Origin of the sequence: Janthinobacterium sp. KBS0711, from assembly GCF_000988085.1 — a bacterium.
Lineage (GTDB): Bacteria > Pseudomonadota > Gammaproteobacteria > Burkholderiales > Burkholderiaceae_D > Janthinobacterium > Janthinobacterium lividum_E.
Window position 1 is genome coordinate 88707 of sequence record NZ_LBCO01000029.1, and the last position, 46687, is coordinate 135393.

Genomic DNA, 46687 nt, shown 5'->3' on the forward strand with positions numbered 1-46687 from the left:
CGGTACTACATTTTTACTTCTACAGCTTGCCGCTTTACCTCTGCGCTGTTGGTGGAGGTAAGCGGGATCGAACCGCTGACCTCTTGCATGCCATGCAAGCGCTCTCCCAGCTGAGCTATACCCCCCGGGCGCAGAAATAATAAAAGCCGCACTTGGCGACTTTGTTCCACTACTTGCTTTCCATTCAGATTCCGCTTTTTACGGGCCTGAACTTACAACAATCAGTACAAACAACTGCCACTACTATACCACAACTACCTGGCGTCCCCAAGGGGATTCGAACCCCTGTACTCACCGTGAAAGGGTGATGTCCTAGGCCTCTAGACGATGGGGACCGCGGAACTTCCAAACAACATCTGCACCACTTCAACGACTAACAAAACCTGACTGCGATTTTGCTGCTGGTGGAGGTAAGCGGGATCGAACCGCTGACCTCTTGCATGCCATGCAAGCGCTCTCCCAGCTGAGCTATACCCCCGTTGGTGCAGAAACAAGAGTATAGCAAAGAAGTTTCACTCTGCAAATACCCTTTTTCGTCTATGAGCAACTTTTCATAGGGGCGGTTTCCGCGCCGTATTTTTACGCGTATTTAAGAGCGGCGATTACAGCCACTTTGCCAGGCGCGCCAGCACGGTGTCGCGGCCGAAGATCACCACTACCTGGTCGATGGCAGGCGTCTGCAGCTGGCCCGTCAAGATCAAACGCAAAGGCATGGCCAGCAGCGGCATCTTGATGGTGTTGGCGGCCAGCACTTCCTTGATCATGGCGGCCACGGCTTCCTTGCTCCACTCCACCGTGGCGATGCGCTCGGCAAACTGCGCCAGCACGGGCTTGATGGCATCCGTGATGTGCTGCGCCACCAGTTCCGCTTCCGGCTGCGGCTCGCGGAAGAACAGCATCGACGCGGCAGCCAGTTCATTGACCGTGTTGGCGCGCTCTTTCATCATGCCCAGCACTTGTGCAAGGTCCGGCGCGCCTTCGAAGACGGCGCCGGCGGCGACCATTTGCGGACGCGCCAGGTCGGCCAGGCGGCTGTTGTCGGCCTGCTTGATATAGTGGTTGTTCAGCCAGGCCAGTTTTTCATTGTTGAACTGGGCGGCGGACTTGGACAGGTGGTTCAGGTTAAACCACTCGCAGAACTGCTCGGTCGAGAACACTTCATCGTCGCCATGGCTCCAACCCAGGCGCGCCAGGTAGTTCAGCATCGCTTCCGGCAGGAAGCCCTGCGCCGGATAATCCATCACGCTGACGGCGCCGTGGCGCTTCGACAGCTTCTCGCCATCCGCACCCAAGATCATCGGCAGGTGGCCGTACAGCGGCAGCGGTGCGCCGATGGCGCGCAGGATGTTGATCTGGCGCGGGGTGTTGTTGACGTGGTCGTCGCCGCGGATCACGTGGGTAATCTGCATGTCCCAGTCATCGACGGCCACGCAGAAGTTGTACGTCGGCGTGCCGTCCGGGCGGGCGATCACCAGGTCGTCCAGTTCGCGGTTCGAAATCGTGATCGTGCCCTTGACCACGTCGTCCCAGCTCACGTCGCCATCGAGCGGATTCTTGAAACGCACGACGGGCTTGCGATCCGCTGGCACTGCCGGCAGGGTCTTGCCCGGTTCCGGACGCCAGGTGCCGTCGTAGCGCGGCTTTTCTCCGGCGGCGCGCATGCGTTCGCGCATCGCTTCGACTTCTTCCGGCGACGAATAGCAGTGGTATGCAGTGCCTTCGGCCAGCATCTGCGCCACCACTTCACGGTAGCGGTCCATGCGCTGCATCTGGTAGAACGGGCCTTCGTCGTGGTCCAGGCCCAGCCACTTCATGCCTTCGATGATGGCTTGCACAGCTTCCGGCGTGGAGCGCTCCACGTCCGTGTCTTCGATGCGCAGCACGAAGGTGCCGCCGAAGTGACGGGCATACGCCCAGCTGTATAAAGCGGTGCGGGCGCCGCCCAGGTGCAGATAGCCGGTCGGGCTGGGAGCAAAACGGGTACGGACGGGAGTAGCGGTTGTGGTCATCGAAGTAATCAGGCTTGAATAAGTAAAACGCCATTTTACTCTGTTGACCGCCGCCGCTCCACAAGCGCCGTCACAGCTGCAGCAAGCGCCTTTTCACTTCCTCCGCCTGGGCATGCAGCGCCTGCTCGAACAGGGCCACCAGTTGCGACAAGGGCCGGTGCAAAGGCTTGACCAGATTCACGGTGAACGGCAAGGACACGGCAAAGCGGCGGATCTGCAAGCCCTGCCCCGCATAATCGAGGGCCGTGAGCGGATTGACGATGGCCAGACCCACGCCTTCGCGCACCATGGCGCAGACGGAAGCGGCGCTGTGCGTATCGAGCGCCATGCGCCGCTCCACGCCGGCCTGCGCGAAGATGGCATCGATCTGCTGGCGATACGGGTCGACGGCGGCCAGGCTGATGAAAGGCTGGCCCGCGAAGTCCGCCGGCGCCAAGGTCATCTTGCCTGCCAATGGATGGCCATCGGGCAGCACGCACACTTCATCGACGGACATCAGGGTGGCGAGCGCGGTGCCCGGCGGGGCGTTGCCCACTTCCGTCAGGCCAATATCGTGGCGCTGCGCGGACAGCCACTCCTCCAGCAGCGGCGACTCCTGCGGCGTGATGCTGATGCTCACCTTGGGAAAGTCGGCGACGAAACGCTTGCACGCCTGCGGCAGCAAGGACTGGGAAAACACGGGCAGGCAGGCGATTGACAACTGCCCCTGGTCGAACTGGCGCAGGGCCGCCGCCGTGCTGACGATGCGCTCCAGGCCGAAATACGCGCGCTGCACTTCCTCGAACAGCTGCAGCGCCTGCGCCGTCGGACGCAGCCGCCCCCGCTCGCGCTCGAACAGGGTCAAGCCCGTCAAATGCTCGAGGCGCGCCAGCTCGCGGCTGACGGTGGGCTGCGACGTATGCAGCATGGCGGCGGCCGCCGTCACGCTGCCCGTCGTCATGATGGCGCGAAAGACCTCGATATGGCGCAAGGAGATAGTCATGTCCATATCATAAATGAATAAGGTCAGCTTAAATGGATATTTTATGTTTACAAAGAAAACCCGCATCATGGCCAACATCGTAGGTCGGATTAGCGCAAGGCGCGTAATCCGACACCACCCCACAACATGACAAAGACATCCACCATGAAACCAGTGCCAGACGCCACCCTCGCCCAACTCGCCCAGGAACACGGCACGCCATTGTGGGTGTACGACGCGGCCACCATCCGCGCGCGCGTGGCCCAACTGTCGCAGTTCGACACGGTGCGTTTCGCGCAAAAGGCCAATTCGAACATCCACCTGCTCACATTGATGCGCGAAGCGGGCGTGCATGTGGACGCCGTCTCGCTGGGCGAAATCGAGCGCGCGCTGCAGGCGGGCTTCACGCCGGCGCAAACCAACGGCGCCGCCGGCGTGGTGTTTACCTGCGACCTGTTCGACCGCGCCACCCTGGCGCGCGTGGCGGCAGAAAAAATTGAAGTCAATTGCGGCTCCGTCGACATGCTGCGCCAGCTGGGCCCCGTGTCACCCGGCCACCGCGTCTGGCTGCGCATCAATCCCGGCTATGGCCATGGCCACAGCAACAAGACCAACACGGGCGGCGAAAACAGCAAGCACGGTATCTGGCACGAAGAACTGCCGGAGGCGCTGGCCGTCATCCGCGCGCATGGCCTGCACCTGGTAGGCCTGCACATGCACATCGGCTCGGGCGTCGACTACAGCCACCTGGAAACCGTCTGCGGCACCATGGTCGACCTGGTCAAGAACATGGGACACGACATCGAAGCCATTTCCACGGGCGGCGGCTTGTCCGTGCCTTACCGCGAAGGCGAGCAGCCCGTCGACACGGACCACTACTTCCAGCTGTGGGATGCGGCGCGCAAGCAGATCGAGGCGCACCTGGGCCATCCCGTGCACCTGGAAATCGAACCGGGCCGCTTCCTCGTGGCCGACGCGGGCCTGCTGGTAGCCGAAGTGCGCGCCACCAAGCAGATGGGCGGCAACCATTTCACCCTGCTCGACACGGGCTTCAATGAACTGATGCGCCCCGCCATGTACGGCAGCTACCATGAAATGTCGGTGATCGCGCATGACGGCCGTGCCCTGGACGCTAGCCCCGCATGCGCCACGGTCGTTGGCGGCCCCCTGTGCGAATCGGGCGACGTCTTTACCCAGCGCGATGGCGGCGTGGTGGAAACCCGTTTGCTCCCTGCAGCACAGGTGGGCGACTACGTGGTCTTCGAAGGCGCGGGCGCGTATGGCGCGTCGATGTCGTCGAACTACAACAGCCGCCCCCATGCGGCCGAATACCTGGTCGATGGCGAGCAATCCCGCTTGATCCGCCGCCGCCAGACGGTGGCCGAGCTGATCGCACTGGAACAACTCTAAAACCGCGCCCGCGTGCGGGCATGCGCATCTGCTAACATCGGGGCAACTCGATGAAAGCCCTCCATGCCCGTTCCCGCACTACCCTCACGCAGCGCCAGCCGGCTGCTGCTGCCCCTGCTGCTGTCCGCCGTCCTCGCCGGCTGCGCTTCACTGCCCTCGCTGGAAAGCCGCATCCCCTCAAATGTCATCGCCGATACGGCACATACCCAACTGGCCACGGCCATTGCGCCCATGGTGGCGCAGCATCCGGGCGTGTCCGGCATTTACCCGCTGGTCGACGGGCGCGACGCGTTTGCCGCGCGCGCCCTGCTGGCCGCCGCGGCCCAGCGCAGCCTGGACGTGCAGTACTACATCTGGCACAAGGACATCACGGGCACCCTGCTGTTCGACGCCTTGCGCCAGGCGGCAGAACGGGGCGTGCGCGTGCGCCTGCTGCTCGACGATAACAACACGGCCGGCCTGGACCAGACATTGACGATGCTGGGCAAGCAGCAGAATCTGGAAATCCGCCTGTTCAATCCCTTTATTCCCCGCGCGCCGCGCGCGCTGGCCTTTGCCACGGATTTTTCCCGTCTCAACCGGCGCATGCACAACAAATCGTTCACGGCCGACAACCAGGCCACCATCGTTGGCGGGCGCAATGTGGGCGACGAATATTTTGGCGCGGCCGGCGACGTGCTGTTTGCCGACCTGGACGTGCTGGCCATCGGCCCCGTCGTCGGCGATGTCTCGCACGATTTCGACCGCTACTGGAACAGCGCCTCGGCCTACCCGGCCAGGCTGCTGCTGACCAGCCCTGTCGATGGCGACGCGGCCACCATCGCCGCCGAAGCGGACCGCATCGACGACACCAAGGCGGCCGAGGAATACGTGCAGGCGCTGCGCACCTCGCCCTTCGTCAAGCAGATGATGGAACGCACCCTGCCCTTCGAATGGGCCAGGACGCGCATGGTCAGCGACGACCCGGCCAAGGTGCTGGACAAGGCCAGGCCCGGCACGGGCGTGGCGGAAAACCTGCAAAACCTGCTCGGCGTGCCGGAAAAGGAAGTGGACCTGGTGTCGCCGTATTTCGTGCCCGGCAAATCGGGCACGCAAGCCTTTGCCGACCTGGCGAAAAAGGGCGTGGGCGTGCGCATCCTGACGAATGCGCTGGAAGCGACCGACGTGGCGGCCGTGCATGCCGGTTATGCGAAATGGCGCAAACCCTTGCTGGAAGCGGGCGTGCTGCTGTACGAATCGCGCCGCTCGTGGGAAGCGGGCGATGCGCGCGAACAGACGGGCCGCTTCGGCAGTTCCGCATCGAGCCTGCATGCGAAGACCTTTGCCGTCGACGACCAGCGCATCTTTGTCGGCTCGTTCAACTTCGACCCGCGCTCGATCGAGCTGAATACGGAAATGGGCCTCGTCATCGACAGCCCCGCGCTGGCCAGCCAGCTGGGGCTAGCCATGCGCACCACGATCCCGCAGCGCGCCTATCAGGTCATGCTGGGCGACGACGGCGCGCTGTACTGGCTCGCCCGCGACGCCAGCGGCGCCACCACGCGCTACGACACGGAACCAGGCACCAGCGTGTGGAAGCGCATGGGCGTGGCGATTCTGTCGGTGCTGCCTATCGACTGGTTGTTGTAAGCGGTTTTGCCAACGTTGTTGTCGGATTACGCGGGGCTTGCCCCGCTAATCCGACCTACGCTCGTCGCAAGGCCAACGCCGGTCGTGTTGGTGGCGACGCCGACACGCAAACCGCGTAGGTCTGGTTAGTCATCGTAGGTCGGCTTAGCGCGCAGCGCGTAAGCCGACAACACCACAGGCCAAAATCGTTAGCGCACCGCTTCCGCCAAAATCCGCCCTTCCGACGCCGACGGCTGGCGTATGCGCAGCAAATGGGCGAGCGTAGGCGCGATGTCGACCACTTCCGCGTACTGGCCATAGGCGCCCGGCTTGATCCAGCGGGGGCCGAAGACCATCAGCGGCACGTTGGTGTCATACGTGTACGGCGTGCCATGCGAAGTACCGCCACTGCCCTTGCCGAAGTACCAGGCCGGTTTTGTAACGACCATCAGGTCGCCCGACAGCTGGCGGTTCCAGGCGCGGCGCATCAGGGTGTCCATGCGCGTGGCGACGGCTCCCGTTTCCATCTGCGTGCGCGTGTAGACTTGCGCCAGGCCGTCCTGCTGCAGCAGGAAGCGGGCCGCCGCGTCTTCCAGGGCGGCACGATGGACGCCGCTCTTTTCCGCCAACGCGTAATCGAGGTAGATATTCGGCAGCGACGACGCCGTCACCAGCTTGTCGATGCCCAGGGTGGCGGCCAGATGCAGGTTCAAGGCATCGACCAGTTTGGCGCCGTCGATGCGCTTGGCGGAGAAGCCGCGCGTTTCGGCAAATTCCGGCACGTTGGCAAAGCCATGGTCGGCCGTCAACACCACCAGCACATTGTCCATGCCGACTTTTTTATCGAGGTCGAGAAAGAAGCCGGCCAGCATGCGGTCCAGGCGCTGCAGGTGGTCGTGCGACATCTTGCTTTCCGGGCCGTAGGCATGGTTCACATAGTCGTGCGCGGACAGGCTCACGCCGAGGATATCGGGCACGCCGGCCGGATTGCGGCCCAGGTTTTCGCCATCGATGGCGGCGCGGGCGAATTCCAGGGTCAGCTCGTCGAGGAAGGGGCCGGACTTCAGGCGGCTGTAATACTCGCCATCGAGCTTGCCGCTGTCGCTGTAATAGGCGAACGGGAAGGTGTTGCGCGTGCCCGGCTTGACCGCCACAAGATCATCACGGGCGTCGCGCGCATAGGCGGAATCGGCCAGCAGCGGCGTCCAGCTCTTGCCGTAATAACGGTCCTGCGGCTTGGCCGCCTGGTAGCGCTGCACCCATTGCGGGTGCTGCTGCATATAGTAGGTGCTGCTGGCGAAGTTACCCGTCTTTTCCATGTACATATACGCCGTGCCCGTTTTCCCGGCCAGCAGGATGGCGCCGCGGTCCTTGCCCGACACGGTGACGACCTTGGCCTTGTCACCCGTCGAATAGCGCAACTCATCGCCCAGTGTGCTCACGCGCAGCCTGGTCGGCGCCGTACCGTCGTCGGGTTGCGTGTCTTCGCCGATGTAATGGAAATTGCCATCCTCGGTGCAGTACACGGATTTTTTCGTGACGGGATCTATCCAGTTATTGCCGATCACGCCATGCTGGTAAGGGTAGGCGCCCGACAGCACCGCCGAGTGGCCGATGGCGGTAACCGTGATGCCATGCGCCTGGTGCGCATCGCTGAACCACGCGCCCTGCTCCAGCAGGCGGCGGAAACCGCCCTGGCCGAACTGGTCGCGGTAGCGCGTCACCTGCTCTTGCGGCAAGCCGTCCACTACCAGCACGACGACCAGCTTGGGCTGCGCCGCAGAGGCAACAGCAGCAACAACAGGAAGCGCCTTGGCCGCATGCGCCTGGCACGCCGCCACGCCAGCGGCCAGCAGCAGCGCCTGCGCCAGTTGCCGGGAAAGGGAGAAATGTTTCGTCATATCCGCTCATCAAAAGTTAGGCCACCGGGCAGCATACGCCGACTATATGACGCACTGATGACAGAAGCAATAACAAGAAAAAGGCCAGGCTCCATCGCTGGAACCCGGCCTTTACCGAAACAGATGACTATGCCTGGCTTACTTGACCGTCACCTTGATGCTTTTGCTCAACTCCGGCCCATACGACTGGTGCGCGCCATTGGCGAACTGCATGGTCAGGGTGTACTGGCCCGGCGGCAAGGTAACGTCCGTTTCCGTTTGCCCTTTGCCGAAGTGCAAATGCTTGTCATCCATGGGTATCATCTCGCCCGCCTTCATCGGCCCCGTATTGATGAGCAGATGGTGGTGGCCCGTCTTGGCCGTCATGTCGCCGGCCGGCTTGACGGCCATGCCGCTGACGGCAAACTTGACCTTGAAAGGACTGGTCACTGTCGCGCCATCGGCTGGCTCGACGAAGGAAACGGATTGCGCAAACGCGCTGGCGGCCAGCAAGCTGCCGGCAATCACTGCTGCGGCCTGGCGCAGGAATACGGTGTTCAATTGCATGGTGTCTCCTCTTGTTTAATAACAACACGGACTGCATGAAACCATATTCCTGCTGACCATGGCGCATGGGAGCGCCAAGCCCAACAATTAGTCGTTCTTGATGACGATGCTTGGGAACTTGCTCGTCATATCCTTCGCCTTTTCCGCCACCTTGATCGCGATGGTGCGGGCGATCTGCTTGTAGATCACGGCGACGGGGCCTTCCGGCTCGGCCACGACGGTGGGCGTGCCCGAATCCGTCTGCTGGCGGATCGCCATGGTCAGCGGCAAGGCGCCGAGAAATTCCACGCCGAAGTCGGCGCACATCTTCGCGCCGCCGCCGGCGCCGAAGATTTCTTCCGCATGGCCGCAGTTCGAGCAGATGTGCGTGCTCATGTTTTCCACCACGCCCAGGATAGGAATGCCGACTTTCTCGAACATTTTGAGGCCCTTGCGCGCGTCCAGCAGCGCGATGTCCTGCGGCGTCGTGACGATGACGGCGCCCGTGACGGGCACTTTCTGCGACAGGGTCAGCTGGATGTCGCCCGTGCCTGGCGGCATGTCGACGATCAAATAATCGAGGTCGCGCCAGTTGGTCTGGTCCAGCAATTGCTGCAAGGCTTGCGTGACCATCGGGCCGCGCCACACCATCGGCTCGTCCGGATCGATCATGAAGCCGATCGACGACACCTGCAAGCCGTGGTTTTCCATCGGCTCCATGCTCTTGCCGTCCAAGGTCTTCGGCTGGCCGCTGATGCCCAGCATCATCGGCTGCGACGGGCCGTAGATATCGGCGTCGAGCATGCCAACGGTGGCGCCTTCGGCCGCCAGGGCCAGGGCCAGGTTGACGGCCGTGGTCGATTTACCAACACCGCCCTTGCCGGAAGCGACGGCAATGATGTTTTTCACGTTGCTCATCGGCTTCAAGCCGCGCTGCACCGTGTGCGAAATGATTTTCGACGACACGCCGACGCTGACGTTGCCCACGCCCGGCAGCACGCGCAAGGCGGCCAGCACGGATTTGCGGATCAGGTCGATCTGGCTCTTGGCGGGGTAGCCCAGCTCGATGTCGAGGGAAATATCATCACCGTCGACCTTCAGATTCTTGACGGTTTTACTGGAAACGAAATCTTTATGTGTATTTGGATCAATAACCTGGGCCAGTGCGGCCTTGACGTCTTCTACTGTGATGCTCATGACTATCTCCGTATGCAATACGCGCAGTCTAGCGCAAAATCGCCATGCGCGATGGAGGCAAAAGCATCACTTGCCGGCGCTGCATCTGCTCATATTGCGTTTCCGCTGTTAAAATGTCCTATTATCCATCCCAAAAGTGCATCAATCATGACTCGCAAGCTGTTCGTCACCACTGCCCTGCCTTACGCAAACGCCGCTTTTCACATTGGCCACATCATGGAATACATCCAGGCCGATATCTGGGTCCGGTTCCAGCGAATGCAACGCGATGGCGCAGCCGGCCGTGAAGTGCACTTTGTGGGCGCCGACGATACGCATGGCACGCCCATCATGATCGCCGCCGAAAAGGAAGGTATCACGCCGCAGCAATTCGTCGCCAACATCGCCGCCGGCCGCGCCCAATACCTCGATGGCTTCCATATCGCCTTCGACAACTGGTATTCGACCGACTCGCCTGAAAACGTCGACCTGTCGCAATCGATCTACCGCAAGTTGCGCGATACGGGCCTGATCGTCACGAAAACCGTCGACCGTTTCTTCGACCCGGTCAAGGGCATGTTCCTGGCCGACCGCAACATCAAGGGCGAATGCCCGAAATGCGGCGCCAAGAACCAGTACGGCGACAATTGCGAAGTGTGCGGCGCCGCCTACCAGCCGACCGACCTGGTCAACCCGTTCTCGGTCTTTACCAACGCGACGCCCGTGATGAAGCCGTCGGAACAGTATTTCTTCAAGCTGTCCGACCCGCGCTGCTTCGAATTCCTCAAGGATTGGCTCAACACCCCAGGCCGCTTGCAGCCGGAAATGGTCAACAAGGTCAGCGAATGGCTGGGCGAAGCGGGCGAAAAGCTGGCCGACTGGGATATCTCGCGCGACGCGCCCTACTTCGGCATCCCGATTCCCGATGCGCCGGGTAAATTCTTCTATGTGTGGATGGATGCGCCCGTCGGTTACCTGGCCAGCCTGAAAAACTATTGCGACAAGAAAGGCATCGATTTCGACGCCTTCCTGAATGACCCGTCGACGGAACAGATCCACTTCATCGGCAAGGACATCGTTTCCTTCCACTTGCTGTTCTGGCCCGCCATGCTGAAGTTCGCCAATCACCCGGTGATCGACAAACTGAAAGTCAATGTGCACGGCTTCCTGACGGTCAACAACGAAAAGATGTCGAAATCGCGCGGCACGGGCATTTCGCCGCTGCGCTACCTGGACCTGGGCATGAACCCGGAATGGCTGCGCTACTACATCGCCTTCAAGCTGAACTCGAAAGTGGAAGACCTGGACTTCAACGGCGAAGATTTTGTCGCCCGCGTGAACAGCGACCTGATCGGCAAGTACGTGAACATCGCCAGCCGCTGCGCCGGCTTCATCGCCAAGCGTTTCGACGGCAAGCTGGCGTCGACGCTGTCGGAAGGCGCGCAAAGCTGGATCAACCGCGCCCTGACGGTGGACGTCAACGGCGTCATCGTCGAGCGCCAGGCCAGCATCGCCGCGCACTTCGAAAACCGCGAATTCGGCAAGGCCTTGCGCGAGATCATGGAAATCGCCGACATCACCAACCAGTATGTCGATGAAAACAAGCCATGGATCCTGGCCAAGGATGCGGAAAAAACAACCGAACTGCACGACGTGTGCACGACGGCCCTGATCCTGTTCCGCCAGTTGACGATTTTGCTGTCGCCGGTGCTGCCGGGCGTGGCGAAGAACGTGGCATCGTTCCTCAACGACGCCGAGTTTACTTGGGCCGACACGCAGGTGTTCGGCGACGCCGTCTCGAACAGCATGCTGGGCCGCACCATCGGCGCCTACAGCCACTTGATGACGCGCATGGATGCAAAGATGATCGAAGCACTGTTCGACGCGCCGCAAGCGGCCGCCGCCATTGCCGCGCCAGCCGGCGACGCCGCGAATGACGCCGCCGCTCCAGCCGTTGCCGCTGCCGCCATCGAAGAACTGGCGCCCGAGATCAAAATCGACGACTTCCTCAAGGTCGACCTGCGCATCGCAAAAATCGTCAACTGCGAACTGGTCGACGGCTCCGACAAGCTGCTGCGCCTGACCCTGGATGCGGGCGAAGGCCGCCTGCGCAATGTATTCTCGGGCATCCGCTCGGCGTACCAGCCGGAAGAACTGATCGGCAAGCTGACGGTGCTGGTGGCCAACCTGGCGCCGCGCAAGATGAAGTTCGGCATTTCCGAAGGCATGGTCATGGCGGCATCCAGCGCCGACGAGAAGGCGAATCCAGGCATCTACATCCTGAATCCGTGGCCGGGCGCCGAACCTGGCATGCGCATCCGCTAAGCCCCACAAGGACCGATGATGAATATCGTGGTGCGCGAAGCAACAAATGCCGATGCACAGCTGATGGCCGAACTGACCCGCGCCGCGTGGGCCGGCAAGGTGGCAGCCTCGTCCAGTGGGCACCACGAGACGGCGCAGCAAGTGGAAGAGCAATTGCGCCACGGCGGCGGTTTTCTGTTGCTGATCGACGACATTCCAGCCGGTTCGCTGCGCTGGATGCCGCTCGACAGCGATCCCGCCATCTGGAAGATTTCACGCATGGGTGTGCTGCCCGCCTACCGGGGCAGCCACGTTTCGCAGCATTTGCTGGAAGCCATCATTCACCACGGCCTGTCGTGTCAGGCGGAGGAATTGCGCCTGGCCGTACGGCGCGACCAGCGCAAGCTGATCGATTTTTATGCGGCCTTCGAATTCGACCTGGCCGAAGAACTGGAATATTCGCACGCCAACCCCGCCGAACCGGCGCCGATGGTGATGCGGCGTTTGCTGCGTTATTGATTTTTAGCAATTTCGCCCCGGACTTGCCGATACAACAACCCGCCAAACCGCACGGCGCGGTAAAATACGGCCGGCTGACCTTACCCATAAGACACTCAGAAGAGAATATGAAACTGCCTGCAAAACACAACAACTACGTATCCGACCACACCTTGTTCATCGCCGAACTGAAGGCCAAAAACCCTGGTATGGAAGTGGGCCAGCAAGCGGGCCGCGCCCTGCTGTGGGACAAGCCGGCCGTCAGCATCGATGAGCAGGAACGCCAGCTGGCGTCGGCCGTCAAGCAACAGGCTTACGTTTACCAGAACAAGAACTAAGATCTGGAACCGGCACGATGTTGCCTGAAGAGTCTGCAGTCACGCCGGAAGCCGACGCTTCCGGCGCCGGCGCAGTCATCGAGTCGCCCCAACCTGTCGCTGACGGCGACGGCAGCGGCGACCCTGCAGCATCCGCCACGGCAGTAACGGACGCGGCACCCGCCGTCGACCCGCTGGGCATCGCCCGCCTGTATGGCGAGCCGATGATGCGCATGCCGACGGATTTGTACATTCCGCCGGACGCGCTGGAAATCTTCCTCGAAGCCTTCGAAGGCCCGCTCGACTTGCTGCTCTACCTGATCCGCAAGCAAAACTTCAACATTCTCGATATTCCGATGGCGCAGGTGACCCTGCAGTATCTGAAATATGTCGACCAGATCCGCGTGCGCAACCTAGAACTGGCGGCCGAGTATCTGTTGATGGCCGCCATGCTGATCGAGATCAAGTCGCGCATGCTCTTGCCTTCGCGCAAAAGCGACGTCGAGGAAGATGGTGGCGATCCCCGTGCCGAACTGGTGCGCCGCCTGCTCGAGTACGAGCAGATCAAGCTGGCCGCCTACGACCTGAACGCCATCCCGCAGTTCGAGCGCGATTTCGTGCGCACGCAGATTTTCATCGAGCAAAGCCTGACGCCCACCTGGCCCGACGTGGAACCGGTGGACTTGCAGCAGGCGTGGCTCGACGTGCTGAAGCGGGCCAAGCTAACCCAACATCACCGCATCAGCCGCCAGGAACTGTCCGTGCGCGAGCACATGTCGAGCATCCTGCGCCACTTGCAATCGTCGCGCTTTGTCGAGTTCAGCGAGCTGTTCGACATTGCCGGCGGCGTGCCCGTGGTGGTGGTCAACTTCGTGGCCCTGCTGGAACTGGCCAAGGAAACCCTGATCGAAATCACGCAGGCAGAACCGTTTGCCCCCATCTACGTCCGGCTGGCCTATTCGCCCGCCTGACCCCTTCCCTTTGTCACTGACCACCGTACAACGGGGTTTTAGCGAAAGCAATCCATGAAAATTATTTCCGACATCGAAGAATTGCGCGACCAGCTCAGCGGACAGCTGCGCACGGCGTTCGTCCCCACCATGGGCAACCTGCACGAAGGCCACCTGTCGCTGATGCGTTTGGCGCGCAAGCATGGCGACCCCGTCGTCGCCTCGATCTTCGTGAACCGCCTGCAATTCGGCCCGAACGAAGACTTCGAAAAATATCCGCGCACCATGGCGGCCGACATCGCCAAGCTGGAAAAGGAAGGCGTGTACGTGCTGTTCGCGCCGACGGAAAAGGAACTGTACCCGGAACCGCAGGAATACCGCGTGCGCCCGCCCGATGACCTGGGCAATACGCTGGAAGGCGAGTTCCGCCCCGGCTTCTTCGAAGGCGTATGCACGGTCGTCACCAAGCTGTTCTCGTGCGTGGGTCCGCGCGTAGCCGTGTTCGGCAAGAAGGATTACCAGCAGCTGATGATCATCCGCAACATGGCGCGCCAGTTCGCGCTGCCGACGGAAATCATCGCCGCCGAAACCTACCGCGCGGACGATGGCCTGGCCTTATCGTCGCGCAATATGTATCTGTCGGAAAGCGAACGCGCGGAAGCGCCGGAGCTGTTCAAGGGACTTAATTTCGTGGCCGAAGAAGTGCGCAAGGGCAACCTGGCCGTCGGCGAACTGGAACAGGCCAGCATGCAGCTGTTGAACAGCCGGGGCTGGAAATCGGACTACATCGCCGTGCGCAAGCGCGCCGACCTGCAAGCGCCTAGCGCCGCCGAACTGGCCGCCGGCGAACCGCTGGTGGTGCTGGCCGCCGCCAAGCTGGGGCAGACCAGATTGATCGACAATCTGGAAATCTAAGCGCAGTCACAACGGGGCCATTCGGCCCCGTTTCTTTTTTTACTTCTTCATCCTTTACTTCTCCATCCCTACCAGCTTGAGTTCGGCAAACAGCGGCTTGTTGCTGCCGCGTGCTGCTTGCAGCATGTCGTAGCTGGCCGCATCGAGCACGATTTCCTCTCCCGCCCACAGCTTGCGCTGGTTCGCGGGCAGCCGCAAGCTGCGCAGGATGGCCCGTACCTGGGCCGGATCGGCTGCCAGCAGGCGGATGGCGCGCGCATGGCGCTGCGTGCCCGTGAGGATAGGCAAGCCGCCCTCGGGGCCATTCTGGCTCAGGCTGACATAATCCTGGCCACCCACGCGGTGCAGATAGGCATGCCGGCCATCCGCTTCGGCAGGCGGCTGCACGGCCGGCTCCTGCATCTCGACAGACGCGACAGGCGCCACGGCGGTTTGTTCAAGGCTCACGCCACAGGCCGCCAACAGGGCCGTGCTCAGGGCGAAAAATAATACGGGTGCTCGGCGCATCGTGCGCTCCTTCTTGTCGGGGTCGGGGACAAAGGTGGAATACTGCAGCGATCATGGGCCAAATTATTTGACGTGTAAAGTTAACTTTAGGAAATATTTCATTCCTGTGCGCAATTACTTGCAGGCACCGTGATCTGGCCTGCGCATACCGGACAAGCCAGCAGCCATTGTTGATCTAATTTGCACGCTGTAACTATCAATGCCATCTTTATCCACATGTCGATAAAGATCACAATGGCTGCACTGGTTCGCAGCGACAGCATGCGGGCTTCCCACCACGACAGGAGAACAGCCATGAACATAACATCCAGCCCCGCCAAGGTCGCCATCGTCACGGGCGCTTCGCGCGGCATCGGCGCGGCCATCGCCCGCCGCCTGGCGCGCGACGGCATGCAGGTCGTCGTCAATTACGCCAGCGCTAACGTGGAGGCGGAGCAACTGGTGGCGGCCATCGTGGCCGACGGGGGCGCCGCCATCGCCGTCAAGGCCAACGTGGCCGAGGCAAGCGACGTGCAAGCGCTGTTCGATGCGGCCGAGTCGGCCTACGGCGGCGTCGACGTGCTGGTCAACAATGCCGGCATCATGCCGCCCGCACTGCCTGCCCTGGCCGACACGGACGACGCCACCTTCGACAGCCTGTTCGCCATCAACGTCAAGGGCAGCTTCAACACCATGCGCCAGGCGGCGACGCGTTTGCGCCACGGCGGCAGCGTGGTCAACTTCTCGACCAGCGTGATTGGCCTGGCCCTGCCCGGCTACTCCATTTACGGCGCCACCAAGGCGGCCATCGAGACGATGACGAATATCTTCGCCAAGGAGTTGCGCGGCAAGAACATCACGGTCAACGCCGTGGCCCCCGGACCCACGGCCACGGCGCTATTCCTGAACGGCAAGACGCAAGAAACCATCGAACGCATGGGCAAGATGGCGCCCCTGGAACGCCTGGGCACGCCGGACGACATCGCCGCCGCCGTGGCCTTTTTGGCAGGGCCGGATGGCCGCTGGATCAACGGGCAAACCCTGCGCGCGAATGGCGGCCTGGTGTAAGCAAGACGCAAGTTGACGAAAAAAAACGCTGCCGGTTTGCACGGGCAGCGTTTTTCCTGATTGGTATCAAGCCGTGATCAGGCGCCGGCTTTTTCCAGCTTCTCGAAAATCTTGTTCAGCTTTTCATCGAGGGTCGCGGCCGTGAACGGCTTGACGACATAACCGCTGGCGCCAGCTTGCGCGGCGGCGATGATGTTTTCTTTTTTCGCTTCGGCGGTGACCATCAGCACGGGCAGCTTGGCCAGTGCGGGATCGGCGCGGATATGCTGCAGCATCGTCAGGCCATCCATGTTTGGCATGTTCCAGTCCGAAACGACGAAATCATACGATTCCGCGCGCAGCTTGGCCAGGCCCATCACGCCGTCTTCCGCCTCATCGACGTTGGCATAACCCAGTTCCTTCAACAGATTCCGGACAATGCGGCGCATCGTCGAAAAATCGTCAACGACTAAAAATTTCATCTTTGGATCAGCCATGAATAACTCCGTTGTTTCTGTAGCGGTTTGTTAATAATATCGACATGAATGCCGACATTATGGTCGACACTACGGCAGCAAGTTGTAGGATAGCATTTTCGTTGCTTTTAGGCGAACAAACTTGCCTCAGATCATATAAAACGTGGCTTACACGCGCAAAGCACGCATGCCATGCGCGGCCAGGTGTCCCAACACCATGCCAGGCAGCGCCGTCAGAGCGCCGACCTCATGCGTAGCACCGACGGCGATCGCCTCGCGCGGCATGCCGAACACCACGCAACTGGCTTCATCCTGCGCAAAATTATACGCTCCTGCGGCCTTCATCTCCAACATGCCTTGTGCGCCATCCTTGCCCATGCCGGTGAGGATCACGCCGACGGCATTTTTACCGGCCGATTGCGCGGCCGAACGGAACAGCACATCGACGGACGGGCGGTGGCGGTTCACCGGTTCGCCCTGGTCGATCTTGGTCATGTAGTTGGCGCCGCTGCGCGTCAGGGTCAGGTGCGAATGGCCGGGCGCGATGTAGGCGTGGCCGGGCAGCACGCGTTCGCCGCCTGCCGCTTCCTGCACCGAAATCTTGCACAGCGAATCGAGGCGGCGCGCGAACGAGCGCGTAAAGCCTTCCGGCATGTGCTGCGTGATCAGGATGCCGGGGCAATCGGACGGCATCTGCATGAGGAATTCGCGGATCGCTTCGGTGCCGCCCGTCGAGGCGCCCACGATGATCAGCTTTTCGCTCGACGTCAGCGGGCTGCGCAGGGCCGGCAACGGCGCGGCCACCTTGTCGCCGGCCGACGGCAGGGTGCGCGCGCGGATGCGCGCCTTCGAGGCGGCGCGGATCTTGTCGGCGATCATGTCCGTGTACTCGCGCATGCCGCTCTGGATGGAAATCTTCGGCTTGGTGACGAAATCGACGGCGCCCAGTTCCAGCGCGCGCATGGTGATTTCCGAACCGCGCTCGGTCAAGGACGACACCATCAATACCGGCATCGGGCGCAAGCGCATCAGCTTTTCCAGGAAATCCAGGCCATCCATCTTCGGCATCTCGACGTCGAGGGTCAGCACGTCGGGGTTGGTCTGTTTGATCATCTCGCGCGCCACCAGCGGATCGGGCGCCGCGCCCACCACTTCCATGTCGGGCTGGCTGTTTACGATTTCCGTCATGACGCTGCGGATCAGCGCCGAGTCATCCACGATCAATACCTTGATCTTCATAGTTATCCTTCCAGGCCTTGCGGCCCGTATTCTTTATTAAATTAGTACACCGGACAAACCGCCGCAAGCCGCACAGCGCGACGCGCAGCAGGTTTGGCCTGGTGTTTGTCAGAACAGTTCGACTTCGCCGCCCACCGGCGCGACCTTGAGGCGGCTGGCGTAATCGAGTTCGCGGCGCACCAAAGTGTCGTTATGCGTCTGCATCAGTTTTTTCACCAGCACCTTGCCGCTGCGGGGGAAGAAGTACACCTTGCGCGGGTGGATGTCGTTCAGGTCTTCCGCGACCACGCGCATCTTTTCCGCTTTCAGGTAGTTGATGACGAAGGCCGCATTGCGTTCGCCGACGTTGATCGCCGTGAAGCCGCGCAGCACGGCGCCGCCGCCGAACACTTTCGCTTCCATGTTCTCGCGCCGCGCGCCCGCCTTCAGCAAATCATTGATCAGGATTTCCATGGCGTAGGTGCCATAGCGCATCGACGCGGAAATCGGGCTGTTCGGATCGCTGCCGCCATCGGGCAGCATGAAATGGTTCATGCCGCCCAGGCCCGTGACGCGGTCGCGGATGCAGGCCGAGACGCAGGAGCCGAGCACGGTGACGATCAGCATATCCTTGTTGGTAAAGTAGTACTCACCAGGCAAGATCTTGGCGGCGTCACAGTTGAACGTCCTGTCGTAATAGACGTTAGTGGCGAATTGCTCTTTGGATTCCAGGCTCATATTTCACTCTCATGTACGATGCGACGGTGCCTTGGGCGCGGTGCCCCGGGGCTGGTCGAGCTCATAGACTGTTTTACCGCGCAGCTTCAATGAATCCGACACGTACAGAAAATTCTCCGAATGGCCCGCAAACAGCAGGGCATCCGGCTTCATCAATGGCACAAAGCGCGACAGGATCTTGCGCTGCGTCGCCTTGTCAAAATAAATCATCACGTTGCGGCAAAAGATGACGTCGAACTGCCCCGTCAATGGCCAGCCGTCGGCCAGCAGGTTGAGCGGCTTGAAGGTGATCATCTGGCGCAGTTCCGGGCGCACCCGCACCTGTCCTTCGCGGTCGCCCTTGCCGCGCAAGAAAAAGCGCCGCGCACGGTCGGCCGGCATCTTGTCGAGCCGGTCCAGGTTGTAGACGCCATTGGCGGCCGTGGCCAGCACGTTCGTGTCGATGTCCGTGGCGATGATGGTGACGGGCGGCGTGAGCGTATTGAATGCCTCGCACACCGTCATGGCGATCGAATACGGCTCCTCGCCGGTGGAACTGGCCGAACACCAGATGGTGATCGGCCCGTTCAGCTTTTTCACGTGCTCAGCCAGCAGCGGGAAGTGATGCGCCTCGCGGAAGAACGACGTCAGGTTGGTCGTCAGCGCATTCGTGAACGCCTCCCACTCGTCGCCCATGCGGCCCGCTTCCAGGTCGTCCAGGTAGCGAACGAACGAGGAGATGCCGGTCGCGCGCAATCGCCTGGCCAGGCGGCTGTAGACCATTTCCTGCTTGCTGTCGGCCAGCGCGATGCCGGCCCGCTTGTAAATCATGGCGCGGACCCGTTCGAAGTCCTTGCCAGTGAAATCAAATTCCTTGACCGAATCCGTTTTAGTTTGCGGCATTTGTTTTTTACCTCTCTATGACTACTCTGACCAATGCCTTTGCAAGTATAACTAGCGGGACCGGGTTGCCGTCAGAACTCTTCCCAATCGTCGCCGCCGGCCGCCGCCAGCTTTTTCGCGGGCGGTGGCGAGCCGGCTTGCACCGTCTTTGCCAACCGCCGTGTCGTTGCCGCCACATTCGGCGCCGGCCGTGCCGCCGCCTTGACTATTGACGCGGGCGCGGGCATGGCCGCCTGCGCCGCGCTCTCGCCGTCGAGCTTGAAAATGCTGACGGCGGCGCCCAGATTCTGCGCCTGCTCCTGCATGCTTTCGGCCGCCGCCGCCGCTTCCTCGACCAGCGCCGCATTTTGCTGCGTCATCTGGTCCATCTGCGCGATGGCCTGGTTCACTTCCTCGATGCCGTGGCTCTGTTCCTGCGTTGCCGCCGTGATCTCGCCCATGATGTCGGCCACCTGCCGGATCGACGTGACGATCAGGCCCATGGTTTGCCCCGCCTCGTCCACCAGGCGGCTGCCCGCATCGACCTTGTCGACCGAGTCGCCGATCAGGCCCTTGATTTCCTTGGCTGCGCCAGCCGATCGTTGCGCCAGATTGCGCACTTCCGACGCCACCACCGCAAAACCGCGTCCCTGCTCGCCTGCGCGCGCCGCTTCGACGGCCGCATTCAACGCCAGGATATTCGTCTGGAACGCAATGCCGTCGATGACGCCGATGATGTCGACGATCTTGCGCGAGCTGTCCTTGATGGAACCCATCGTATCGACCACTTGCGCCACCACCTTGCCGCCCTGCTCCGCCACCGACGATGCCGACACGGCCAGCTGGTTGGCCTGGCGCGCGTTGTCCGCGTTCTGCTTCACGGTCGACGTCAGCTCTTCCATCGACGACGCCGTCTCTTCGAGCGAACTGGCCTGCGTTTCCGTGCGCGCCGACAGGTCCGCATTGCCGCTGGCGATCTCGCGCGACGCCACGGTGATCGTTTCCGTGCCCTTGCGCACGTCGCTGACGGTCTGCACCAGGCTCTCGTTCATGTCCTTCAATGCCTGCTGCAGCGCGCTCGTTTCATCCTTGCCTTCGACCACCACGCGCGACGTCAGTTCGCCGGCCGCCACCTTCTGCGCCACGGCCAGGGCGCCGGACAATGGCACCGTGATCGAGCGCGTGATGAAGATGGCGCACCAGGCGCCGATCGCCACCGCCGCGCCGCCCAGGATGAACAGTACCGTCATCAGGCGCGCATCGGCCGCCAGCGAGTCGTCCATGAAGCTTTGCTGCGCCACGTGCTGCAAGTCGAGCAGCTTGTTGATATCGGCCAGGGTCGTCTTGTTCAAGGGATCGATGCGGGTGGCGATCACCTTCGCCGCGCCCTCGCTGTTAAACGCCAGCACCTGCCCCATCGCTTCCTTGAAGGCGGCATCGACTTCGCCGTCGACCTTGGCGATATTGGCCAGCAGCGCCTTCTCGCCATCGGACAGGCCCAGGGTGGCCAGCTTGCCGCGCGCGCCGTCGTACAGCTTGCGCTGCGCGCGCACCTTGCCCTCTTCCGCCTGCATCAGGGCCACATCGCCCTGCAGGCCGATATTGCGCATGGCGATACCGGTTTCCAGCATCGCGCTTTTCATCAGCGACGCCTGCGTATTCTTTTCGCTTGCCAGCTCCAGGCCCGTGAGCAACTGGGCCTTGTTACGGTAATTCAGTGCATTCGCCGAAACGATCACCACCACCAGGATGGCGAGGATGCTGCCAAAACCTATCCCCAGCCGGGTGCCTATCTTGAAATCGCGCAAACTCATTACAGTCTCCAATATTTATGTGAACGGCGCCCGTTCAACCGGACGGCGCCGTGTTGTGGCCTGGTCTCTGTCGGACCTTGCAGCCTGCCGGCGCGCCTCTCAATACTGCTCGCGCCGGTACATGCATATCTGTAGTGATTCTTTGCGTGCTAAAACGGCGGCGCACCGGGCGCCGCCTTGCTGCCATGCGGAGGCTTACGCCGCCAGCTTGTCGATCAGGCCCATCTCGCTGCTCGACATCAGCTTGTCGATGTCGACCAGGATCAGCATGCGCTCGTCGATGGTGCCCAGGCCGATCATGTAGTCGGTCGAGAAGGCGGTGCCCATTTCCGGCGCCGGTTTCACCTGCTCCGGCGTCAGGGTGGTGACGTCGGAAACGCTGTCGACCACCATGCCCACGATACGGCCGCCGATGTTCAGGATGATCACCACCGTGAACTGGTCGTACACGGGCGTGCCCAGGTTGAACTTGATGCGCATGTCGACCACGGGAATGATGATGCCGCGCAGGTTGATCACGCCCTTGATGAATTCAGGCGCGTTGGCGATGCGGGTGACCGCTTCGTAACCACGGATTTCCTGGACCTTCAGAATATCGATGCCGTACTCTTCGGAGCCCAGGGTGAAGGCCAGGAATTCACGGCCGGCGATGTCCTTGCCGTCGCCCGCATTGCTTCCGGATGTTTGTTGAGTATCTGACATGGTGGGTTTTCCTATCTTTATCTATCGGTATTACGAAAAAATGGACTCGTCGGCCAGCTGGCGCGAGGAACGGATCAGGGCGGCGACATCGAGAATCAGCGACACGCCGCCATCGCCCAGGATGGTGGCGCCGGAAATGCCCACCACCTTGCGGTAATTCGATTCGAGGTTTTTCACCACGACTTGCTGCTGCCCCACCAGGTCGTCGACAAACAGGGCCGCCTTGCGCCCTTCCGTCTCGAGGATCACGCAGATGCCTTCCGACGGGCTGGTAAAGCGCGGCGCGATGTCGAACATCTGGTACAGCGGGATCAATGGCAGGTATTCGCCGCGCACTTTCACCACCTGCCCTTTGCCACTGATGTCCTTGATGTCTTCAACGGCTGGCTGCAGCGATTCGATGACAAAGCCCAGCGGTAAAATATACACTTCGTCGCCCACGCGGATCGACATGCCGTCCAGGATGGCCAGTGTCAGCGGCAGCGAGATGGAAATCGTCGTGCCGAAACCTTTCGCGGAACGGATGTCGACGACGCCGCCCATGGCGCTGATATTGCGCTTGACGACATCCATGCCCACGCCGCGGCCCGACACGTCGGTAACGGCTTCGGCGGTGGAAAAGCCGGGCGCGAAAATCAGCTGCCACACGTCGGCGTCGCTCATCGTCTCGGATACGTCCAGGCCCTGCTGCGCGGCCTTGGCCAGGATGCGCTCGCGGTTCAAGCCCGCGCCGTCATCGGATACTTCGATGATGATGTTGCCACCCTGGTGGCTGGCCGAGAGGAACAGCCGGCCGGCCTCGGTCTTGCCGGCGGCCACGCGGGCGGCCGGCATTTCCACGCCATGGTCGATGCTGTTGCGCACCAGGTGCGTGAGCGGATCGACGATGCGCTCGATGAGGCCCTTGTCCAGTTCCGTGGCGGCGCCATTGGTGATGAAATCGACCTTCTTGCCCAACTTGGTGGCCAGGTCGCGCACCATGCGCGGGAAGCGCGAAAAGACGAAATCCATCGGCATCATGCGGATCGACATCACCGCTTCCTGCAAGTCGCGCGTATTGCGCGTCAGGTGGCTGACGCTGTCGAGCAGCTTTTCATGCAGCATCGGGTCGAGCGCGCTGGCGCGCTGCTCGATCATCGCCTGCGTGATCACCAGTTCGCCCACCAGGTTGATCAGCTGGTCGACTTTTTCGATCGAGACGCGGATCGACGACGATTCGGCGCCGGCCTTGTCGCCTTCTTTCTTGGCCGGTTTCTTTTCCTGCTCCGCTTCGGCCACGGCGCTGGCCACGGCAGGCGCGGCGGCAGCGCTGGCGTTGCCCGCCTTGGCCGCGTCGGCGCGTATCTGTTCGAGGGGCTGGAAGAAACCATAGCCCTGTTCGGCGTCACTCTGCACGCCGGCGGCGGCGCGGATGTCCTCGAGCGGCTGGAAGAAGCCATAGCCGGGGTCCGTCGCGCCCTGCGCCGCAGGCGCGCCTGGCAGCGGGTCGAAGAAACCGTAGCCCTGCGCCTTTTCCTGCGCCGCGCGGGCCGCTTCCGCTTCGCCTGGCGCCAGCGGCGGCGCCTGCGTGATCACCATGTCGTCCGGATTGAGCACGAACGAGCAGATGGCCAGGATATCGTCCAGGCTTTCATGCGTCGTCACTTCCAGCACCTTGCGCGCGTCGGGCAAGGCGGACACGGCGACGTCGCCCAGCAAGCCCAGTTCGGCCGCCAGCGCATCGACTTCGCGCGGCTCCATGGCTGGCAGTTCCAGGCGGATGCGATGGCCGCCGGCATGGCTGACGGCCGCCTTTTCCGCCGTATGGAAGGCTGGTGCGACGGGCGTGAGCGCAGCCACGGGCACGTCATGCGAAAACGACTGCAGCATCATGCGCACATTGGCCACGGCATCCTGGTCGACGGCGCTGCCGAGGCGATGGCCGTCGAGCTGCATCTTGAGGATATCCTTGGCCGCCAAGAAGGCGTCGACGTGTTCCGCCGTCAGGGCCATCTGGCCCTGGCGGATGCGGTCGAGCAGCGACTCGAGGATGTGCGTCACCTCGCTCATGTCGGAGAGGCCGAACGTCGATGCGCCGCCCTTGATCGAATGAGCGGTACGGAAAATGGCGTTCAGGTCTTCGGCGTCGGGCGCCGCAATATCGACGGCCAGCAGCAGCCGTTCTTTTTCAGCCAGCAGTTCTTCGGCCTCATCGAAAAAGACCTGAAAAAACTGGCTAATATCGATGGTCATAGGGTGACTCCGTCAATTGCATCATTGCACTGCGCGGCTGGCATCAGCCGATCACCTTCTTGACCACTTCGATCAGGCGTTGCGGATCGAACGGCTTGACCAGCCAGCCATTGGCGCCGGCGGCACGTCCCTTCGACTTCATCTCGTCCGACGACTCCGTCGTCAGCATCAGGATGGGCACCTTCTGGTAGGTCGGCAGCTCGCGCAGCAGCTTGATCAGTTCCAGGCCATCCATGCGCGGCATGTTCTGGTCCGTCAATACCAGGTCCACGGTTTGCAGCTTGGCTTTTTCCAGTCCGTCCTGGCCGTCGACGGCCTCCACCACCTGGTAACCGGCGGCTTTCAGGCTGAACGCCACCATCTGGCGCAATGAGCTGGAATCGTCCACTGCAAGTATCGTTTTGGCCATCTTTGCTCCCACTTATTCCGGGCATCCTGCCCGAGTATTTGATTAATCAATCCATGCAACCACAAGCGCTCCGCACTGGCATGCTAGAACAGCTCGATGTCGCCACTTTCCAAATGCTGTTGACTGACAGCCTTGCGCAGCACGCTGCGCAACTCCAGGCTTTGAATCGCCAGCGCCATGCTGACCCGACCCAGCAAGGCGACAATTTCTTCATTGTCGCTCTCCGGCAACATTTCCGCGCCATGCTCGCCCAGGGTCCCGAGGAACTCGCGCAAGCCCGTCACGCGCTTCAAGGTGCGCTCGATCAGCTGGCTGGTCATGTCCTGGAACTGCAGGCTGGTGATGGCGGCATTCACATAGCCCCCCACCTCATCCTGCAACGCCAGCAGTTTTTCCCGTTGCTGCTCGGCCGGAATACCGCCGTCGAGCAGCAACGCGATGGTGTCTTGCTGCGCAGCGACGGCTGCGTGTATCGCCATGAAATTGAAGGACAGCTTCTCGATCGCCTCTTCCAGCAAGATGCCGGTCTGCACCAGGTCGGTTTCCACCTCCGTCAAGTGCTTGCGGCCATGGTCCGACACGCCAGACAGCAGGCGCTTTACATGCGAGCCAAGTATTTTCTTTCTTGTCATAAAGGTCTCATTGTTTCAATACACCACGCGTCGACAGACTTGCGTGTTATTTTTTCGCCGCTGCCGGGGCGGGGACTGGCGCCGCCGCGGGCGGCGCACCGGCCGCCAGCCCTGAAGCGACAGCGGCGGAAGCGGCATCGGTCACCGGCAGCTCGATCGCCGAACCATCGCGCAGGACATTTTCTTCCGTGCGTTTGTTCATGACGATGATGCTGATGCGCCGGTTGATCGGATTGAAGGGGTCGAGCTTGTCCAGGTGGGCGGCCGAACCCAGCCCCACCACGCGCAAGACTTTTTCTTCCTTCATGCCGCCGATCACCAGTTCGCGCCGCGACGCATTCGCGCGGTCGGCCGACAATTCCCAGTTGCTGTAGCCGGCATCGCTCATGTAGGGCGTCGAATCCGTATGGCCGGACAGGCCGATGCGGTTCGGCACTTCATTGAGCACGGAGCCGATCGCGTGCAGGATTTCCTTGGTGTACGGTTGCAGATTCGCATTGGCGAGCGCAAACATCGGACGGTTCTGCTCGTCGACGATCTGGATGCGCAAGCCTTCGCTGGTGATATCGAGCAGCAACTGGTTCTTGTATTTTTTCAGCAGGGGATTGGCGTCGATGGTCGCTTCGATGCGCGCCTTGAGCGCCTGCAGGCGCTTGCCTTCCTCGCGTTCGAGCGCGGCCTTGGCGGAATTGAGGTCGAACGATTTGCGCTGCTGCTCTTCCTGCGCCTTGCGTACTTGCCCATCCTGGCGCGACAGGTCCTGGCCGCCGCCCTGGATCACGGAATTGCTCTCGCCGCTGCCGGAGCCGCCCGCCATGGCCACTTTCAAGGGCGTCTTGAAGAATTCGGAAATGCCGTTCAAGTCGCCCTTCGAGGTGGAGCCCAACAGCCACATCAGCAGGAAGAAGGCCATCATGGCCGTGACAAAGTCGGCATAGGCGATCTTCCACGCCCCGCCATGGTGCCCGCCAGCCGTCTTCTTGATACGCTTGACGATAATCGGGCGCATGCCTTCATCGGCCATGGCGTCCCCCTTCCGTGTGCTGCAAATGACTCATGGTGTCCAAGCGTGTATTCACTGCTTACTTCGTTTTCGATTTCTTGATGTGGTCTTCCAGCTCGTTGAACGTCGGGCGCTCGGTCGAGAACAGCACCTTGCGGCCGAACTCCACGGCCAGCGCCGGCGCATAGCCGTTCAGGCTGGCCAGCAGGGTCACTTTCACGCACTGGAACATCTTGCTCGACTCTTCCAGCTTCTGCTCGAGCAGGCTGGCCAGCGGACCGACGAAACCGTAGGCCAGCAAGATGCCGAGGAAGGTGCCGACCAGCGCGTGCGCGATCAGCATGCCCAGCTCGGCCGGCGGAATGCCCACCGACTCCATCGTGTGCACCACGCCCATCACGGCGGCAACGATACCGAACGCGGGCAAGCCATCGCCCACCTTGGCGATCACGTGGGCCGGCACGGCGCCTTCGTGATGGTGCGTCTCGATTTCATTGTCCATCAGATTTTCGATCTGGAACGCATCCATATTGCCCGACACCATCAGGCGCAGGTAGTCGGTCATGAATTCGACGATGTGGTGGTCGGCCAGCACGGCCGGGTATTTCGAAAACAGGGGGCTTTCTTCCGGCTTGTCGATATCGCCTTCGATCGACATCAAGCCTTCCTTGCGCACCTTGCTGAGCACTTCGAACAGCAAGGACATCAGTTCCATGTACAGCTCTTTGGTATAGCGCGAACCCTTGAACAGGCTCGGCAAGGCGGCGATCGTCGCCTTGATGGCCTTGTTATTGTTACCAACAAGGAAGGCGCCCAGGGCGGCGCCGCCGATCATCAGCAACTCCAGCGGCTGGAACAGCGCCGCCAGATGGCCGCCGGCCATTGCGAAGCCGCCAAAGACCGAGGCGCAGACGATGATGTATCCGATTATGACTAACAAGTGCCCTGACTCCCAATAATGGCCGGGGCTGTGTGCCCGGCATGTTCAAACCTGTTCCTGTCTTCTGGCGGCTGCGCCACCGGCGGAGACTGCGGCAAAAAAGCAACCGGAAGTTAATTGAAATGTGTTGATTTTCAATGCAATTCCGAGAAAATGCCGTGTGGAACTACAATAACGTGAGATTGCCCCACGGGCAAGCAAATAACGCAGACAATTGCTTAAAAGCACCATATGTAAAGCAAAGGACCACCCTCTGTGGCGGCGATGGTCTTATCGGGCTCGCGTGCCGCGATGTGGAATTCGTAACTAAGAAGCATGCTACCGGGCAACATTTCCCTTTCCGCCTTGCTCCACAGGGCCGCCATCGCCGCCGGCGACAGGTAAGCGAACACGGCATCGTAGCGGCCGAAGTCGAGCGCTTCATAGTCGCCGCGCAGGAAGCGCGCGCGGCTGCCCGCCAGCCTCGCCCGCAAGTGGCTTGCCAGCCACGGCAGCGGCGCCAGTTCGATGCCGGAAAACTGCCCGTCGGGCCGGCGCCGCGCCAGGTCCAGCACCAGGCCGCCCAGGCCGCTGCCGATATCGACCAGCCGCACGCCGGGACGGTCCGCGATCAGCTCGGCCACGGCCTGCCACACCTTCGGCCCCGAAGGGTAAAACGGCACTTGCGTGCGAAACGTGGACCAATACAGGCTCAACAGGAAAACAAAAGTCGCCAGGAACACGGCCGGGGGCAAATCGAGCAGGCTGGCCGCCAGCAAGGCGGGCGCAAACAGCAGGCCGATGGCGCACCACCAGCGCGCCAGTCCCGCCCGCCAGGTAATAAACGCCGCCAGCACGCCCTGCACCAGCGCCACGGCAGGCAGCGACATGGCTACGCCGGCACGCGCCAGGCCATATACCAATAGCAACATCAAGGGAAAGGCCAGCACCTGGATCAGGATGGCCTTGAGCGCGGGCGCGCGCAGGATTTGTTGCAGCATGGGCAAGTTAAAGGAGGAAAACGCCAGTGTAAGCGAAAGCACCATAAAAAAACCGGAGTCCGGTCTGGCGACCGCTCCGGTTTTTACTGAGGCTATATTGGGACAGTAATTCGGGCAGTATCAGGCGGCAACACCCGGCGATGCACCAGCGGCCGCTTCATCGCGCGCCTTCCTGGTCTTGCCGGCCCGCGAAGGCATGTGGCACAGGCCGCACACATAATCGGCGTTCAGGTCGAGGCAGTTGACGACGAACTTGCCGCCGCACTTGCCGCAGGGCGCCATGTCCAGCATCTTGCTGCTGAAAAAGCGCACCAAGGTCCAGGCCCGCGTCAGCGACAGCAGCGGCTCTTCGCCCGCTTCGGGCGGCATCTGTTCCAGATACAGTTTATAGGCCTTCATCACGGCTTCGATGCCCGTGGCGCCGGCGTGCTCGACGAGGAATTTGTGGATATTGATGAACAGCGAGGAATGGATATTCGGTTGCCAGGTGAGGAACCAGTCGGTGGAAAACGGCAGCATGCCCTTGGGCGGCGAGACGCCCTTCAATTCCTTGTACAGATTCAGCAGGCGTTCGCGCGACAGCGAGACTTCCGTCTCCAGCAGTTGCAAACGCGCACCCAGCTGTATCAATTCGATGGCCAGCTGGATTTCCTGCGCTTCCGATACGACACTTTTCTTGGCCATGCTGTGTACTCCGCGACTGACTGATACTGACTAACTGCTACTGACTGAAAGCTTGCTGTATCAAGCGATTTCTTCGACGCCCTGGCCTGCCATGAGAATGGCGGCATGCGACTGGGCCAGCGAACGGTCTTTATTGTAGTTCGTCAACATGCCCAGGATGGCGCTGTCGTCGAAGCGGAAGCGGGCCAGCATCATGTTGCCGCCAGCAAGCTTGAGGATCTGCGCATTGCTCATGCCTTCGATCAGTTCGGCGATGTCGGCGGCGATGCCCAAACGGAAGATGGCCGTTACCTTGTCCGCACGAATCATTTGCTGGGCCAGCATCAGGTAGCTCAGGTTAGCGTCGCGAATCTCAGCCATCATGTCGTTAGCAGTCATTTCCATCTCCTCAATCCGTTGAATTCAGCTGGCATTGTTTGTTGCCAGTGAGATACATTCTGCAGGAGCAACATTAAACGCAACAGAGGCGCAGCGCTGTATTTTTGGTCGGGGAATAGCGGATAGGATCGTAGGTGTTTGTCTGACAAACACTGCTCGATCATGGTCGCACGCCAGTAACGGCGCGGATGTGGGTGGTTGGCTCCATGCCGGATTTAGCCAACTTTGGGCCTGTAAAAAATATCACTTTTTTACAACAACTTGATTGGAATCAAGCCTGTCTACCTAGATAACGGCTGCTCTGGCAGGAACTTTAGGGCTTTTTTGAAAAATATTTCAAAAACCCCGCATTCTTTTTCGGCCGGTTTGACACCGTTCATGTAATTGTTGACGGCGGCCCTTGGGAAAACTTTAGGGTTATTTGAAAATATTTTTAAAAATCGTGATTTTTTTCGTTGACGCCCCGCACGACGGCACTTTCCGCGCTTCATCCAGCGCGGAAATTCCGCTTTTCGGCATGGATTTGCTACACTGCCTGCTCCCGCACAATACTTTAAGCTTCAAGCAATATCGTGCCATTGAGCCAAGTATCAATATGAAAGCCACCATGATTTCTCGACATGACTGCAGCGCGCGCGACCTCGACGATCCCCTGGCGCCATTGCGCCAGCAATTCGACTTGCCGCAAGGCGTGATTTACCTCGACGGCAATTCCCTGGGTGCGCGGCCGACAGCGGCCCTGGCCCGCGCCCAGCACGTCATCACGGCCGAATGGGGCACGGACCTGATCCGCAGCTGGAATACGGCCGGCTGGTTCGACCTGCCCAAGCGCCTGGGCGACCGCCTGGCCCCGCTGCTGGGCGCCGGCACGGGCGAAGTGGTGATTACCGACACCACCTCCGTCAACCTGTTCAAGGCCCTGGCCGCCGCCCTGCAGATGCAGGCCAGCGAACCCGCGCATGCGGCGCGGCGCATCATCGTCAGTGAACGCAGCAATTTCCCCACCGACCTGTACATGGCGCAAGGCCTGGCCGCCTGGCTCGACCGCGGCTACCAGCTGCGCCTGGTCGACAGTCCCGAAGAACTGGCGCAAGCCATCGATGCCGATTGCGCCGTCGCCATGCTCACGCACGTGAACTACCGCACCGGCTACCAGCACGACATGGCCGCCATCAGCAGCCATTGCCATGCGCAGGGCGTGCTGGCGCTGTGGGACCTGGCCCATTCGGCCGGCGCCGTGCCGCTGGACCTGAACGGCGCCGGCGCCGACCTGGCCGTCGGCTGCACCTACAAATACCTGAATGGCGGTCCTGGTTCGCCCGCCTTCATCTGGGTGCCGGAAAAACACCAGGCGCGCTTCCGCCAGCCCTTGTCGGGCTGGTGGGGCCACGCCACGCCGTTCGCCATGGACCCGGGCTTCGCGCCGGCAGACGGCATCGCCCGCGCCCTGTGCGGCACGCAGCCGATACTCTCGCTGGCCCTCGTCGAATGCGGCCTCGATATCTTTGCGCAAACGAGCATGGAAGCCATCCGGCGCAAGTCGCTGGCCCTGACGGATCTGTTCATCGCGCTGGTGGAGCAGCGCTGCGCCAGCCATCCGCTGGGCCTCGTCACGCCGCGCGAGCATGCGCGCCGCGGCAGCCAGGTCAGCTTCACGCACCCGCATGGCTATGCCGTCATGCAGGCGCTGATCGCGCGCGGCGTGATCGGCGACTACCGCGAACCGGCCATCATGCGCTTCGGCTTCACGCCGCTGTACACGAGCTTTGCCGACGTGTGGGATGCCGTGGAAATCCTGCGCGACATCCTCGACACCCAAGCCTACGACATCGCCGCCAAGCGCGATGCCGTCACCTGAATCACCCCATGAGCGACGACAAGAATATGAACAAGGAAAACACGAGCGGCTGCCCCATGCATGCCGGCGCCCAGCAAGGCACCGAATGGCATGGCGCGCAGATGGATTTCAGTGAATCCATGAGCTACGGCAATTACCTGGCGCTGGACCGCATCCTCACGGCCCAGCATCCGCTGTCGCCGAACCACAACGAGATGCTGTTCATCGTGCAGCACCAGACGAGCGAATTGTGGATGAAGCTGATGCTGCACGAAATGCACGCCGTGCGCGCCAACCTGCAAAGCGGCGACCTGGCGCCCGCCTTTAAAATGCTGGCCCGCGTGGCGCGCATCATGGACCAGCTGGTGCACGCCTGGGACGTGCTGGCCACCATGACGCCGCCCGAATACACGGCCATCCGTCCCTACCTGGGCGCCTCTTCCGGCTTCCAGTCCTTCCAGTACCGCGAAATCGAATTCATTTTGGGGAACAAGAACGCCGCCCTGCTCAACGTGCACACGACGGCCCCGGAAACCTACAAGGTGCTCGACGCCGCCCTGCGCACGCCATCCGTCTACGACGAGGCCATCAAGCTGCTGGCGCGCAGCGGCTTGCCTATCTCCCCCGAGCGCCTGAACGCCGACTGGACCCTGCCGACCAGCGCCGACGCCTCCGTCAAGGCGGCGTGGCTGGAAGTCTACCGCGACCCGTCGAAACACTGGGCCTTGTACGAGCTGGCCGAAAAGCTGGTCGACCTGGAAACGGCCTTCCGCTTCTGGCGCTTCCGCCACGTGACGACGGTGGAACGCATCATCGGCTTCAAGACGGGCACGGGCGGCACGGCGGGCGTCAGCTATTTGCGCAAGATGCTCGACGTGGTATTGTTCCCCGAGCTCTTTGCCTTACGCACGGAGCTCTGATTTCAATTTCAAAAGGAGAAATGATGTCGCCTCTGGTCCTGACCCTGGCCGGCCTGTGGAATTCCGGGCCGCAGCATTGGCAAACCCATTGGGAAGCGCGGCATCCGCAATGGTCGCGCGTGCCGCACCGGGAATGGCAGACGCCGGACAAGGACGAATGGGTGGCGGAGCTCGACCGCGCCATCGCCGCCTGCGAGCGCCCGCCCGTGCTGGCGGCGCACAGCCTGGCCTGCACGCTGGTGGCCCATTGGGCGGCCAGCGGCTCGCCGCACAAGATCGCCGGCGCTTTCCTCGTCGCTCCCAGCGATGTGGAAGCGCCCTCCTACCCCACCGGCACGACGGGCTTTGCGCCGATGCCGCTGCAAGCCTTGCCGTTTCCCAGCCTGGTAGTGGCCAGCGGCGATGATCCCTACGTCAGCTTCGCGCGGGCACGCGCGTTTGCCGCCGCCTGGGGCAGCGATTTCACCATGATCGGCGACGCCGGCCATATCAACGGCGACGCCGGCTACGGCCCGTGGCCGGACGGCGAACAGCTGCTGCTGGACTTCTGCGCCGCGCACCAGCCGTAAACCGGGGCGCGCACACGATAGACGCGCGCCCATTTGCCCACAAGTAAGAACGCAGGCAGAATCGTGGCCTTTCCATTGCGGCGCCCCGGCGCCAGCCTCACGATGAAACGTCTGCTTCTGCCCTTGCTGCTCTGCTCCGCCTTTGCCCACGGCGCGCCCTTCTACGAAGGCAAGAGCCTCGCCCATCCCGCCATCACCGCCTCGCAGGACAGCGGCTTCGACATCGCCTTTCTCAAGGAAAAAGAGGGCGTCAACGGCTATTACTGCGAGTGCAAGAGCGGCACCTCGAAACCCATTTTGCTCGACCAGTTCGGCAACGCCGTCATCCGTTCCGTCTTCTACGCCTCGCTGGACAAGGAGTCGGACGACAGCGTGCAAACCATGCTGGTGCTGTTCCGCCAGGACGGCAAGAACGGCTTGCGCGCCTACCGCTACCACCGCAGTTCCGGCAGGTACCGGCGCCTGGACGGCTTGCAGCCGGCGTTGAACCGCATCGTGGCGCAAAGCGCCGCGCCCAACGCGGGCCAGGTCAAGGCGGCGCTGGCCAAGCTGGCGCCGATGGACTACAGCGTCGCGCGCGGCAAGAGCGGCAATGCGGACTTCGACGCCATCGACCATACCCAGGGCACCGTCGTCGGCTACTACAGCGACGAGGGCAAGCCCGTGGAGGCTGGCAGCCAGGACGCCATCACCTACAAGAAAACCTTCGAGAAGAAAGGCGAGCGTTTTCTCACCGCCAGCTACACCCTGTACAGCGATGCGGGCGCCGGCATCCTGCGCAATTACCGCCTGTGGCAAGTAACGTGGGAAACGGCGCCGAAGCAGTTCACGGGCAGCCAGGAAGGCCCTTCCGTCATCTACAGCCTGGCCTGGGACGACGGCTCGGTGGTCGAGCGGGGCCAGTACGCGAAAGGCAAGCGCCAGGGCCTGTGGGTGCGCGACGGCATGCACGAAGGCAGCGAAAAGGGCCATTTCGTCGACGGTCTGCAAGAAGGCCTGTGGTCCTTCAATTACCCCAGACAGAGCGAGAGCGGCATGTACCGGGCCGGCAAGCGCGAAGGCCGCTGGACGGTCGTCAACTATGCCGATGCAGAGGAAGTGACGGGCTTTGACACCTACGCGGGCGGCCAACTGAACGGCCCACACGAACGCAGCATGGGCGGCAAGCTGCAAACGCGCGGCAACTACGTGAACGGCTCGCGCCATGGCGCGTGGATCACGGAAGACGGCGACGGCAGCTTCATCGAAGGCTTGCGCGACGGGCCGTGGAAGCTCAAGCTCAAGGACAAGGCCACGCAACGCGTCACTTTCGTGCAAGGCAAAAAACAGGGCGAAGCGATCGACACGGATGCGCAGGGCGCGCTGCGCCTGCGCGACCATTACCAGGCCGGCGTGCTCGAAGGCAGCCGCACGCGCTATCTGGGCCCGGCCGGCAAGGAATACGTGGTCTACACGGCCACCTACCGCAACGGCCAGCTCGATGGGCGCGAACAGGCGTTCGACGACAGCGGCAAGATCCTGCGCCTCGACACCTTGTGGGAGATGGGCAAGAAGCAGGGCCTGGACGCGCGCTACTACCCGAGCGGCAAGCGGGAACGCCTGGCCGTCATCGACCAGGGCCGCCTGCTCACGCACCTGCGCGAATACTATGAGGACGGCCAGCTGCTCAACGACATCCACCGCTGCACCTTCAGGGAATACGGCAGCACGCGCGACGACGTGTGCGAGTACCACCACATGTACTACCCGGACGGCAAGCCGCAGTATTACTACGCCTTCCAGTACGGCCAGCGCCAGGAAGGCTATTCGAACTACCCGAACGGCAAGCGCAAGGATGAACTGCTGGTCGACCGCGCCGCCGACACCTCCGTCTTGAACCTCTATTACGAAAGCGGCCAGCTCAAATGCACGGAGCCGCGCAGCGGCCACAGCACGCGCACGGTCAACGGCGAGACCATGATCAGCTACGCTTCGGCCGACCGCGACGGCGACAATATCTGCTACCACCCGAACGGCAAGGTGGCCAGCATCTACACCTTCCGCAAGCGCGTGCTCGTCGAGTGCGGCAAGCGCTACGACGACACGGGCAAGCAGACGTTTCCGGGGCCGGAAGGCTGCCCTCCGCCCAGGAAAGTCGACTACCCGATAGGACTGTGACCATGACGCAAGCAAGACAGCCGCAGTGCATCCAGAACCCCGGGCGCATCGACGCCAGGGCGATCCGCGCCGCCATCGCGGGCGGCCAGCAGGTGCTGGTGCAGTTCGATACCCTGGGCGAGCCGGAACCGCTGCTGGCCGACCTCGACGCCCTGGCCGCCACCTGCGGCACGGCGCTGACCATCCGCATCTACGGTTACGACCCGAGGGTGTTCGATGCCCGCATCCTGCGCGCGCTGCCGCATGTGGCCAGCCTGTCCATCGACTGCCACTGGCAAGCCATCCACCTGGAAGCACTGGGCGAGCTGCGCCACCTGAAGCGCCTGAGCCTGGGCGTGTACAAGCTGGCGCAGGCCGACATCCTGCAGCTGGATAATTTGCGCGGCCTCGAATACCTGCACCTGGGCGAGTCGGCCAAAAACAATATCGACCTGGCGCCCCTGCGCCACTATGCGCACCTGGCCAGCCTGGTCATCGAAGGCCACGACCAGCATATCGACACCGTGGCCTGCCTGCCGGCGCTGCACGAGCTGTCGCTGTACCGCATCAAGAACAAGGTGCCGCTCGATTTCATCTCGGAGATGGCACGCCTGGACAAGCTGCTGTTGCAGCTGGGCGGGCGCGAATCGCTCGCGCACATCGAGGCGCCGCTGTTGCGGAAACTGGAAGTGATACGCGTGCGCGGCCTGGAAACCCTGGGCGACATCGGCCGCTTCCCGCTGCTGCAGGCGCTATGGGTGGAAGACCAGATCAAGCTGCGGCAGATCGCGCTGGGGCCCAATCCCGTGCTTGAACGCCTGCGTCTGCACACCTGCAAGACGCTCGACAGCCTGCCCGGCCTCGCCGCCTTGCCCGCCCTGCGCCAGCTGTCGGCGTCCGAGACCATGCTCGACATCGACGCCTTGCTGGCGCATGGCTTGCCCCCGTCCCTCACGCATGCGCGCCTGCGCACGGGCAAAAAAACCCGCGACGACGCCATCGCCGCGCAGCTGGCGCAACTGGGCTACGAGCAGGCGCGCCCTAACTAAGTTCAGCGGCTGGCGGCCAGCTTGCGCTGCCACAGCGCCACGTCGATCATCACGCCATCGGCGCCCGTGTTGCGGATGTAGACGCGGTAGCTGCCCTGCCCCATGTCGCCATCGAGGTAGGCCGTGCGCTCGTTGCGCTGCAGCCGGGCGCCCTTGGCCAGCTGGCGGTAGCGCTCGACCACCGTGTCGAAGCTGGCATAGCTGCGCAGCGCCACTTCCAGGTCGCGCGGCGGGCGGCCTTCCGCATGGTCGAGCACATTGTTCTGTTTCTTGCCCTTCAAGGTGAGCGGATAGGCAAACACGCCCGCGCCGGCCGACGTCAGCACCGTCGATTTATCGAGCAGCAGCGGCAGCAGCGCCGGCGGATACGCGGGCGGCAGCTGGGCGCGGTTCCAGCCCGGCAAGGCCGGCTGCGCCAGCACATATTCGACCGTGGCGATCTTTTGTCCATCGGCGCCCGCTTCCTTGTCGCCCGCGATCAGCGCCAGCATGGGCGGCAATTGCCGGGCCCAGGCCAGCAAGGGCGCCGCATCGCCGACCAGCATGCCCTTGCGGTGGAATACCGTCAGCACCGCATTCGGATCGGGATTGCAGACCTTCGCCAGCGGCTGCCCCTCCAGGTGGCAATGCCCGTTGACGAGGCCAAAGGCGAGGATGGCGCCGCGCTTGTCGAGCAGCATGGCACCGCGTTCGCGGCCCTGCTTGCGGTCATTCATCGACGCCAGCAACTGGCGGCCGTCGGCCAGCACGGTGCGCGTGGCATCGCGCTTTTCGCTGATCGCTTCGAGCGCCTGCGCCAGCAGCAGCTCATCGTCTTCCGTGTAGCTGCCGCGCGCGTAACCGAAGAAATCGAACAGGGCCGCGCGCACTTGCGGGTCTTCGCTCAGGCGCGGCAAGGGACCGCCGGCCAGCAAGGACGACAGGCTTTTCCCGGCCGGCGCCAAGGGCGCCGCCGTGGCGCGGGCGGGCTGGGAAAGGATGCAGGCCGCTGCCAGCAAGGCGCCGCCCAGGGTGCGGTAATTCGAAAAAATGATATGCATGATTCTGTCTGTCGGGGATTTGACCGCTCTTGCGGCCACGCATGGCGCGCCGGCGATTCTAGCATGGCGCCAGCCCCCATGCCCTGCGGCTGGCGGACGGCGCGTGTACCGGCGCGGCTGTTATGATGGCCGCAATGACGACACCAACCCACGCCTCGCCCCTGCTTGTCCTCCTGCCCGGCATGGATGGCACGGCCAGTCTATTCCACCATTTTGACGCCGCCTTGCGCAAGCAGACCGCCATCGCCACCTTGGCCATCGCCTATCCGGCCGCGCCGCTCGACTATGCGGCGCTGGAAGCATACGTGCGCGAGCGCTTGCCGCAGGACCGCCCGTTCGTCGTGCTGGCCGAATCGTTTTCAGGGCCGCTGGGGGCCGCCCTGCGCGCCGATCCGCCGCCCGGCATGCGCGCGCTGGTCCTGTGCTGTTCATTCGTGCGCAATCCGCGCCCGATGCTGGCGCCGCTGCGCCACCTGCTGGGCCTCGTGCCCTTTGGCGCCATGCCTGGCTTCGCCCTGCGCCAGGCGCTGCTGGCGCCCCACTCCACGCCGCAACTGCAGGCGGAACTGGCCGCGGCGCTGGTGCAGGTGCCGCCCAGCGTGCTGCGCCAGCGCCTGCGCGCCGTGCTGGAAAACGACGCCTCGCGCAGCTTCGCGCGCGGCAGCCTGCCCGTGCTTTATCTGCGTGCCCGACATGACCGCCTGGTGCCGCCGGCGAACGCCATGCAGATACTGCGGCAGGCAGCGGGCGCGCAAGTGATTGACATCGCCGCGCCGCACATGCTGCTGCAGGCGGCGCCAGAAGCGGCCGCCGTCGCCGTCGCCGCTTTTATTACGGGCCTGTCAACCGCGCAGGCGCTCAACTAAGTGTCCAGTTAAACGCGCGCTGGCCAGCACGGCCAACCAGCTCAAGCCGCCCGCCAGTACGCTGAAGTAAATCGCCCGCAGCGGATGCTGGGGCAGCAAATACGCCAGCACGGCCGCACCCAGCAAGCCGCACAGCGCAGGCTTCCACCAGCCAGGCGGTAGCAGCGCCAGCAGCAGATTCGTACCCGCATACACGTAAAATACGAGCAGCAGGGCCAGGCCGCCGGCCACGCCGCGCGAGCCCAGGCTGCCGAACAGCTGCGTGTACAGGAAAAATCCCAGCCAGCTCAACACAATAAACAGCAGGCAGCCCAGCGCGTGCGCGCCCAGGCCCGCCATCAGGCGCCTCTTCATGGCAATCATCCGTATCGTCCCGTGCAAAGCCGCATCATAGCGATTTTGCTGCCGATGTCATCGATTGACTTGCCTACCTACTAGATGGTAGACTTATTTCAAGCCGGGTATTTCAGCCGGCAATCCTTTCGCGCCACGGCGCATTCGACTCTTTGCGAGGCATCACATGCATCAACTGTTCACCCCTTATGACCTGTCCGGCATTTCCCTGTCCAACCGCGTCGTCATGGCGCCGATGACGCGCACGCGCACGCTCGAAAACAATCCCGACGCGCTCACCGCCGTGTATTACGCCCAGCGCGCCTCGGCCGGCCTGATCGTCACCGAAGGCTTGCCTGTCTCCGATGAGGGCCGCGGCTATCTGTACACGCCGGGCATCCATAGCGACATACAGGGCCAGGGGTGGCGCCAGGTCACCGATGCCGTGCATGCCAAAGGCGGCAAGATCTTCGCCCAGCTGTGGCACGTGGGCCGCATGTCGCACGTGTCTATCCAGCCTGGCAACGCGGCACCCGTGGGACCCAGCGACGTGGCGGCCGAGAACACCACCGTCTACGCCTGGATCGAAGCGGGCAAGGCGGGGCCGGTGCTGCCCAGCGTGCCGCGCGCGCTGACCGTCGACGAGATCGCGCGCGTCACCGCCGACTTCGTGCATGCGGCGCAGGTGGCCATGGCCGCAGGCTTCGACGGCGTTGAAATCATGGCAGCCAACGGCTTCCTGTTCGACCAGTTCCTCAGCGGCGCCGTCAATACGCGCACCGACCAGTACGGCGGCAGCATCGCCAACCGCCAGCGCTTTTTGCTCGAGACCATAGACGCCCTGTCGGCCGCCATCGGCAGCGGCAAGGTCGGCGTGCGCGTCTCGCCGTTCGGCCGCCTGTACGACATGCGCGCCTATGCCGATGAAGCGCAGGTGTGGCGCAGCGTGGCGCAGGCGCTCGATACGAGGAAGCTAGCCTATGTGCACCTGAACTACCAGCCGACCATCACGGCGGCGCAAGTGCCGCCCGGCTTTGGCGCGCAATTCCGCCAGGACTACCACGGCACCCTGATCGGCGCGGGCGGCTTCACGCAGGAACTGGCGCGCAGCGAACTGGAAAAAGGCGACCTCGATCTGATCGCCTTCGGCATGCCGTTCATCTCCAACCCGGATCTGGTGGAGCGCATGCAAAACAACTGGCCGCTGGCCGACAGCGACCGCTCGACCTATTACGGCGCCAGCGGTCCCCTGTCCCATGGCTACACCGACTATCCCGCCTATGGCGCGGCGGCCGGCGCCAACATGCTCAATGGCATCAACGTGGCAGCATTGCAGCAATTCGCCCAGGGCGTGGCAGGCCATCCCGACAAGGGCGAAGCGCGTTTCAACGTCAAGACCCGGTGGCAACATCAGACGCGCAGCGTGGCCACCGTCAGCCACTATGTGCTCGGTGGTGAAGAGCATGCGCGCCATTTCGAGATCGCCTCCGACGAACCGCATGAATTGCTGGGCCAAAACACGGCGCCCAATCCGCAAGAGCTGCTGATGGCCGCACTCAACGCCTGCCTGTCAGTCGGTTACGCGGCCAATGCGGCGGCCATGGGCATCACCGTGCACAGCCTGGAAATCGAAACGGACGGCAAGCTGGACTTGCGCGGCTTCCTCGGCCTGGACGAGAACGTCAATCCCGGTTACGACGAAGTCAGCTACGTGGTGCGGCTGCGCACGGATGCTTCGCGCGAGCGCGTCGAAGCGCTGCACCAGGCCGTGACCAAGACGTCGGTCAACCTGGCCAATTTCTCGAAGGCCATCCGCATGCTGCCCGCCCTGGAAATTATCGAGGCTTGATACCCCTCCCGGGAATCATCGAACCACCAACCCGCGCGCAAGCGCCTATATAGCGAGGAAATCATGGAAGACTGGAAACAAGCTCGGCAAGATATCAACACACGTGCGATACAACTGAACGCATTGACGCCCGACACCATGAAAGGCATCGCCGCATTGGGCGGCGCCGGCGACAAGACCAACCATCTCGATGCGAAGACGCGCGAGCTGATCTCGCTGGCAGTGGCCGTCACCACGCGCTGCGACGGCTGCATCGCCTTCCACGCGGCCGCCGCCAAGAAGCTGGGCGTGACCGTGGAAGAAATTGGCGAAGCACTCGGCGTGGCGATCAATCTCAATGCCGGTGCCGCGCTTGTCTACAGCACCCACGTGCTGGACGCATTCGACAAGGCTTGATACCGCCGCACCAGCCGGCCTGGCACGCGTGCACGCCGGGCCGGCCATTCAAGGAACAACCATGAAAAACAACACACAAACGCTGGTCGTCGACATCTGGTCCGATTTCGTCTGCCCCTGGTGCTGGATTGCCAAGCACCGTTTCGAGAAGGCCCTTGCCGCTTTCGAACACAAGGACGCCGTGCAGGTCAGGCTGCGCGCTTACCGCATCGCGCCGAACCATCAGGCCGAACCGATCAAGGCAGCCTTGCTGAAAAAATTTCGCGATCCGCTGGCCGCCGAGGGCATGTTGTACTCGGTGCAGTCGCATGGGGCGGCGGAAGGCCTGGACTACCGCTTCGACACCATGCTGTTTGGAGACACCATGGATGCGCACATGCTCGTCAAGGCCGCCGGCGACGCGGCATTGCAGCAGCGCCTGACCGAAGTGCTGTATGCGCAGAGCATTTCGCACGGCAAGTCGCTGTTCGACCGCGATTCCCTCGCCCTGCTCGCGGCCCAGGCGGGCGTGCCTGCCGAGGCGGTGCAGCGCGCGTGGTCGACACCGCAATTGCGCCAGCAGGTGCAGGACGATGAGCGCAGCGCCTCGCGCATCGCTTCCGGCGTGCCGCTCTTCGTTTTCGGCAATGGGACACACATTTCCGGTGCGCAGCCGCAAGAGGTGTTCCTGCAGACGCTGGAAAAAATGCATGCCCGCTCCCAGGAGGACCTGGCCGCATCGGATGGGGAGATGTGTGGCCTGGACGGCTGCATCCTCCCTTAAGCGCTGGCGGCAGCTTCCCTGGCCGGTCCCCTTGCATCCAGATAGCCGTGAACCGCGCGTCCCAGGCGCCGTGCAAGCGACGCCATATCCGTTTCTCCCCGCAGCGCCGCGGCGTCGATGATGCCGCGGCATAGCGCAATCACGTCGGCGGCGGCCATATCAGGATCGGCGACGCCATGACGCGCCAGCAGCCCCGCGAGCTGGTCGGCAAGCGCCTGCCGCAAGGCCTCGTCCTCACGCTGCAAGGATGGCGACGACGGCGCCGATTCCAGCGCGAGGGCAAGCGCCGGGCGCCTGAACTGGTGCGCCAGGCCGGCCATCACGCCTTGCTGTATCGCGAACGGCAATTCTCCCTCCAGCGCCATGGCTAGGCCCACGTCGTGCAGCAGCATCGCCCGTTCGCGGCGCACCAGTTCGGCCAGCAGCGCCTCTTTCGACGGGAAGTACTGGTACAGGGAGCCGATGCTGACGCCGGACAGCTCGGCAACGTGATTCGTCGTCAACGCGGTCCATCCCCGCACTTCGATAATGCGAGCAGCCGCCTCCACCATCGCCGCGACGGCGGCGACCGACCGGGCCTGGGACGGCCGCTTGCGGGGTTCTCCATGTGCTGCGGTTTTTGCCATGAATGCGAGTAGCGAAAGTGGGTAGTAAAACTTATTCTAAACGTTCCGCAAACAACCGTCCCTGCCGATACGAGAACGCCATGCACACCTATACATTCCTGCTGATATTGCACATTGTCGCCGCCATCGCCTTCATCGGCCCGATGATGCTGACGCCGCGCCTGCTGAACCTGATGCGCGAGCCCGCCGGCCGCGCTACATTACACAAACTCCATCAGCAGATCGGCGTCGCAGGCTGGATACTGCTTATTGGCGGGCTGGTCCTGTTGTATCTGCAAGAATGGGCCTGGCTGCACATGGGCTGGATGCGGCTGTCCCTCGCGCTTTTTATCGGCGCGCAAGCCATCGATCATTTTTGGGCGGACAAGATGGAAGAGAAGGTGGAACAGGGATACGCGCAGGCGGGCGCCAGACTGGGAATCTGGCTGTGCATCAAGCTGGCCGTGTTTTTGACCATCTGCGCGCTCATGATCGCCAAACCGGCCCTGTTTTCCTGAGCGGGCTGGCCGCGCTACGCCAGATTGTCGAGCATGTAATGGAACGCGGCCAGCGGATCGGTCGAAGGCCCCAGGGCCCAGCCGATAAAGCTGGCGCCTTCCAGTGCGCTGAGCAGCATGAAGGCATAATCCTTCGGCGCTTTCCGCAAGGTCCAGCCATGCAGCTGCGCCGCCTGCACGAGATTGTTTTCCATCCAGTCCAGCTGCTGCGCCATCAGCTGCCTGCCCAGGGCCTGCAGCGATTCGGGCAGCGCCGCCATTTCGGCCGCGAGCGCGCCGCACAGCGGCAGCAAATGGTCGTTGGCGCTGGCCAGGAACAGCCCGCCGAACTCGCGCAGGCGTTCGACCGGATCGGCATGCGCCGCATCGATCGCCTGCAGCTTTTCCGTAAACACCTCGATATATTGCGTGATCAAGGCCACGCCGAGATTTTCCTTGGTGGGGAAATGATGGTGGATACTGGCCTTGCGTATGCCGATTTCTTCCGACAAATCGGCATAACTGAAAGCGGCGTAGCCTTTCGAACGCAGGTGGATCTCTGCGCTTTTCAAAAGGGCGTCGCGGGTACTCACTGACATGACAGGCTCCTGCACCAACGGCCATGCCGGCCATTGACGGATTAAATTCAACAAGGGGCAATTATGCCTGAAGTCGCTGCACTCAGGGCTTGAGGCATGCGCATGCGGCGCTGAACATCGGCCATGAAAAAAGCCGGCCCTTTCACGAGGAAAGGGCCGGCCTGGATGCATCAGCCGCGGTGTCGGATTACGCTGCGCTAATCCGACCTACGTACCACGGCAAAGGAATTACTTCGCCGAATTGAGCAGCAATTCGTTGAGGCGTTTCACGAAACTGGCCGGGTCGGCCAGCGAGCCGCCTTCGGCCAGCATGGCCTGGTCGAACAGGATGTTGGCCCAGTCGCCGAATTTGCCGCCTTCGGCATCTTCGTATTTCAGTCGCGTCACCAGCGGGTGGTTCGGATTGATTTCCAAAATCGGCTTCGATTCCGGCGCGCTCTGGCCAGCAGCTTTGAGCATGCGCAGCAGGTTGCCCGACAATTCGTTTTCATCGGCCACCAGGCAGGCTGGCGAATCGGTCAGGCGGAACGTGACGCGCACGTCCTTGGCCTTGTCGGCCAGCACGGTCTTCATCTTGCCCACCAGGTCGGCGTACGAGGTTTCCGTTTCTTCGTGCTCTTTCTTTTCCGCTTCGTCTTCCAGCGCGCCCAGGTCCAGGCCGCCCTTGGCGACGGAAACCAGTTCCTTGCCTTCGAAGTCCTGAATAAACGACAGCATCCATTCATCGACACGGTCCGTCAGCAGCAGCACTTCGACGCCTTTCTTGCGGAAGATTTCCAGGTGCGGGCTGTTTTTCGCTGCGGCGTAGTTGTCGGCCGTGACGTAATAGATCTTGTCCTGCCCTTCCTTCATGCGCGCCACGTAGTCGGCGAACGACGTGATTTGCTCGTCGCTGTCGTTGGCCGTCGATGCAAAGCGCAGCAGCTTGGCCAGGCGTTCCTTGTTGGCCGCGTCTTCGCCGATGCCTTCTTTCAGCACCTGGCCGAATTCCTTCCAGAAGACGGCGTACTTGTCCTTCTTGTCCTGCTCGTCCGCGTTCGCCAGTTCTTCCAGCATGCCCAGCACGCGCTTGGTCGAACCTTCGCGGATCACCTTGACGTCGCGCGACTCCTGCAGGATTTCACGCGACACGTTCAGCGGCAGGTCGGCCGAGTCGATCACCCCGCGCACGAAGCGCAGGTACGTCGGCATCAGCTGCTCGGCATCGTCCATGATGAAGACGCGCTTGACGTACAGTTTGATGCCGCCGCGCTTGTTGCGGTCCCACATGTCGAACGGCGCCTTGGCCGGGATGTACAGCAGCTGCGTGTATTCGCTGCGGCCTTCCACGCGGTTATGCGTGTGCGTGAGCGGCGACTGGAAGTCGTGCGATACGTGCTTGTAGAATTCGTCGTACTGTTCCGGCGTAATGTCGGCCTTGTTGCGGGCCCACAGGGCGCTGGCCTGGTTGACGGTTTCGAATTCGTCTTTCAGGACGGTTTCTTTTTTCTCGTCGTCCCACTCTTCCTTCTGCATCACGATCGGCAGCGAGATATGGTCCGAGTATTTGCGGATGATGGACTTGATCTTCCAGCTCGACAGCAATTCGTCCTCGCCTTCGCGCAGGTGCAGGATGATGTCCGTGCCACGACCCGTTTTTTCGATGTTCTCGATGCTGTAATCGCCTTCGCCGGCCGACTCCCAGCGCACGCCTTCGGAGGCGTCCGCGCCGGCGCGGCGCGTTTCGACGGTGATCTTGTCGGCGACGATGAAGCCGGAATAGAAGCCCACGCCGAACTGGCCGATCAGGGCGGCGTCCTGCTGCTGGTCGCCGGAGAGTTTACCGAAGAATTCCTTGGTGCCCGACTTGGCGATGGTGCCCAGGTGCGAGATCGCCTCGTCGCGGGTCATGCCGATGCCGTTGTCGGAAATGGTGATGGTGCGCGCATCCTTGTCGAAGCTGACCTTGATCTTCAATTCGTGATCGTTGCCGTACAGGGCGTCGTTATCGATCGCTTCAAAGCGCAATTTGTCGGCCGCGTCGGACGCGTTCGAGATCAATTCGCGCAGGAAGATTTCCTTGTTCGAGTACAGGGAATGGATCATCAGGTGCAGCATTTGCTTCACTTCGGTCTGAAAACCCAGGGTTTGCTTTTCGGAGACAGCCATTTTTACCTCATAGTCTTGTGGATGGGACGGATTCTACGGAGTTGGGGATGGTACAAGCGATTTCAAGAGCACCCGGAAAATGTGCTGTGTTAGCCCAGCGTGCGCTCGAAAAACGCCCATACCCGCTCGTCCTGCACCGTGGCCAGGTTCAGGCGCATGCGGGTCGATGGCAGCTGGCGCGGCGAAAACAGGCTGCCCGGCGCCAGCACCAGCCCCTCGGCCAGCGCCTTCTCGGCCAATATATTCGTGTCGCAGCCCGCATCGGCCCACACGAACATGCCGGCCGGCGCGGGATCGAAGCGCAAGCCCGCCCGTTCGACCTTGCGGTACGTACCTTCGCGCACCTTGTCGAGCCGCGCGCGCAAGCGCTCCGCATGTTTGCGGTACAGCCCCTGCGACAGGATCTTATACACGACGCGCTCGCCGATGTCGCTGGTGGTCAGGGTGGCCAGCATCTTGCGGTCGGCCAGGCGCTGCGCCCGCTCAGGCGAGGTGGCGATGAAGCCCACGCGCAGGTTCGCCGCCAGGCTCTTGGAAAAGCCGCCCAGGTAAATCACGCGGCGCAGCTGGTCCAGCGCGGCCAGGCGCGTGGCCGGCTGCACCGCGCCACCCGGGTGCATGTCGCAATAGATGTCATCCTCGACGATGAGGAAATCGTGCTGTTCGGCCAGGCGCAGCACCTGGAACGCCTTGGCCGCCGACAGCGACGTCGAGCTGGGGTTGTGCAGCACCGAGTTGATCACATACAGCTTGGGACGGTGCAGGGCCGCCAGCTCGGCCAGCACGGCGATATCGGGGCCGTCGCCGAGGCGCGGGATGCCGATGACATTCATGCCCATGGCCGCAAAGGCGCCGAACATCAGCCAGTACGCGGGATCGTCGACGAAAATGGTTTCGCCGGGGAGGGCAAACTCGCGCGCCACCAGGTCCAGCGCCTGCATCACGCCCACCGTGGTGACGATCTGCTCGGGCGGGCAGGCGATTTCCAGCCCCGCCAGCTTCAGCTGCAACTGCTGGCGCAGCGGCAGGAAGCCCTGCGGCGTGCCGTAGCCCAGCAGCAAACTGCCGGGCTGGCGGCTGACGTCGCGCAAGGCGCGCGCCACCAGGTCGCCATCGAGCCACTCGGCGGGCAGCATGCCGATGCCGGGCGCGGGGATGGCCGGCGTCTGGCGGAACATGTTACGGATCAGCCACACCACGTCCATCGGCTGCGCCGCTGCTTCCTGCGCGCCAGCGGGCGGCGCCGGCGTGTTCAGGGGCGAGCGCTCGCGCACGAAAAAGCCGGCGCCGCGCCGCGATTCCAGGTAGCCGCGCGCCACCAGCTTGTCGTAGCTGGCCACCACCGTGGCGCACGACACGTCCAGGCCGGCCGCGCACTGGCGGATCGACGGCATGCGCGCGCCGCCGCGCAGCAGCTTGTCGTCGATGCGCGCCACCAGCGAACGCGCGATCTGGTCGATCAGGGTTTCGCCCGAGGCGCGCGACAGCAAAGGGAGTGTATTGCTCATATGACCATCACAGTATGTGAAATTATGCGTGAAAGTGTATTTGTACTGTACTGCTATTGAGCCCTAGGATAGCAGTACGGCAGGAATTAATCCACGCCTGCCGCACATCCCGCACCTCCATTACCGCCAGTACCAGGAAACCCATGCCATGACCACCAGTACCGCCCCCGCCAGCCACCCTCCCCGCCTCGGCGCCGACCGCAAAGGCCTGCTGCTGGGCTTGATCGCCGTCGCCCTCTTCAGCCTGACCCTGCCTTTTACGCGCCTGGCCGTGGCCGAACTCGATCCCACCTTTGTCGCCCTGGGCCGCGCCTTGGTCGCCGCTTGCCTGGCCGGCCTGTGGCTGTGGCAGCAGCGCGCGCCCCTGCCGCGCCGTGAACAATGGCTGCCGCTGGCCC

The 46687-nt window shown here is 62.5% G+C and carries 46 protein-coding genes, 3 tRNA genes and 1 pseudogene; 20 read left to right on the forward strand and 30 right to left on the reverse strand.

Annotated features, from left to right (window positions below; genetic code table 11):
• Nucleotides 1-49: 49 nt before the first annotated feature.
• The 5 genes from VM94_RS18295 to VM94_RS18315 all read right to left on the reverse strand — a co-directional run bounded on the left by VM94_RS18295 (nucleotide 50) and on the right by VM94_RS18315 (nucleotide 2991).
• A tRNA-Ala gene (locus tag VM94_RS18295) sits at nucleotides 50-125 on the reverse strand.
• 134 nt (nucleotides 126-259) lie between these two features.
• Nucleotides 260-335: transfer RNA gene (locus VM94_RS18300), tRNA-Glu, on the reverse strand.
• A gap of 67 nt (nucleotides 336-402) precedes the next feature.
• Nucleotides 403-478 (reverse strand) — tRNA-Ala (locus VM94_RS18305).
• Between the two features lie 124 nt (nucleotides 479-602).
• Nucleotides 603-2009, reverse strand: coding sequence for a glutamate--tRNA ligase (gltX, locus tag VM94_RS18310; protein WP_046684774.1), 1407 nt, complete (start codon nucleotides 2007-2009; stop codon nucleotides 603-605).
• A gap of 70 nt (nucleotides 2010-2079) precedes the next feature.
• On the reverse strand, nucleotides 2080-2991 hold the full coding sequence (locus VM94_RS18315) for a LysR family transcriptional regulator (RefSeq protein ID WP_046684828.1): 912 nt from the start codon (nucleotides 2989-2991) through the stop codon (nucleotides 2080-2082).
• Nucleotides 2992-3135: 144 nt separating this feature from the next.
• On the opposite strand from VM94_RS18315, the gene lysA reads away from it, so the two are divergent.
• Both lysA and VM94_RS18325 read left to right on the forward strand, forming a co-directional pair.
• Complete coding sequence (gene lysA / locus VM94_RS18320) at nucleotides 3136-4380, forward strand: diaminopimelate decarboxylase (protein ID WP_046684775.1); 1245 nt, start codon at nucleotides 3136-3138, stop codon at nucleotides 4378-4380.
• 63 nt (nucleotides 4381-4443) lie between these two features.
• A complete protein-coding gene (locus VM94_RS18325; RefSeq protein ID WP_046684776.1) occupies nucleotides 4444-6009 on the forward strand; it encodes a phospholipase D family protein in 1566 nt (521 codons plus the stop codon).
• 188 nt (nucleotides 6010-6197) lie between these two features.
• Here VM94_RS18325 and VM94_RS18330 read toward each other — a convergent pair whose 3' ends face one another.
• The 3 genes from VM94_RS18330 to apbC all read right to left on the reverse strand — a co-directional run bounded on the left by VM94_RS18330 (nucleotide 6198) and on the right by apbC (nucleotide 9611).
• Nucleotides 6198-7889 (reverse strand): alkaline phosphatase family protein, encoded by a 1692-nt coding sequence (locus VM94_RS18330; RefSeq protein ID WP_046684777.1) that lies wholly within the window; start codon nucleotides 7887-7889, stop codon nucleotides 6198-6200.
• Nucleotides 7890-8027: 138 nt separating this feature from the next.
• Nucleotides 8028-8435, reverse strand: coding sequence for a DUF4399 domain-containing protein (locus VM94_RS18335; protein ID WP_046684778.1), 408 nt, complete (start codon nucleotides 8433-8435; stop codon nucleotides 8028-8030).
• Nucleotides 8436-8522: 87 nt separating this feature from the next.
• Nucleotides 8523-9611, reverse strand: a complete 1089-nt coding sequence (apbC, locus tag VM94_RS18340; RefSeq protein WP_034758315.1) for an iron-sulfur cluster carrier protein ApbC — start codon at nucleotides 9609-9611, stop codon at nucleotides 8523-8525.
• Nucleotides 9612-9758: 147 nt separating this feature from the next.
• On the opposite strand from apbC, the gene metG reads away from it, so the two are divergent.
• The 5 genes from metG to panC all read left to right on the forward strand — a co-directional run bounded on the left by metG (nucleotide 9759) and on the right by panC (nucleotide 14574).
• Nucleotides 9759-11915 (forward strand): methionine--tRNA ligase, encoded by a 2157-nt coding sequence (gene metG / locus VM94_RS18345; RefSeq protein ID WP_046684779.1) that lies wholly within the window; start codon nucleotides 9759-9761, stop codon nucleotides 11913-11915.
• Between the two features lie 18 nt (nucleotides 11916-11933).
• Nucleotides 11934-12413, forward strand: coding sequence for a GNAT family N-acetyltransferase (locus VM94_RS18350; protein ID WP_034778216.1), 480 nt, complete (start codon nucleotides 11934-11936; stop codon nucleotides 12411-12413).
• 107 nt (nucleotides 12414-12520) lie between these two features.
• Nucleotides 12521-12730, forward strand: a complete 210-nt coding sequence (locus VM94_RS18355) for a DUF3460 family protein (protein WP_046684780.1) — start codon at nucleotides 12521-12523, stop codon at nucleotides 12728-12730.
• A gap of 17 nt (nucleotides 12731-12747) precedes the next feature.
• Complete coding sequence (locus tag VM94_RS18360; protein WP_046684781.1) at nucleotides 12748-13680, forward strand: segregation and condensation protein A; 933 nt, start codon at nucleotides 12748-12750, stop codon at nucleotides 13678-13680.
• A 54-nt stretch (nucleotides 13681-13734) separates the two neighbouring features.
• On the forward strand, nucleotides 13735-14574 hold the full coding sequence (gene panC / locus VM94_RS18365) for a pantoate--beta-alanine ligase (RefSeq protein ID WP_046684782.1): 840 nt from the start codon (nucleotides 13735-13737) through the stop codon (nucleotides 14572-14574).
• A 54-nt stretch (nucleotides 14575-14628) separates the two neighbouring features.
• Here panC and VM94_RS18370 read toward each other — a convergent pair whose 3' ends face one another.
• Together VM94_RS18370 and VM94_RS28750 are read right to left on the reverse strand one after the other, a co-directional pair.
• On the reverse strand, nucleotides 14629-15081 hold the full coding sequence (locus VM94_RS18370) for a hypothetical protein (RefSeq protein WP_046684783.1): 453 nt from the start codon (nucleotides 15079-15081) through the stop codon (nucleotides 14629-14631).
• A gap of 98 nt (nucleotides 15082-15179) precedes the next feature.
• Nucleotides 15180-15377: a hypothetical protein gene (locus VM94_RS28750; protein WP_185982176.1), complete on the reverse strand. Its 198-nt coding sequence runs from the start codon at nucleotides 15375-15377 to the stop codon at nucleotides 15180-15182.
• Between VM94_RS28750 and VM94_RS18375 the strand changes: the two genes are divergently transcribed.
• Nucleotides 15376-16128: an SDR family oxidoreductase gene (locus VM94_RS18375; protein ID WP_235432951.1), complete on the forward strand. Its 753-nt coding sequence runs from the start codon at nucleotides 15376-15378 to the stop codon at nucleotides 16126-16128. The genes VM94_RS28750 and VM94_RS18375 overlap by 2 nt on opposite strands.
• A gap of 77 nt (nucleotides 16129-16205) precedes the next feature.
• Here the strand turns inward: VM94_RS18375 and cheY are convergent, their stop codons facing one another.
• From cheY to flhD, 14 genes are all read right to left on the reverse strand, one after another.
• Complete coding sequence (cheY, locus tag VM94_RS18380) at nucleotides 16206-16604, reverse strand: chemotaxis response regulator CheY (RefSeq protein ID WP_010396677.1); 399 nt, start codon at nucleotides 16602-16604, stop codon at nucleotides 16206-16208.
• Nucleotides 16605-16751: 147 nt separating this feature from the next.
• On the reverse strand, nucleotides 16752-17822 hold the full coding sequence (locus tag VM94_RS18385; RefSeq protein ID WP_035826603.1) for a protein-glutamate methylesterase/protein-glutamine glutaminase: 1071 nt from the start codon (nucleotides 17820-17822) through the stop codon (nucleotides 16752-16754).
• Nucleotides 17823-17930: 108 nt separating this feature from the next.
• Complete coding sequence (gene cheD / locus VM94_RS18390) at nucleotides 17931-18539, reverse strand: chemoreceptor glutamine deamidase CheD (RefSeq protein ID WP_034758343.1); 609 nt, start codon at nucleotides 18537-18539, stop codon at nucleotides 17931-17933.
• A gap of 9 nt (nucleotides 18540-18548) precedes the next feature.
• Complete coding sequence (locus VM94_RS18395) at nucleotides 18549-19421, reverse strand: CheR family methyltransferase (protein ID WP_046684784.1); 873 nt, start codon at nucleotides 19419-19421, stop codon at nucleotides 18549-18551.
• 71 nt (nucleotides 19422-19492) lie between these two features.
• Entirely contained in the window at nucleotides 19493-21214 is a 1722-nt protein-coding gene (locus VM94_RS18400) for a methyl-accepting chemotaxis protein (protein WP_046684785.1), read from the reverse strand.
• A gap of 195 nt (nucleotides 21215-21409) precedes the next feature.
• Nucleotides 21410-21916: a chemotaxis protein CheW gene (locus VM94_RS18405; protein WP_034758356.1), complete on the reverse strand. Its 507-nt coding sequence runs from the start codon at nucleotides 21914-21916 to the stop codon at nucleotides 21410-21412.
• Nucleotides 21917-21946: 30 nt separating this feature from the next.
• Complete coding sequence (gene cheA / locus VM94_RS18410) at nucleotides 21947-24148, reverse strand: chemotaxis protein CheA (RefSeq protein WP_046684786.1); 2202 nt, start codon at nucleotides 24146-24148, stop codon at nucleotides 21947-21949.
• A 43-nt stretch (nucleotides 24149-24191) separates the two neighbouring features.
• Nucleotides 24192-24557: a response regulator gene (locus VM94_RS18415; protein ID WP_034758362.1), complete on the reverse strand. Its 366-nt coding sequence runs from the start codon at nucleotides 24555-24557 to the stop codon at nucleotides 24192-24194.
• 83 nt (nucleotides 24558-24640) lie between these two features.
• Nucleotides 24641-25189 carry a hypothetical protein gene (locus VM94_RS18420; protein ID WP_034758366.1) on the reverse strand — a complete coding sequence of 183 codons (549 nt, stop codon included), beginning with the start codon at nucleotides 25187-25189 and terminating at the stop codon, nucleotides 24641-24643.
• Between the two features lie 46 nt (nucleotides 25190-25235).
• Entirely contained in the window at nucleotides 25236-26213 is a 978-nt protein-coding gene (motB, locus tag VM94_RS18425) for a flagellar motor protein MotB (protein ID WP_046684787.1), read from the reverse strand.
• Between the two features lie 58 nt (nucleotides 26214-26271).
• The gene (gene motA / locus VM94_RS18430; protein ID WP_034758373.1) at nucleotides 26272-27132 is read right to left on the reverse strand and encodes a flagellar motor stator protein MotA; all 861 of its coding nucleotides are present in this window, start codon (nucleotides 27130-27132) and stop codon (nucleotides 26272-26274) included.
• Between the two features lie 218 nt (nucleotides 27133-27350).
• Entirely contained in the window at nucleotides 27351-28112 is a 762-nt protein-coding gene (locus tag VM94_RS18435) for a class I SAM-dependent methyltransferase (RefSeq protein ID WP_046684788.1), read from the reverse strand.
• 120 nt (nucleotides 28113-28232) lie between these two features.
• Nucleotides 28233-28796, reverse strand: coding sequence for a flagellar transcriptional regulator FlhC (gene flhC, locus VM94_RS18440; RefSeq protein WP_046684789.1), 564 nt, complete (start codon nucleotides 28794-28796; stop codon nucleotides 28233-28235).
• Nucleotides 28797-28856: 60 nt separating this feature from the next.
• Nucleotides 28857-29174: a flagellar transcriptional regulator FlhD gene (flhD, locus tag VM94_RS18445; RefSeq protein ID WP_010396649.1), complete on the reverse strand. Its 318-nt coding sequence runs from the start codon at nucleotides 29172-29174 to the stop codon at nucleotides 28857-28859.
• Between the two features lie 607 nt (nucleotides 29175-29781).
• Here flhD and kynU point away from each other — a divergent pair.
• The 5 genes from kynU to VM94_RS18470 all read left to right on the forward strand — a co-directional run bounded on the left by kynU (nucleotide 29782) and on the right by VM94_RS18470 (nucleotide 35685).
• Complete coding sequence (kynU, locus tag VM94_RS18450) at nucleotides 29782-31032, forward strand: kynureninase (protein WP_046684830.1); 1251 nt, start codon at nucleotides 29782-29784, stop codon at nucleotides 31030-31032.
• An 8-nt stretch (nucleotides 31033-31040) separates the two neighbouring features.
• The gene (gene kynA / locus VM94_RS18455; protein ID WP_046684790.1) at nucleotides 31041-31931 is read left to right on the forward strand and encodes a tryptophan 2,3-dioxygenase; all 891 of its coding nucleotides are present in this window, start codon (nucleotides 31041-31043) and stop codon (nucleotides 31929-31931) included.
• Nucleotides 31932-31954: 23 nt separating this feature from the next.
• On the forward strand, nucleotides 31955-32500 hold the full coding sequence (locus tag VM94_RS18460) for an RBBP9/YdeN family alpha/beta hydrolase (RefSeq protein WP_046684831.1): 546 nt from the start codon (nucleotides 31955-31957) through the stop codon (nucleotides 32498-32500).
• A gap of 102 nt (nucleotides 32501-32602) precedes the next feature.
• On the forward strand, nucleotides 32603-34657 hold the full coding sequence (locus VM94_RS27350) for a toxin-antitoxin system YwqK family antitoxin (protein WP_138828862.1): 2055 nt from the start codon (nucleotides 32603-32605) through the stop codon (nucleotides 34655-34657).
• Between the two features lie 2 nt (nucleotides 34658-34659).
• Entirely contained in the window at nucleotides 34660-35685 is a 1026-nt protein-coding gene (locus VM94_RS18470) for a hypothetical protein (RefSeq protein WP_046684791.1), read from the forward strand.
• A gap of 2 nt (nucleotides 35686-35687) precedes the next feature.
• Here the strand turns inward: VM94_RS18470 and VM94_RS18475 are convergent, their stop codons facing one another.
• Nucleotides 35688-36725 (reverse strand): hypothetical protein, encoded by a 1038-nt coding sequence (locus tag VM94_RS18475; protein ID WP_052755823.1) that lies wholly within the window; start codon nucleotides 36723-36725, stop codon nucleotides 35688-35690.
• 134 nt (nucleotides 36726-36859) lie between these two features.
• Between VM94_RS18475 and VM94_RS18480 the strand changes: the two genes are divergently transcribed.
• The gene (locus VM94_RS18480) at nucleotides 36860-37591 is read left to right on the forward strand and encodes an alpha/beta fold hydrolase (protein ID WP_046684834.1); all 732 of its coding nucleotides are present in this window, start codon (nucleotides 36860-36862) and stop codon (nucleotides 37589-37591) included.
• On the opposite strand, the gene VM94_RS18485 is transcribed toward VM94_RS18480, so the two are convergent.
• Nucleotides 37568-37945: a hypothetical protein gene (locus VM94_RS18485; RefSeq protein ID WP_046684835.1), complete on the reverse strand. Its 378-nt coding sequence runs from the start codon at nucleotides 37943-37945 to the stop codon at nucleotides 37568-37570. The two genes, VM94_RS18480 and VM94_RS18485, sit on opposite strands and share 24 nt — an antisense overlap.
• Nucleotides 37946-38111: 166 nt before the next feature.
• On the opposite strand from VM94_RS18485, the pseudogene VM94_RS18490 reads away from it, so the two are divergent.
• The 4 genes and pseudogenes from VM94_RS18490 to VM94_RS18500 all read left to right on the forward strand — a co-directional run.
• Nucleotides 38112-39206: pseudogene (locus VM94_RS18490) on the forward strand (alkene reductase); the annotation flags it as partial.
• 21 nt (nucleotides 39207-39227) lie between these two features.
• A complete protein-coding gene (locus tag VM94_RS29360) occupies nucleotides 39228-39773 on the forward strand; it encodes an OsmC family protein (RefSeq protein ID WP_260687397.1) in 546 nt (181 codons plus the stop codon).
• A 63-nt stretch (nucleotides 39774-39836) separates the two neighbouring features.
• Entirely contained in the window at nucleotides 39837-40169 is a 333-nt protein-coding gene (locus VM94_RS18495) for a carboxymuconolactone decarboxylase family protein (protein ID WP_046684792.1), read from the forward strand.
• 61 nt (nucleotides 40170-40230) lie between these two features.
• Nucleotides 40231-40932 carry a DsbA family oxidoreductase gene (locus VM94_RS18500; protein WP_046684793.1) on the forward strand — a complete coding sequence of 234 codons (702 nt, stop codon included), beginning with the start codon at nucleotides 40231-40233 and terminating at the stop codon, nucleotides 40930-40932.
• Here VM94_RS18500 and VM94_RS18505 read toward each other — a convergent pair.
• Nucleotides 40929-41558 carry a TetR/AcrR family transcriptional regulator gene (locus tag VM94_RS18505; RefSeq protein WP_046684794.1) on the reverse strand — a complete coding sequence of 210 codons (630 nt, stop codon included), beginning with the start codon at nucleotides 41556-41558 and terminating at the stop codon, nucleotides 40929-40931. The genes VM94_RS18500 and VM94_RS18505 overlap by 4 nt on opposite strands.
• A 17-nt stretch (nucleotides 41559-41575) precedes the next feature.
• On the opposite strand from VM94_RS18505, the gene VM94_RS18510 reads away from it, so the two are divergent.
• Nucleotides 41576-42055, forward strand: a complete 480-nt coding sequence (locus VM94_RS18510; protein ID WP_160309302.1) for a hypothetical protein — start codon at nucleotides 41576-41578, stop codon at nucleotides 42053-42055.
• 14 nt (nucleotides 42056-42069) lie between these two features.
• On the opposite strand, the gene VM94_RS18515 is transcribed toward VM94_RS18510, so the two are convergent.
• The 3 genes from VM94_RS18515 to VM94_RS18525 all read right to left on the reverse strand — a co-directional run bounded on the left by VM94_RS18515 (nucleotide 42070) and on the right by VM94_RS18525 (nucleotide 46289).
• Nucleotides 42070-42633 (reverse strand): TetR/AcrR family transcriptional regulator, encoded by a 564-nt coding sequence (locus tag VM94_RS18515; protein ID WP_046684796.1) that lies wholly within the window; start codon nucleotides 42631-42633, stop codon nucleotides 42070-42072.
• Between the two features lie 228 nt (nucleotides 42634-42861).
• Nucleotides 42862-44781: a molecular chaperone HtpG gene (gene htpG / locus VM94_RS18520; RefSeq protein ID WP_046684797.1), complete on the reverse strand. Its 1920-nt coding sequence runs from the start codon at nucleotides 44779-44781 to the stop codon at nucleotides 42862-42864.
• An 89-nt stretch (nucleotides 44782-44870) separates the two neighbouring features.
• A complete protein-coding gene (locus tag VM94_RS18525; protein WP_046684798.1) occupies nucleotides 44871-46289 on the reverse strand; it encodes an aminotransferase-like domain-containing protein in 1419 nt (472 codons plus the stop codon).
• 148 nt (nucleotides 46290-46437) lie between these two features.
• Here VM94_RS18525 and VM94_RS29125 point away from each other — a divergent pair.
• A partial coding sequence (locus tag VM94_RS29125) for an EamA family transporter (RefSeq protein ID WP_046684845.1) occupies nucleotides 46438-46687 on the forward strand: 250 nt, incomplete at its 3' end.

Excerpts from the sequence above, each read along its gene's own strand:
- VM94_RS18325 (WP_046684776.1), top strand. The coding sequence starts at position 4,444 with ATGCCCGTTCCCGCACTACCCTCACGCAGCGCCAGCCGGCTGCTGCTG.
- apbC (WP_034758315.1), bottom strand. The coding sequence starts at position 9,611 with ATGAGCATCACAGTAGAAGACGTCAAGGCCGCACTGGCCCAGGTTATT.
- VM94_RS18405 (WP_034758356.1), bottom strand. The coding sequence starts at position 21,916 with ATGTCAGATACTCAACAAACATCCGGAAGCAATGCGGGCGACGGCAAG.
- VM94_RS18385 (WP_035826603.1), bottom strand. The coding sequence starts at position 17,822 with ATGAAGATCAAGGTATTGATCGTGGATGACTCGGCGCTGATCCGCAGC.
- metG (WP_046684779.1), top strand. The coding sequence starts at position 9,759 with ATGACTCGCAAGCTGTTCGTCACCACTGCCCTGCCTTACGCAAACGCC.
- VM94_RS18335 (WP_046684778.1), bottom strand. The coding sequence starts at position 8,435 with ATGCAATTGAACACCGTATTCCTGCGCCAGGCCGCAGCAGTGATTGCC.
- VM94_RS18375 (WP_235432951.1), top strand. The coding sequence starts at position 15,376 with ATGAACATAACATCCAGCCCCGCCAAGGTCGCCATCGTCACGGGCGCT.
- kynU (WP_046684830.1), top strand. The coding sequence starts at position 29,782 with ATGATTTCTCGACATGACTGCAGCGCGCGCGACCTCGACGATCCCCTG.
- cheY (WP_010396677.1), bottom strand. The coding sequence starts at position 16,604 with ATGGCTGATCCAAAGATGAAATTTTTAGTCGTTGACGATTTTTCGACG.
- VM94_RS18480 (WP_046684834.1), top strand. The coding sequence starts at position 36,860 with ATGACGACACCAACCCACGCCTCGCCCCTGCTTGTCCTCCTGCCCGGC.
- VM94_RS28750 (WP_185982176.1), bottom strand. The coding sequence starts at position 15,377 with ATGGCTGTTCTCCTGTCGTGGTGGGAAGCCCGCATGCTGTCGCTGCGA.
- htpG (WP_046684797.1), bottom strand. The coding sequence starts at position 44,781 with ATGGCTGTCTCCGAAAAGCAAACCCTGGGTTTTCAGACCGAAGTGAAG.
- VM94_RS18370 (WP_046684783.1), bottom strand. The coding sequence starts at position 15,081 with ATGCGCCGAGCACCCGTATTATTTTTCGCCCTGAGCACGGCCCTGTTG.
- cheA (WP_046684786.1), bottom strand. The coding sequence starts at position 24,148 with ATGACCATCGATATTAGCCAGTTTTTTCAGGTCTTTTTCGATGAGGCC.
- VM94_RS18415 (WP_034758362.1), bottom strand. The coding sequence starts at position 24,557 with ATGGCCAAAACGATACTTGCAGTGGACGATTCCAGCTCATTGCGCCAG.
- VM94_RS18505 (WP_046684794.1), bottom strand. The coding sequence starts at position 41,558 with ATGGCAAAAACCGCAGCACATGGAGAACCCCGCAAGCGGCCGTCCCAG.
- VM94_RS18485 (WP_046684835.1), bottom strand. The coding sequence starts at position 37,945 with ATGAAGAGGCGCCTGATGGCGGGCCTGGGCGCGCACGCGCTGGGCTGC.
- VM94_RS18460 (WP_046684831.1), top strand. The coding sequence starts at position 31,955 with ATGTCGCCTCTGGTCCTGACCCTGGCCGGCCTGTGGAATTCCGGGCCG.
- cheD (WP_034758343.1), bottom strand. The coding sequence starts at position 18,539 with ATGAGCCTGGAATCCAAAGAGCAATTCGCCACTAACGTCTATTACGAC.
- VM94_RS18495 (WP_046684792.1), top strand. The coding sequence starts at position 39,837 with ATGGAAGACTGGAAACAAGCTCGGCAAGATATCAACACACGTGCGATA.
- VM94_RS18400 (WP_046684785.1), bottom strand. The coding sequence starts at position 21,214 with ATGAGTTTGCGCGATTTCAAGATAGGCACCCGGCTGGGGATAGGTTTT.
- kynA (WP_046684790.1), top strand. The coding sequence starts at position 31,041 with ATGAGCGACGACAAGAATATGAACAAGGAAAACACGAGCGGCTGCCCC.
- VM94_RS18435 (WP_046684788.1), bottom strand. The coding sequence starts at position 28,112 with ATGCTGCAACAAATCCTGCGCGCGCCCGCGCTCAAGGCCATCCTGATC.
- VM94_RS18360 (WP_046684781.1), top strand. The coding sequence starts at position 12,748 with ATGTTGCCTGAAGAGTCTGCAGTCACGCCGGAAGCCGACGCTTCCGGC.
- panC (WP_046684782.1), top strand. The coding sequence starts at position 13,735 with ATGAAAATTATTTCCGACATCGAAGAATTGCGCGACCAGCTCAGCGGA.
- lysA (WP_046684775.1), top strand. The coding sequence starts at position 3,136 with ATGAAACCAGTGCCAGACGCCACCCTCGCCCAACTCGCCCAGGAACAC.
- VM94_RS18350 (WP_034778216.1), top strand. The coding sequence starts at position 11,934 with ATGAATATCGTGGTGCGCGAAGCAACAAATGCCGATGCACAGCTGATG.
- VM94_RS18355 (WP_046684780.1), top strand. The coding sequence starts at position 12,521 with ATGAAACTGCCTGCAAAACACAACAACTACGTATCCGACCACACCTTG.
- VM94_RS18420 (WP_034758366.1), bottom strand. The coding sequence starts at position 25,189 with ATGACAAGAAAGAAAATACTTGGCTCGCATGTAAAGCGCCTGCTGTCT.
- flhC (WP_046684789.1), bottom strand. The coding sequence starts at position 28,796 with ATGGCCAAGAAAAGTGTCGTATCGGAAGCGCAGGAAATCCAGCTGGCC.
- flhD (WP_010396649.1), bottom strand. The coding sequence starts at position 29,174 with ATGACTGCTAACGACATGATGGCTGAGATTCGCGACGCTAACCTGAGC.
- VM94_RS18330 (WP_046684777.1), bottom strand. The coding sequence starts at position 7,889 with ATGACGAAACATTTCTCCCTTTCCCGGCAACTGGCGCAGGCGCTGCTG.
- VM94_RS27350 (WP_138828862.1), top strand. The coding sequence starts at position 32,603 with ATGAAACGTCTGCTTCTGCCCTTGCTGCTCTGCTCCGCCTTTGCCCAC.
- motB (WP_046684787.1), bottom strand. The coding sequence starts at position 26,213 with ATGGCCGATGAAGGCATGCGCCCGATTATCGTCAAGCGTATCAAGAAG.
- VM94_RS29360 (WP_260687397.1), top strand. The coding sequence starts at position 39,228 with ATGCTCAATGGCATCAACGTGGCAGCATTGCAGCAATTCGCCCAGGGC.
- VM94_RS18315 (WP_046684828.1), bottom strand. The coding sequence starts at position 2,991 with ATGACTATCTCCTTGCGCCATATCGAGGTCTTTCGCGCCATCATGACG.
- VM94_RS18500 (WP_046684793.1), top strand. The coding sequence starts at position 40,231 with ATGAAAAACAACACACAAACGCTGGTCGTCGACATCTGGTCCGATTTC.
- VM94_RS18470 (WP_046684791.1), top strand. The coding sequence starts at position 34,660 with ATGACGCAAGCAAGACAGCCGCAGTGCATCCAGAACCCCGGGCGCATC.
- VM94_RS18475 (WP_052755823.1), bottom strand. The coding sequence starts at position 36,725 with ATGCATATCATTTTTTCGAATTACCGCACCCTGGGCGGCGCCTTGCTG.
- VM94_RS18515 (WP_046684796.1), bottom strand. The coding sequence starts at position 42,633 with ATGTCAGTGAGTACCCGCGACGCCCTTTTGAAAAGCGCAGAGATCCAC.
- VM94_RS18525 (WP_046684798.1), bottom strand. The coding sequence starts at position 46,289 with ATGAGCAATACACTCCCTTTGCTGTCGCGCGCCTCGGGCGAAACCCTG.
- gltX (WP_046684774.1), bottom strand. The coding sequence starts at position 2,009 with ATGACCACAACCGCTACTCCCGTCCGTACCCGTTTTGCTCCCAGCCCG.
- VM94_RS18395 (WP_046684784.1), bottom strand. The coding sequence starts at position 19,421 with ATGCCGCAAACTAAAACGGATTCGGTCAAGGAATTTGATTTCACTGGC.